This window comes from Salininema proteolyticum (genome assembly GCF_042685645.1).
GTDB classification, from domain to species: domain Bacteria; phylum Actinomycetota; class Actinomycetes; order Mycobacteriales; family Micromonosporaceae; genus Salininema; species Salininema proteolyticum.
The window spans coordinates 2,437,394-2,491,976 of record NZ_JBHUNX010000001.1 but is presented as its reverse complement, the minus strand read 5'-3'; the positions used below and the strand labels follow the sequence as shown (position 1 = coordinate 2,491,976).

General features: G+C 69.1%; 57 protein-coding genes and 1 pseudogene (2 of these 58 cut by a window edge). 39 read left to right on the top strand and 19 right to left on the bottom strand.

Annotated features, from left to right (window positions below; all coding sequences use genetic code 11):
• Window positions 1-519, top strand: partial view of a Cmx/CmrA family chloramphenicol efflux MFS transporter gene (locus tag ACFTE1_RS11620; RefSeq protein ID WP_380624909.1) — the final stretch only. Its footprint begins 663 nt before the window's first position; 519 of the gene's 1,182 nt are visible here — the last part of the coding sequence; its start codon lies beyond the left edge, outside the window; the stop codon is at window positions 517-519.
• 77 nt (window positions 520-596) lie between these two features.
• Window positions 597-1,034 (top strand): ester cyclase, encoded by a 438-nt coding sequence (locus tag ACFTE1_RS11615; RefSeq protein WP_380624911.1) that lies wholly within the window; start codon window positions 597-599, stop codon window positions 1,032-1,034.
• 115 nt (window positions 1,035-1,149) lie between these two features.
• Here the strand turns inward: ACFTE1_RS11615 and ACFTE1_RS11610 are convergent, their stop codons facing one another.
• The 3 genes from ACFTE1_RS11610 to ACFTE1_RS11600 are packed head-to-tail and all read right to left on the bottom strand — an operon-like array spanning window position 1,150 to window position 3,840.
• Entirely contained in the window at window positions 1,150-1,887 is a 738-nt protein-coding gene (locus ACFTE1_RS11610; protein WP_380624913.1) for a M50 family metallopeptidase, read from the bottom strand.
• A 46-nt stretch (window positions 1,888-1,933) separates the two neighbouring features.
• Complete coding sequence (locus ACFTE1_RS11605) at window positions 1,934-3,190, bottom strand: sensor histidine kinase (RefSeq protein ID WP_380624915.1); 1,257 nt, start codon at window positions 3,188-3,190, stop codon at window positions 1,934-1,936.
• Entirely contained in the window at window positions 3,187-3,840 is a 654-nt protein-coding gene (locus ACFTE1_RS11600) for a response regulator transcription factor (RefSeq protein WP_380624917.1), read from the bottom strand. Before ACFTE1_RS11600 ends, ACFTE1_RS11605 begins: the two co-directional genes overlap by 4 nt.
• 166 nt (window positions 3,841-4,006) lie before the next feature.
• Here ACFTE1_RS11600 and ACFTE1_RS11595 point away from each other — a divergent pair, with 166 nt between their 5' ends.
• The 6 genes from ACFTE1_RS11595 to ACFTE1_RS11570 all read left to right on the top strand — a co-directional run bounded on the left by ACFTE1_RS11595 (window position 4,007) and on the right by ACFTE1_RS11570 (window position 9,281).
• Window positions 4,007-4,474, top strand: coding sequence for a hypothetical protein (locus ACFTE1_RS11595; RefSeq protein ID WP_380624919.1), 468 nt, complete (start codon window positions 4,007-4,009; stop codon window positions 4,472-4,474).
• A 9-nt stretch (window positions 4,475-4,483) separates the two neighbouring features.
• A complete protein-coding gene (locus ACFTE1_RS11590) occupies window positions 4,484-5,584 on the top strand; it encodes a peptidoglycan-binding protein (protein ID WP_380624921.1) in 1,101 nt (366 codons plus the stop codon).
• Window positions 5,581-6,282 carry an ABC transporter ATP-binding protein gene (locus tag ACFTE1_RS11585; RefSeq protein ID WP_380624923.1) on the top strand — a complete coding sequence of 234 codons (702 nt, stop codon included), beginning with the start codon at window positions 5,581-5,583 and terminating at the stop codon, window positions 6,280-6,282. Before ACFTE1_RS11590 ends, ACFTE1_RS11585 begins: the two co-directional genes overlap by 4 nt.
• Window positions 6,279-7,487 (top strand): ABC transporter permease, encoded by a 1,209-nt coding sequence (locus ACFTE1_RS11580; protein ID WP_380624925.1) that lies wholly within the window; start codon window positions 6,279-6,281, stop codon window positions 7,485-7,487. The genes ACFTE1_RS11585 and ACFTE1_RS11580 overlap by 4 nt, the downstream gene beginning before the upstream one ends.
• A 368-nt stretch (window positions 7,488-7,855) precedes the next feature.
• Entirely contained in the window at window positions 7,856-8,311 is a 456-nt protein-coding gene (locus ACFTE1_RS11575) for a MarR family winged helix-turn-helix transcriptional regulator (protein WP_380624927.1), read from the top strand.
• Window positions 8,312-8,750: 439 nt separating this feature from the next.
• A complete protein-coding gene (locus ACFTE1_RS11570; protein ID WP_380624929.1) occupies window positions 8,751-9,281 on the top strand; it encodes a hypothetical protein in 531 nt (176 codons plus the stop codon).
• A gap of 470 nt (window positions 9,282-9,751) precedes the next feature.
• Here the strand turns inward: ACFTE1_RS11570 and ACFTE1_RS11565 are convergent, their stop codons facing one another.
• Both ACFTE1_RS11565 and ACFTE1_RS11560 read right to left on the bottom strand, forming a co-directional pair.
• Entirely contained in the window at window positions 9,752-10,294 is a 543-nt protein-coding gene (locus ACFTE1_RS11565) for an HD domain-containing protein (protein WP_380625068.1), read from the bottom strand.
• A gap of 405 nt (window positions 10,295-10,699) precedes the next feature.
• Window positions 10,700-11,947, bottom strand: a complete 1,248-nt coding sequence (locus ACFTE1_RS11560; RefSeq protein ID WP_380624931.1) for an MFS transporter — start codon at window positions 11,945-11,947, stop codon at window positions 10,700-10,702.
• Window positions 11,948-12,353: 406 nt separating this feature from the next.
• Here ACFTE1_RS11560 and ACFTE1_RS11555 point away from each other — a divergent pair, with 406 nt between their 5' ends.
• The 3 genes from ACFTE1_RS11555 to ACFTE1_RS11545 all read left to right on the top strand — a co-directional run bounded on the left by ACFTE1_RS11555 (window position 12,354) and on the right by ACFTE1_RS11545 (window position 14,215).
• Window positions 12,354-12,569, top strand: a complete 216-nt coding sequence (locus ACFTE1_RS11555) for a hypothetical protein (protein WP_380624933.1) — start codon at window positions 12,354-12,356, stop codon at window positions 12,567-12,569.
• 234 nt (window positions 12,570-12,803) lie between these two features.
• On the top strand, window positions 12,804-13,055 hold the full coding sequence (locus tag ACFTE1_RS11550) for a hypothetical protein (RefSeq protein WP_380762714.1): 252 nt from the start codon (window positions 12,804-12,806) through the stop codon (window positions 13,053-13,055).
• Entirely contained in the window at window positions 13,043-14,215 is a 1,173-nt protein-coding gene (locus ACFTE1_RS11545; RefSeq protein ID WP_380624935.1) for an ROK family protein, read from the top strand. The genes ACFTE1_RS11550 and ACFTE1_RS11545 overlap by 13 nt, the downstream gene beginning before the upstream one ends.
• A gap of 43 nt (window positions 14,216-14,258) precedes the next feature.
• On the opposite strand, the gene ACFTE1_RS11540 is transcribed toward ACFTE1_RS11545, so the two are convergent.
• Both ACFTE1_RS11540 and ACFTE1_RS11535 read right to left on the bottom strand, forming a co-directional pair.
• Window positions 14,259-14,894 (bottom strand): nucleotidyltransferase family protein, encoded by a 636-nt coding sequence (locus ACFTE1_RS11540; protein ID WP_380624937.1) that lies wholly within the window; start codon window positions 14,892-14,894, stop codon window positions 14,259-14,261.
• Between the two features lie 764 nt (window positions 14,895-15,658).
• The gene (locus ACFTE1_RS11535; RefSeq protein ID WP_380624939.1) at window positions 15,659-17,167 is read right to left on the bottom strand and encodes a PucR family transcriptional regulator; all 1,509 of its coding nucleotides are present in this window, start codon (window positions 17,165-17,167) and stop codon (window positions 15,659-15,661) included.
• Window positions 17,168-17,370: 203 nt separating this feature from the next.
• Between ACFTE1_RS11535 and uraD the strand changes: the two genes are divergently transcribed.
• The 21 genes from uraD to ACFTE1_RS11430 all read left to right on the top strand — a co-directional run bounded on the left by uraD (window position 17,371) and on the right by ACFTE1_RS11430 (window position 38,213).
• Window positions 17,371-17,871: a 2-oxo-4-hydroxy-4-carboxy-5-ureidoimidazoline decarboxylase gene (uraD, locus tag ACFTE1_RS11530; RefSeq protein ID WP_380624941.1), complete on the top strand. Its 501-nt coding sequence runs from the start codon at window positions 17,371-17,373 to the stop codon at window positions 17,869-17,871.
• Window positions 17,868-18,191: a hydroxyisourate hydrolase gene (uraH, locus tag ACFTE1_RS11525; protein ID WP_380624943.1), complete on the top strand. Its 324-nt coding sequence runs from the start codon at window positions 17,868-17,870 to the stop codon at window positions 18,189-18,191. Before uraD ends, uraH begins: the two co-directional genes overlap by 4 nt.
• Before the next feature lie 2 nt (window positions 18,192-18,193).
• Window positions 18,194-19,021 (top strand): factor-independent urate hydroxylase, encoded by an 828-nt coding sequence (gene pucL / locus ACFTE1_RS11520; RefSeq protein WP_380624945.1) that lies wholly within the window; start codon window positions 18,194-18,196, stop codon window positions 19,019-19,021.
• 2 nt (window positions 19,022-19,023) lie between these two features.
• The gene (locus ACFTE1_RS11515) at window positions 19,024-19,878 is read left to right on the top strand and encodes an FAD binding domain-containing protein (RefSeq protein ID WP_380625070.1); all 855 of its coding nucleotides are present in this window, start codon (window positions 19,024-19,026) and stop codon (window positions 19,876-19,878) included.
• The gene (locus ACFTE1_RS11510; RefSeq protein ID WP_380624947.1) at window positions 19,869-20,342 is read left to right on the top strand and encodes a (2Fe-2S)-binding protein; all 474 of its coding nucleotides are present in this window, start codon (window positions 19,869-19,871) and stop codon (window positions 20,340-20,342) included. The genes ACFTE1_RS11515 and ACFTE1_RS11510 overlap by 10 nt, the downstream gene beginning before the upstream one ends.
• Window positions 20,335-21,705, top strand: a complete 1,371-nt coding sequence (locus tag ACFTE1_RS11505) for an 8-oxoguanine deaminase (protein ID WP_380624949.1) — start codon at window positions 20,335-20,337, stop codon at window positions 21,703-21,705. The genes ACFTE1_RS11510 and ACFTE1_RS11505 overlap by 8 nt, the downstream gene beginning before the upstream one ends.
• A complete protein-coding gene (gene pucD, locus ACFTE1_RS11500; RefSeq protein ID WP_380624951.1) occupies window positions 21,705-24,020 on the top strand; it encodes a xanthine dehydrogenase subunit D in 2,316 nt (771 codons plus the stop codon). Before ACFTE1_RS11505 ends, pucD begins: the two co-directional genes overlap by 1 nt.
• A gap of 160 nt (window positions 24,021-24,180) precedes the next feature.
• Complete coding sequence (locus ACFTE1_RS11495; protein ID WP_380624953.1) at window positions 24,181-25,626, top strand: NCS2 family permease; 1,446 nt, start codon at window positions 24,181-24,183, stop codon at window positions 25,624-25,626.
• Between the two features lie 17 nt (window positions 25,627-25,643).
• Window positions 25,644-26,702 carry an XdhC family protein gene (locus tag ACFTE1_RS11490; protein WP_380624955.1) on the top strand — a complete coding sequence of 353 codons (1,059 nt, stop codon included), beginning with the start codon at window positions 25,644-25,646 and terminating at the stop codon, window positions 26,700-26,702.
• 45 nt (window positions 26,703-26,747) lie between these two features.
• Window positions 26,748-27,152 (top strand): allophanate hydrolase-related protein, encoded by a 405-nt coding sequence (locus ACFTE1_RS11485; RefSeq protein ID WP_380624957.1) that lies wholly within the window; start codon window positions 26,748-26,750, stop codon window positions 27,150-27,152.
• Window positions 27,149-27,943: a hydroxypyruvate isomerase family protein gene (locus ACFTE1_RS11480; RefSeq protein ID WP_380624959.1), complete on the top strand. Its 795-nt coding sequence runs from the start codon at window positions 27,149-27,151 to the stop codon at window positions 27,941-27,943. The genes ACFTE1_RS11485 and ACFTE1_RS11480 overlap by 4 nt, the downstream gene beginning before the upstream one ends.
• 28 nt (window positions 27,944-27,971) lie before the next feature.
• Complete coding sequence (locus ACFTE1_RS11475; protein ID WP_380624961.1) at window positions 27,972-28,862, top strand: 2-hydroxy-3-oxopropionate reductase; 891 nt, start codon at window positions 27,972-27,974, stop codon at window positions 28,860-28,862.
• Window positions 28,863-28,871: 9 nt separating this feature from the next.
• Window positions 28,872-30,572 (top strand): glyoxylate carboligase, encoded by a 1,701-nt coding sequence (gene gcl, locus ACFTE1_RS11470; protein WP_380624963.1) that lies wholly within the window; start codon window positions 28,872-28,874, stop codon window positions 30,570-30,572.
• A 177-nt stretch (window positions 30,573-30,749) separates the two neighbouring features.
• Window positions 30,750-31,880 carry a glycerate kinase gene (locus ACFTE1_RS11465; protein ID WP_380624965.1) on the top strand — a complete coding sequence of 377 codons (1,131 nt, stop codon included), beginning with the start codon at window positions 30,750-30,752 and terminating at the stop codon, window positions 31,878-31,880.
• Entirely contained in the window at window positions 31,877-33,190 is a 1,314-nt protein-coding gene (gene allB / locus ACFTE1_RS11460) for an allantoinase AllB (protein ID WP_380624967.1), read from the top strand. The genes ACFTE1_RS11465 and allB overlap by 4 nt, the downstream gene beginning before the upstream one ends.
• A gap of 1 nt (window position 33,191) precedes the next feature.
• Window positions 33,192-34,184 carry an allantoicase gene (alc, locus tag ACFTE1_RS11455; RefSeq protein ID WP_380624969.1) on the top strand — a complete coding sequence of 331 codons (993 nt, stop codon included), beginning with the start codon at window positions 33,192-33,194 and terminating at the stop codon, window positions 34,182-34,184.
• A 99-nt stretch (window positions 34,185-34,283) separates the two neighbouring features.
• Window positions 34,284-35,087: a TIGR02569 family protein gene (locus ACFTE1_RS11450; protein ID WP_380624971.1), complete on the top strand. Its 804-nt coding sequence runs from the start codon at window positions 34,284-34,286 to the stop codon at window positions 35,085-35,087.
• 39 nt (window positions 35,088-35,126) lie between these two features.
• Window positions 35,127-35,939, top strand: coding sequence for an ABC transporter ATP-binding protein (locus ACFTE1_RS11445; RefSeq protein WP_380624973.1), 813 nt, complete (start codon window positions 35,127-35,129; stop codon window positions 35,937-35,939).
• Complete coding sequence (locus ACFTE1_RS11440) at window positions 35,936-36,592, top strand: ABC transporter permease (RefSeq protein WP_380624975.1); 657 nt, start codon at window positions 35,936-35,938, stop codon at window positions 36,590-36,592. The genes ACFTE1_RS11445 and ACFTE1_RS11440 overlap by 4 nt, the downstream gene beginning before the upstream one ends.
• Window positions 36,589-37,284, top strand: coding sequence for an ABC transporter permease (locus ACFTE1_RS11435; RefSeq protein WP_380624977.1), 696 nt, complete (start codon window positions 36,589-36,591; stop codon window positions 37,282-37,284). Before ACFTE1_RS11440 ends, ACFTE1_RS11435 begins: the two co-directional genes overlap by 4 nt.
• Before the next feature lie 23 nt (window positions 37,285-37,307).
• Entirely contained in the window at window positions 37,308-38,213 is a 906-nt protein-coding gene (locus ACFTE1_RS11430; protein WP_380624979.1) for an ABC transporter substrate-binding protein, read from the top strand.
• A gap of 52 nt (window positions 38,214-38,265) precedes the next feature.
• On the opposite strand, the gene ACFTE1_RS11425 is transcribed toward ACFTE1_RS11430, so the two are convergent.
• The 6 genes from ACFTE1_RS11425 to ACFTE1_RS11400 form a co-directional block, all read right to left on the bottom strand.
• Window positions 38,266-38,589, bottom strand: coding sequence for a YbaB/EbfC family nucleoid-associated protein (locus ACFTE1_RS11425; RefSeq protein ID WP_380624981.1), 324 nt, complete (start codon window positions 38,587-38,589; stop codon window positions 38,266-38,268).
• Complete coding sequence (locus tag ACFTE1_RS11420; protein ID WP_380624983.1) at window positions 38,573-38,860, bottom strand: hypothetical protein; 288 nt, start codon at window positions 38,858-38,860, stop codon at window positions 38,573-38,575. Before ACFTE1_RS11420 ends, ACFTE1_RS11425 begins: the two co-directional genes overlap by 17 nt.
• A gap of 34 nt (window positions 38,861-38,894) precedes the next feature.
• Window positions 38,895-39,809: a hypothetical protein gene (locus ACFTE1_RS11415; protein ID WP_380624986.1), complete on the bottom strand. Its 915-nt coding sequence runs from the start codon at window positions 39,807-39,809 to the stop codon at window positions 38,895-38,897.
• Window positions 39,802-40,173 (bottom strand): hypothetical protein, encoded by a 372-nt coding sequence (locus tag ACFTE1_RS11410; protein ID WP_380624988.1) that lies wholly within the window; start codon window positions 40,171-40,173, stop codon window positions 39,802-39,804. The genes ACFTE1_RS11415 and ACFTE1_RS11410 overlap by 8 nt, the downstream gene beginning before the upstream one ends.
• Before the next feature lie 79 nt (window positions 40,174-40,252).
• Window positions 40,253-41,083 carry a TetR/AcrR family transcriptional regulator gene (locus ACFTE1_RS11405; RefSeq protein ID WP_380624990.1) on the bottom strand — a complete coding sequence of 277 codons (831 nt, stop codon included), beginning with the start codon at window positions 41,081-41,083 and terminating at the stop codon, window positions 40,253-40,255.
• A gap of 86 nt (window positions 41,084-41,169) precedes the next feature.
• Window positions 41,170-41,982, bottom strand: coding sequence for an NAD(P)-dependent oxidoreductase (locus ACFTE1_RS11400; protein ID WP_380624992.1), 813 nt, complete (start codon window positions 41,980-41,982; stop codon window positions 41,170-41,172).
• Window positions 41,983-42,110: 128 nt separating this feature from the next.
• Here ACFTE1_RS11400 and ACFTE1_RS11395 point away from each other — a divergent pair, with 128 nt between their 5' ends.
• On the top strand, window positions 42,111-42,458 hold the full coding sequence (locus ACFTE1_RS11395) for a winged helix-turn-helix transcriptional regulator (protein ID WP_380624994.1): 348 nt from the start codon (window positions 42,111-42,113) through the stop codon (window positions 42,456-42,458).
• Between the two features lie 72 nt (window positions 42,459-42,530).
• Window positions 42,531-43,187: a hypothetical protein gene (locus tag ACFTE1_RS11390; RefSeq protein WP_380624996.1), complete on the top strand. Its 657-nt coding sequence runs from the start codon at window positions 42,531-42,533 to the stop codon at window positions 43,185-43,187.
• 73 nt (window positions 43,188-43,260) lie between these two features.
• On the opposite strand, the gene ACFTE1_RS11385 is transcribed toward ACFTE1_RS11390, so the two are convergent.
• Both ACFTE1_RS11385 and ACFTE1_RS11380 read right to left on the bottom strand, forming a co-directional pair.
• The gene (locus ACFTE1_RS11385; RefSeq protein WP_380624998.1) at window positions 43,261-43,848 is read right to left on the bottom strand and encodes a hypothetical protein; all 588 of its coding nucleotides are present in this window, start codon (window positions 43,846-43,848) and stop codon (window positions 43,261-43,263) included.
• A gap of 90 nt (window positions 43,849-43,938) precedes the next feature.
• On the bottom strand, window positions 43,939-44,526 hold the full coding sequence (locus ACFTE1_RS11380) for a pyridoxamine 5'-phosphate oxidase family protein (RefSeq protein WP_380625072.1): 588 nt from the start codon (window positions 44,524-44,526) through the stop codon (window positions 43,939-43,941).
• 272 nt (window positions 44,527-44,798) lie between these two features.
• On the opposite strand from ACFTE1_RS11380, the gene ACFTE1_RS11375 reads away from it, so the two are divergent.
• From ACFTE1_RS11375 to ACFTE1_RS11360, 4 genes are read left to right on the top strand one after another with little or no spacing between them, the layout of a single operon-like run.
• Window positions 44,799-46,268, top strand: coding sequence for a pyridoxal phosphate-dependent decarboxylase family protein (locus tag ACFTE1_RS11375; RefSeq protein WP_380625000.1), 1,470 nt, complete (start codon window positions 44,799-44,801; stop codon window positions 46,266-46,268).
• On the top strand, window positions 46,265-47,545 hold the full coding sequence (locus ACFTE1_RS11370; RefSeq protein WP_380625002.1) for a lysine N(6)-hydroxylase/L-ornithine N(5)-oxygenase family protein: 1,281 nt from the start codon (window positions 46,265-46,267) through the stop codon (window positions 47,543-47,545). Before ACFTE1_RS11375 ends, ACFTE1_RS11370 begins: the two co-directional genes overlap by 4 nt.
• Window positions 47,542-48,114, top strand: coding sequence for a GNAT family N-acetyltransferase (locus tag ACFTE1_RS11365; RefSeq protein ID WP_380625004.1), 573 nt, complete (start codon window positions 47,542-47,544; stop codon window positions 48,112-48,114). Before ACFTE1_RS11370 ends, ACFTE1_RS11365 begins: the two co-directional genes overlap by 4 nt.
• Window positions 48,111-49,880, top strand: coding sequence for an IucA/IucC family protein (locus ACFTE1_RS11360; protein ID WP_380625006.1), 1,770 nt, complete (start codon window positions 48,111-48,113; stop codon window positions 49,878-49,880). Before ACFTE1_RS11365 ends, ACFTE1_RS11360 begins: the two co-directional genes overlap by 4 nt.
• A gap of 49 nt (window positions 49,881-49,929) precedes the next feature.
• Here ACFTE1_RS11360 and ACFTE1_RS11355 read toward each other — a convergent pair whose 3' ends face one another.
• The gene (locus ACFTE1_RS11355; protein ID WP_380625008.1) at window positions 49,930-51,456 is read right to left on the bottom strand and encodes an alpha/beta hydrolase; all 1,527 of its coding nucleotides are present in this window, start codon (window positions 51,454-51,456) and stop codon (window positions 49,930-49,932) included.
• 123 nt (window positions 51,457-51,579) lie between these two features.
• Window positions 51,580-52,101, bottom strand: coding sequence for a histidine phosphatase family protein (locus ACFTE1_RS11350; RefSeq protein ID WP_380625010.1), 522 nt, complete (start codon window positions 52,099-52,101; stop codon window positions 51,580-51,582).
• 177 nt (window positions 52,102-52,278) lie between these two features.
• On the opposite strand from ACFTE1_RS11350, the gene ACFTE1_RS11345 reads away from it, so the two are divergent.
• On the top strand, window positions 52,279-53,325 hold the full coding sequence (locus ACFTE1_RS11345) for an LCP family protein (RefSeq protein ID WP_380625012.1): 1,047 nt from the start codon (window positions 52,279-52,281) through the stop codon (window positions 53,323-53,325).
• A 56-nt stretch (window positions 53,326-53,381) separates the two neighbouring features.
• Here the strand turns inward: ACFTE1_RS11345 and fdhD are convergent, their stop codons facing one another.
• Both fdhD and ACFTE1_RS11335 read right to left on the bottom strand, forming a co-directional pair.
• Entirely contained in the window at window positions 53,382-54,191 is an 810-nt protein-coding gene (gene fdhD, locus ACFTE1_RS11340; RefSeq protein WP_380625014.1) for a formate dehydrogenase accessory sulfurtransferase FdhD, read from the bottom strand.
• Window positions 54,191-54,583: pseudogene (locus ACFTE1_RS11335) on the bottom strand (FdhF/YdeP family oxidoreductase); it runs 1,876 nt beyond the window's last position. The gene fdhD and the pseudogene ACFTE1_RS11335 overlap by 1 nt, the downstream one beginning before the upstream one ends.

Sequence of the window (54,583 nt, the reverse complement as noted above, 5' to 3'; positions counted from 1 at the left end):
TTCACCTACATCGCACCGATCGTCACCGATGTGGCCGAACTGGGCGCGAACTGGGTGCCGGTGATTCTCGTGCTCTTCGGGATCGGCTCCTTCACGGGGGTCACCGTGGCGGGGCGCTACTCCGATGAACGGCCCCAGGCGGTCATCGCGATAGTCGGCCCATTCCTGTGCGCGGGCTGGATCGCGTTCGCGGTGTCGGCCGACAACCCGGTCGCGCTGCCGGTCCTCGCCTTCGCCATGGGAGCGATGTCCTTCGCGCTGGGCAGCACGTTGATAGCCCGAGTGCTCTACGAGGGCGCGGGCGCGCTGACGATGGCGGGTTCGTACGCGACCGCGGCCCTGAACGTCGGCGCGGCCGCAGGACCGGTTCTGGCGGGCCTCACCTTGAGCCGCGGTGCCCTCGGCCCGGTCTGGGCGAGCGCGGTGCTGGTGGCGGCATCGCTGGCGGTGGTCGTCGTGTTTCGTCGATCCGTGCTGACCGAAGCCGAACGGCGGGAGAGCCGGCAGGGAACCTCCTGACCGGAGCGCCTGCGGCGGAGGTCCGAATGGACCATGGCCCGGCGGAGTTCTGACAGAATGCGGGGGAGGAGGCCGTCATGGTGGAAGACCACAGGCTCGCGGCGCGTCGAGCGCTGGAAGAGCTGTACGAGCGGGGAGACCTGAAGCGCGTGGACGACCTGGTCCATCCCGATTTCTACGACGACGAGCCGGGCCATCCCGATCTTCCGAGGGGGCCCGAGGCCGTGAGGCGGGTGGTGGAGTCCCTGCACCGTTCCTTCGGAGACCTCCGGTTCGCGGTCGAGGACGAGATAGCCGAGGGCGCGAAGGTGGTCCAGAGGGTGACCATGAGCGGTCGCCAGAGTGGCCCGATGCTCGGGCATGAGCCGACCGGGGCGGGATTCTCCGTGCGGCACATCTATATCTGGGAGTTCGCTGACGACGGCCGGATTCTCAGGCATTGGGGCGCCAGGGACGACATGCGCCTTCTCGAGCAGACGGGTTTGCGTGGCGAGGATGGCGGAGGGGCGGGTTGACCGGTCGTGAGAGCAGCGGTCGGGGCCGTCGGACGTCGTGGAGGCGTCGGGTGAGAACCGGCCTCGGGAGGCGTGGTGAACGGTTACCGGCCGCGGACGACCCGCGGCACGACCGTCAGAGCGTGGGCCAGAACTCCTGTTCGGGCAGGAGAAGCCAGAGCCCGTAGACGGTGCAGGCGCCGTTGATCAGGACGAAGAGGAACATCCAGAAACCCGCGGGCAGGCGGGTCAGGTTGGCCAGCTGGTCGGCGTCCGAGGCGACATTGCCCGTCCGCCGCGCGGCCCGGCGCTGCCCGGCCAGCTCGAAGACGGCCTTGACGGAACCGAGGAGGAGGATGAACACGGCGATGTAGGCGGCGCCGATCTGGACTTCAGCGGACCCGTACCAGGTGGCGGCGAAGGCGCCGCCGCCGACGACCACCAGGGCGAGCGCGCCGAACCAGTTGCGGATGAAGACGAGCATGACGGCGGTGATGAGGACGGCGATCCAGAGGAAGGCGACGATGTGGCCGCCGCCGATGAGCGCGGCGGCGCCGAAGCCGAGCAGCGCCGGGGCGGGGTAGCCGAAGAAGGCGGTCAGGACGGCGCCCGGCCCGGTCGGACGTCCTTTGGTGAAGGTCAGTCCCGAGGTGTCGGAGTGCAGCCGTATGCCCGTGAGCCGTCGGCGTGTGAGGACCGCGGTGAGGGCGTGCCCGCCTTCGTGGGCGATGGTGACCAGGTTGCGGACCCAGCGCCATACAGGCTGGTAGAGGACGACGGCCGCCGCCGCGACGAGGCACGCGTAGAGGACCCAGTGGGTGGGCGGGGTGAGCGTCGAGGTCAGTGTGTCGATGAAGTCTGAAACGGCTTCCATGGGTCTCACTTACGGCTTTTGTCGGTAACTGGTCGGCCCGCTCAGCTTAATCGAAGGGCCGGACGGTGCCGAGGGCCGCCCGATGGTCGTGAACTCCGTGGACGTGGTCCTGGTCGTCCTCCGGAGGCGTGACTTCGGCGTCGTACGAGGGGAGGTCCGCCGAAATGGTCAGGCCGCCGCCGGAGCGGGGTTCGACCCGGAGGGTTCCGTTGTGGCCGCGGACGACCGCATCGGCGATCGAGAGCCCCAGCCCGGATCCGCGCGGCCCGGCGACGCGGTCGAGATGGCCGCGGTGGAAGGGTTTGAGGAGGTCGGAAGCCTCGTCGTCAGTGAAGGAGGAGCCGGTGTTGGAGACGGTGAGGACCGTCCTGTCGGAGGCGGTGAGGGAGACTTCCACGAGGCCGTCGGGGCAGTTGTGGCGTCCGGCGTTGTCGAGCAGGTTGCGCAGGAGCTGTTCGACCATGACCGGGTCTCCGGCGACCCGTCCCGGTTCGGTGTCGAGGTTCCAGCGCACGCTTGGGTACTCTTTCCCGTATTCGGCGGTGAGGTGTTCGAGCATCGGCTCCAGCGCGACCGGTTCGGGGTCGGCCACGGGACGGTCGGACTGGGCGAGTTGGAGCAGGGCGCCTATCAGGCGTTCCTGGCGGTCGCTGACTCGGAGGAGCTTCTCGCCCAGCTCCTTCATCTCGGGGGTGGCGGTCGGCCGGTGCATGGCGACTTCGGCCAGTCCGCGGGAGACGGCGACCGGGGTGCGCAGTTCGTGTGAGGCGTTGGCGATGAACCGCTTCTGGTCGTCGAAGGAGTCGCGCAGGCGGTCGATCATGGCGTCGAAGGTGTCGGCCAGTTCCTTGACCTCGTTGCCCGGTCCGGACAGGCCGACCTTCTCGGCCCGGCCGGGGTCCGCCCGTCCGGCGGTGGCCAGGGAGCGGGCGGCGCCGGTGACCTGCGCGAGCGGCCGCAGTTGACGGCCGGTGATCCACCAGCCGAGGAGGCCGGCGATCAGGCCGGTGACGAGCAGCGCGAGCGCGCCCTGGGTCAGCAGCTCGGTCATGAAGCTGTCCTCGACCAGCCGGGCGACGGTCACGGTTTTGTAGTCCACGTTCTCGCCGGGGACGACCTCGGCCGCGGTTTCGGAGAAGGGGGCGCTCTCCGCTTCCTGCGCGGCGACTCCGGTGATGCTCTGCGACCGGATCAGGATGTAGATGAGGACGATGAGGACCGCCCCGGCCAGGACGAAGAGGCCGCTGTAGAGGGCGGTGAGCCGCGTGCGGAGGCTCCATCCGCTGAGCTGTGGAACCCTCATGAGATGCGGTACCCGAGGCCCTGGACGGTCTCGATCAGGTCGGCGTCGAGTTTGCGGCGGAGTTTGTGCAGCGCGATGCGGACGGCGGACGTGAAGGGGTCGGCGTTCTCGTCCCAGACCTTCTCCAGCAGGTGCTCGGTGGAGACCGGCGCGTCCTCGGCGAGCATCAGCTCGCAGAGGACGCCGTATTCCTTCTTGGAGAGGTTCAGGTAGCGGCCCTGGTAGAAGGCCTGGCGGCGGGCCATGTCGAGGGTGATGCCACGGCGCCGGAGGGTCGGCGGGGCGGCCGGGCGCGAGCGCCGCCCCAGGGCGAAGACCCTGGCGGAGAGCTCTTTGAAGGCGAAGGGTTTGGCGAGGTAGTCGTCGGCGCCGATCTCTAGGCCGGCGACGCGGTCGTCGATTCCGGCCGCGGCGGTGAGCATGAGGATGCGGGCGTTGAAGCCGGAGAGCACCACCGACCGGCACACCTCGTCACCGTGGATGACGGGCAGGTCGCGGTCGAGGACGATCACGTCGTAGTCGTTGGCGCAGGCCTTGTCGAGCGCGGTGTCGCCGTCGAAGACGACGTCCACGGCGTGGGCCTCGCCACGGAGCCATTCGGCGATCGAGTCGGCGAGCATTTCCTCGTCTTCCGCGAGAAGAATTTTCATTGTCTTATATCCCCAGGTGATTGCCTTTCGGGCCGATCCCGGTCCGGGACGGCGGAGCCATTGTTACCAGGGCCCCTGTTTCCGCGCCGTTAATCGGATTGGAAACGGATCGGAAAACCCCCTTCTGCTTTATTGGACGCCGATCGCAATTCGAGAAAGGCAGATCATGCAGAAGACGACACGGATTTCCCTGCTGGCCCTCCCCGCCGCCATGGCGGTGGCGCTCGCCGCCTGCGGAGGGGGCGGTGAGGGCGACGACGGCGCCGAGGGCATGACCGAGGAGGACAAGCGGGTCAAGTACAACGAATGCCTGCGGGACAACGGAATCGACATACAGGACTCGGAGGGCGGCACGGGCGCTGTGACGCTCGACGAGGGCGATATGGAGGCGTTCGACGAGGCGAAGGAGGCCTGCGAGGAGTTCGAGCCCGAGCCGGCGGAGGGGGCACCGCAGTCCGACGAGGAGGCCTACCAGCAGATGCTCGCCTATGCCGAGTGCATGAGGGAGAACGGCGTCGACGACTTCGAGGACCCCGAGCCGGGCGGCGCGATGAAGGCCATGCCGCAGGAGATGATGGAGGATCCGACGTTCCAGGCGGCCATGGAGGCCTGCGAGAAGGTCTTCGAGGGTTAGGGGCGCCGCATGACCGACATGGAAGAAGAACCGCGCCGCGCCGAGACCGCCCGGCCCCGTCGCACCAGGCGCTACGTCCTGGCCGCCCTGGGAGGGGTCGCGGCGGCCGGCGGACTGGCCGCGGCCTCCCTGTACCCGCGCTCCGACGGGGGAGCGGCCGAGGAGCGGCCGCTGCCTCCCGAAACCGTCGACGTGACCCGCGAGACGCTCAAGGAGGCCCGCACGGAGGAAGGGGAGCTCGTCTACGAGGACGCGGCCGTCCTGACGGCCGCCGGCCCCGGCACGGTGACCGAGGTGCCGAAACCGGGCGCCTCCGTCGAACAGGGCGGGGAACTCTACCGCGTCGACGACCGGCCGGTGCTCCTGTTCAAGGGCGACCTGCCCTTCTACCGGGAATTGAGGCCCGGGGACCGGGGCGACGACGTCCGGCAGCTGGAGCGGAACCTCGCCGACCTGGGCTACGACGGCTTCGAGGCGGACGACGCCTTCACCTATTACACGGGGTCGGCGCTCGCGCAGTGGCAGAAGGACAACGGCCTGGACGACACGGGAACCTTCGATCCCGGCACCGTCGCGGTGGCCGAGGGCGATATCCGCGTCAACGCCGTCGAGGCGGGGAAGGGGCAGAAGCTCGCCGGAGGCGAAGAGGTCCTCTCCTACAGCGGCAGAGGACGCAAGGTCCTGGTAGAGCTGGCCGAGAAGAAGGCCGTCGGCATCTCCGAGGGCGACGAGGCCACCGTTTCGCCGCGGGGGACCGACCCGTTGCAGGGCGAGGTCACCTCCGTCTCTGTCGTCGACGCCACCGACCCCGACACGGGAGAGAAGACCACCCGCGTCGAGATCGGAATCGACCTGGAGGACCCCTCGGCCGTGTCCGACGTGGAAACGGCGGGGGTGGACGTGGACTTCGCCGGCCGCGTGAGGGAGGACGTCCTCACCGTGCCCGTCTCCGCCCTGGTCGTCCTCCCCGGCAAGGGCTACGGCGTCGAGGCGGTGCGAGACGGGAAGGCGGAGTACCTGCCGGTCGAGACCGGGCTGTTCGCCGACGGGAAGGTGGAGGTCTCCGGAGAGGGCGTCGAAGAGGGCCTCCGGGTCGGAGTCCCGGCATGATAGCCGTCGACGGGATCGCCAAGACCTACCAGGGACACGTCCGCGCCCTCGACGGCGTTTCCCTGTCCGTCTCCGAAGGCGAGTTCACCGCCGTCGTCGGCCCCTCCGGGTCGGGAAAGTCCACCATGCTCAACATGCTGGGAACGCTCGACCGCCCCGACGAGGGCAAGGTCCGGATCCGAGGACTGGACGTCGACAAGCTTGACGACCGAGCACTGTCGGCCCTGCGCGAGCAGTGGATCGGCTTCGTGTTCCAGTCCTTCCACCTCTCACCGCGGCTGACGGCGCTGGACAACGTCGCCACCGGCCTCCTCTACTCGGGCCGGCGGCGCTCCGACCGGCGCGGCCTCGCCGCCGAGGCCCTCGACCGCGTCGGCCTGGCCGACCGCAAGAGCCACCTGCCGCACGAACTGTCCGGCGGACAGCGCCAACGCGTGGCCATCGCCCGAGCCGTGGTCGGGCGGCCGCCGCTGCTGCTGGCCGACGAGCCGACGGGAAACCTCGACTCGGCCTCCGGGGAGGGCGTGGTCGAACTGCTCCACGACCTCAACGCCGCGGGCACCGCCGTCGTGGTCATCACCCACGACCCGGACCTCGCCGACCGCCTGCCCCGGCAAGTGCGGATGCGGGACGGGCGGATCGTGGCCGACAGCGCCGCGACCTCCGAAACCGCCGTCGAAGGGGGCGTGGGCGTATGAACACCGCGACCCCGCCCCGCCCGAAGCGCATGCCCGCACCGGACGTGATCCGCACCGGCGCCGAAGGCCTCTACACCCGGCCCCTGCGCGCCTTCCTCTCCGCGATAGGCATCGCCATCGGCATAGCCGCCGTCGTCGCCGTCGTGGGCATCTCCGCCTCCTCCAAAGCGGAGGTGGAACAGCGCCTCCAGTCACTGGGCACGAACCTGCTCACCGCCGAGCCCGGCACCGACCTCTTCGGCAAGCCCGGAGTCCTTCCCGAGGACGCCGCGGGAATGGCGAAGAGGCACGGGTTCGTCGACGACGCCGCGGCGGTCGGCCAGGCCGTCGGAGCAAAGGCTTACCGCAGCGACAAGATCCCCGAACAGGAGACCAACGGCCTGTCGGTCCACGGAACCGACCTCAACCTGCTCGACGTGATCGGCGGGCGCCTACGCGCCGGCGCCTGGCTCAACGAGGCCACCGGATCCTACCCGGCCGTCGTGCTCGGACACTCGGCCGCCGAGCGCCTCGGCATCGGCGCCGTCCGCCCCGACACCAGCGTGGTGATCGACGGAGAGACCTACAGTGTCATCGGGATCCTCGACCGCAACGAACTGGCGCCCGAACTGGACGGAGCTCTGCTGATGGGCTGGGACTCCGCCGAAGAGGCCTTCGGACTGGAGAGGAACCCCAGCCGCCTGTACGTCGAGGCCGACCCCGACCACGTCGTCGACGTCCGCGATATCCTCGCCGACGCGATCAACCCCTCCGACCCGGTCGGCACCGAGGTCTCCCGCCCCTCCGACGCACTCGCGGCGCAAGAGGCCGCCGACGACGCTCTGACGGCCATGCTCCTGGGACTCGGCGGAGTGTCGCTCCTGGTGGGCGGAGTGGGGGTGGCCAATACAATGGTGATCTCCGTGCTGGAGAGACGGTCCGAAATCGGGCTGCGTCGAGCCCTGGGCGCCACCCGAGGACGGGTCAGGCTCCAGTTCATCACCGAATCCCTGCTCCTCTCCGTTCTCGGAGGGATCGGGGGAGCGGCCCTCGGTGCGGGAGCCACGGCGGCGTTCGCGCTTGCCCAGGGCTGGCCGGTCACCGTGCCGCCGTGGGCGATCGGAGCGGGACTGGGCGCGACCGTCGTGATCGGCGCCTTCGCGGGCTTCTATCCGGCCATGCGGGCGGCGCGATTGCCACCGACCGAAGCGCTCGCGGCCTCATAGGCCGCGGGCCGACCCGGGTCGAGAAGCCTCGCCGGCGAGCGCGGCGGCCACGTCCGCGGCGCACGTCCGGAGGGCCGGCACCGAGGCCTGTCGGATTGTCGACTTGAGAACGATCCACGGGCAGGGGCCGGGTCGAAAGAGCGGGTCTCCGGACTGAAGGTCAGAAGCGTTTGAGCGGCAATCGAAAACGACGGCCACAGCGATGAAGGGAGACGTTGGAGTCCATAAGGGTCTATCATTGGATCCGGTACTAGACGCCGGGAATCCGAGGGAGTCGGACGCGTCCGCGACGGTGTTAGGCTTGATCGACGTTACCTTTACGGCACATGTACATCTCCTGTATGTGTGCAGTAAGAAGGGGTAGGACCATGACATCATCCTCCTCGGCGTTCGATGGACTCACCACCACCGGAGAGCAATGGATCCGCGTCATCGAACTCCACACCCGCGTCAACCAGTTCATCGAGAGGGCGCTCCACAGACGGTGCCGGCTCGGGATGAACGAGTTCCTGGCGCTGAGCGCTTGCGCGCGGAGCGAAGACGGCGAAATGCGCATGCAGGAGCTCACCGAGGCGATCTCCCTCAACCAGAGCTCGGTCAGCAGACTCGTCAACCGCCTGGAGCGCACGGGAATGACCGAGCGTCGCAAATGCGACTTCGACCGGCGAGGCGTTTACACCGGCATCACGGAGAACGGCCGGAACACGCTGAAGTCGGCCGTTCCCGTGTACGAGGAGGCGCTCGCGGAGGCCCTGGGGCATGTGCGCCTGGACCCGCAGATGAAAGACCTGGTCGCTCGCTTCGACCTGAACGTCGGGATCTGACCGGAAATTCGTAGTGCGCAGGCCCCGGCTTTAGCCGTGGGGAGAAAGCCAACTTTCGACGCACGGACGGTTCAACGGGCGAAACGGCGGCCCGTCCGGATTCGAGGCGTGCGAGGACGGACCAATACACGACCAGACCGTCGCTCAGCGGCCTGGAGAACGGCGGCGAGGTCTCGCGGCTGCGGTCCTTCGAGGGATCCCGTCCCTCCAGTGGTGGAGGCGAAAACCTCGGCCCCCGACCGACGCGCGCTGAACTGGTCCTGTGAGTATGAATCGGCTACGGTCGTGCCGCGCGAATGAACAAGTTCCCTCCGACTACTCGGACACTGCGGCTCGGCGCCTCGCCTGGTCAGTCGACTGACTCTCGGGCGGAGCGGCCGGTGATCGAAGCCGGCGGTCTCCCGTACGCCGTCCCAGTCGACTCAAGGAACTCATACCCGTGTGGATCTTCAACAAGGCGCGTCCCATGTTCGTGCTCCGGTACTGCTTCTTCCAGATCCTCACCCTTGCGATGGCGGTGTTCGACCCGTCTGGGGAAGCGTTCGCCCCCTGGCCGTGGGGGATCGCGGCGGCCGTAGTATTCGTCTACGGCGCCCCGCGGGCCCTCCGATTCTGGCCGGTCGCTCGGTTCTCGGCGGACGGCATCACATTGATCCCGCAGTTCTGGGGACGCCCCATCACCGTCTCGTGGCAGGATGTCGAAGGCATCGACCTGGTTAGGCAGGTCAAGCACGGACGGGGAGGCACAGTCCATTGGGTTCACGTCGCCGTGCGGCGGCGTCCCAGGGTGTTGCCCGATGCCGATCGGCAGGCGGCCCGGGAGCTCTTCGACCTCCTGAACCGACGGTCGGGCGATAAATTGCGGAAGAGAGCGGTCTGGACCGTCTGCTGGTGGACGATGGCGAACGCAGAGGAATTCACGGCGAAGATGCGGGCCTTCAGGAAGCAGGTCCCCGTCAAGACCATCTGAGCGGGCGGTTCGATAAAGTCGGCGAGAGGCGCCCATGGCGGATTCCTATAGGGATGGAACCTCCGCGGCAATTGAAAAACCCTGATAGAGCGCCTTTGGCGGGTTCGCGGGACCAGCCATGAGATCATCCGTGGTCCGCGAATACCGCCGATTGTCCAGCACCTAGGTCATCGAGCTGTTCGGCACAGTTCATTACGTGCGTGCAAGGTTCGACCATTCGCGACGTGTATTGCCGGAGCACGATCTTGAACGATCGAGCGAGTCCGGGGTCGGACCGTCCGTTCTGGGGCCGATCTCGTCGCGCTGTCGCATTCCGGTCCCGCGGTCTCGAGAATGACCGGTCGGAGAGGATGTGGCGTGCATTCGCATGCGTCAAACATTGGGGGGAGAAGCCGTTCACCGCACTCTTCACGGCTGTATGCGCTTCAGTTTGCGCTGCCGGATTCGGGCCGTTCGGGCGTAGGTCGGCTTCACGGGCGGTCGGCGCGGGCATGCTGCCATGCGAGCGGCTCGCCGTCCAGGATAGCGGCGGCCACGGACTTTGCAGAATCGGTTCGAAGGGCCTCCAGCGACGAGTTGATCCATTCGTCGATGGTGCCCATGCCGGCGTGCTTGTACTCGACCGCCTGGATGAGCGCCTCTAGCTTGTCGGCGTCCTTGGCGCACCTGGCTTCGGGTGTTTCTCCTTCTTCGAACTCGGCCAGGGCCTGACGGAAAGGTTCGGCAACTTCGTCGGGGCATCCGGCGAGCTGGTCTTCAAGGACCTCCTTCGGATCGACGGCGGTCACGTAGCTCTTGCCCACGAGGGGTATGTCGCCGGTCCTGGTTTCGGGCACATCGTGGAGGGCCGCCAGCATAGTCGTCCGGGCGGGGTCCGCACCCTCGAGTCCTGCGAGAACTGCGCCGAGGAGTGAGGCGCGATGGGAGTGCTCGGCAAGGGACTCGGGGTCTCGGACGCCGGCGACCCACCATCCGGTGCGCCTGGCGCGCTTCATGTTCCCGAGCTCGAACATGAGGTTGGCGAGCCCTCTGGCGGATTTGTCCTTCACGGAGTTCTCCTTCGACGGTGTTCCAGGCCGTATCGAGTCTAACCTCTCTATCCGGCCACGGTGGACGATCATTCGTTGAGGCCTTGAGGCCTTGAGGCCTTGAGGCCTTGAGGCCTTGAGGCCTTGAGGCCTTGAGGCCTTGAGGCCTTGAGGCGTTGAGGCGTTGATGTCCCAGCGATTGGCGGTGAATCTGACCTGCTTGAGGAGGTTGACGGCACTAGACCGCCCAGAAGCTTTACCGGCGAGGGAGAAAGACGTTCCATTCGCCACGGCGCAATGCGCTCAACGATCCGACGGGCGCCGATCCGTCTGAACGCTGTCCCTTCCCGATGTTTTCTCGCTTTGGGGCGATAGACCGTGCTCTGGCGGTCACCGCGAAATGGCGGGTTCTGGCTCGTCAGAGAACTTATCGTTCTTGCGCGCGTCCTCGATATGACGGAGTCGCTTGAGTGCGAACGGACCGACGGTCAGGAAGGCGATCGTCAGGACGCCTGGAATGATCAGAGCGGTGGCCAGGTCGGTGGCATGAGCTAGGTAGCCGATGAGCGCCGGACCGATCAGCAGGCCGAAGCCTCCGAAAGTCGACACCAGGGCCAAGTCGCGGCCGGAACCTCCGGCCGCCCCGACTGCGCCGAAGAGCACCGGCACGATGATCGACAGACCGAGCCCGGTGATGGTCCAGCCTGCGAGCGCCGCGGGCAGTCCGCCCCAATGCGGCGACACCAGCGCGATGGTATAGCCCGATGCGGACAGGACACCGGAGAGGACCAGCGTCCGTTCCGAACCGAGCTTCGAGCGGACCGCGTCCCCGAGGAATCGCGCAATGGTCATTGCCGCGGCGAAGACGGTCAGCGACAGGGGCGCCAGGGCGTCGGTCGCGTTCAGCTCCTGAACGGCGAAGATGTTCGCCCAGTCGTAGATGGCGCCTTCGGTGACGTGTCCGGCGCAGGCCAGAACTGCTATGAGCCCGACGAGAAGGAAAGTGAGCGGAGAGCGGGTGACCGTCTTCTGTTGCCCGGTAGAGGGTCGGGGATCGGGTTTGGCGTGGAAGGCGAGTGCGCGATGGTTGAAGGCGGCGTGTGCGGCGAGACAGAGGGCGATGCCTCCGAGAACGATGGCCTGTGCGCCGATGTCGAGCCCGACGGCCAAAGCGGTGGCCCCGCCCGCGGCTGCGCTCCCGAGACTCCAACTGCCGTGGAAGGAAGAGAGGATCGGCCGGTCGTAGGCGGTCTCGAGCTCGACGGAGTTGACGTTCATGGAGACTTCGAGAACGCCCTGCGAAGTCCCGTAGACGATGGCGAACGCGATGAGGCCGGTGAAGTCGGTGGCCAGGGTAGGCCCGACGAGGCTGATCGCGCAGAGGGGGCCGGCGAATAGCAGGACGGCGCGACTGCCGTAGCGGTCGCACAGCCTGCCGGTGATGAGCGCGCTGACCAGCGCGGCGGCGGCGATGGAGAGGAGCACGGTCCCGAGCCGGGCTTCGCCGAGGCCCATGCGCTGGTCGAGGGCGGGAAGGCTCGCTGCCCAAATGCCGGCGGTGAAGCCCGACGTGGCGAACGTTCCGAAGATCGCCGTGCGACCGCGGAGGAGTTCTGGAGCGGAGAAGTTGTGCGGCATGTTGCTCCTGTGCTGATGGATGGTCCGGTCGGCGGAGAAATCGCGAGGTGGAGCCGCGCAGGCGAGTGCTGATCGGAGGTGGTTCCGGGTTCGGTCCCGAACGCCTCCGGCAAGGCGGCAAAATTAAGTTCTACGGTTGATCATATACTTAGTTCTAGGCTAGAACAATATCTGGGGGCGGCCCGTCTAGGTGGTGCGGTTCGAAGAGGTCACGGGATCCTGGCCAAGTCGTTGCAGGGGAAGGAGAGGTGAAGGTGGAGGCGAAGCCGGGTCGGGGCCTGGAAAGGAGCCGGGGTCGGGACGGGCACTGGCACCGATTTACGGGCCACGAGCCGCAGCAAAACCTATGGGTTCGCCATATCGGCCGCCGACGGAGCCCGAGAATCGGACGGAGTCAGGGAATTTGATGGTTTTTGAGAACTTGACGGGAATTGAGAGCTTGACGGTGCTTGAGAACTCGGCGGAGTCCGAGAATCTGATGGAGTTTGAGAACTTGACGAAGCCCGAGAATCTGAGGAAGCCCGAGAATCTGACGGAGGTTGAGAACTTGGCGGGACCTGAGAACCGGGCGAGGCCTGATAAACCGATGGAGCTAGAGAGCTGGGCGGAGCTCGAAATTTGACAGTGCCTGAGAAACCGGTGGAGTCCGTGGAGCCGCGAACGGTGATGCGGGATCATGGAACGGAGGTGGCGAGAACCGAGGCCTTCAAGGACTCGGCCTTCGTGCCCCGGCTTTCAAGGACTCGGCCTTGACTGCTCTGGCCTTCGCGGGGCCGGTGGTCGGGGGTCTGACCGAAACAGGCGTTGTACTAATGGCGGCCCAAGGGCCCACGACATCGCAGGGACCGTATTTTCAATGGTGGAACCGCGATTCGGGAAAAGGCCGGGTAAGGAAGGCGGCCGAGTCGACTCGGCCTCGACGATGGAGGCCGTCTCCGGCTTCGACCACGTCGCGGGCATGGACCCGGCGGAACGCTCGGGCCGGCATGACGGAGGGCCGTCGATCAACCGCCCGGGACCGGAGAACGAAGGACTGTTCGTCCTTCGGAGTTTCTGCGCGAGGGACCGGCTCGCCGCAGACGGACAGGAGTGCAGATGGACGATGTGACGACCAGCGATGAAGTGCGGTTGAACAACCAGCTGAGGCTGTTGAAGGCGATGCACTCGTCGGCGGCGGACAAGACCAGGGTCCGCTTGACCGAGGAGCTGGGCGTGGGGCGGGGAACCATGTCCAGCCTGATGTCGCAGCTGGGCGAAGCCCACCTCGTTCGGGAAGTCCGTGCGGAGAGCGGCGGCCGGGGCAGGCCGGGGCACATGGTGAAGCCGCACCCGGAGGGCCCCCGCGTGCTGGTGGCCGACGTGAAGGAGGACCACTGGGAACTGTCGCGGGCGGAACTGGGCGGCGACGTGCGACTGATCGTCGGCGGTCCGCTTGACGGCCGACCCGACCAGGTCCTCACGGCGATCAGGAACGCGATCGACTTGGTCATCGACGAGCGGACCGTGGCCATAGCGGTCGCCGTGCCGGGACTGGTGGAGTCCGGACGGTACGTCAATGTCGCGCACCTCGGCTGGGAGCAGGTCGACTTCGCCGCCATCGGCCGTCGAGGCTGGCCGAAGGTGCTGGTCGGAAACGACGCGCGATCGGCTGGCCTGGCCGAGGCGAGAAGGGGAGCGCTGCGCGGAGTCGGAACGGCGCTGCACCTCCACGTCGACTTCGACCTCGGCGGTACGCTCCTGATCGACGGCCGGAACCAGGGCGGTGCCAACGGAGTGGCGGGGGAGTACGGCCATATGCCGCTGGGCGGCGGATACGGCAGGTGCATGTGCGGCCTGGAAGGCTGCTGGGGCCTTCAAGTGGGACTGAACGCGTTGCTGAACGCCGAGGGCATAGAGCCGGGCTGGGGACGCGGGCGCGAGGACGCCACGGAGGTCCTCCGCCAGGCGTACCGGGGAGAGGACCGGGCCCTGTCGGCGGTCAAGGCCTCCGCCGTGGCCTTGGCAAGGGGCATCGGCATACTGTCCAACGCCCTGGACCCCGGCCGGGTGGGATTGTCGGGGATGGCGGTCGACCTTTGGAAGCTGTACCCGAAGGAGATGGAGAGGGTCGCCGTCGCGGCGCAGATGCCGTTCCGCCGCGACAGTCCGCCGACGATCGTACCGACCTTGTTGGAGGACAAAGGCATAGCCATCGGGGCCATGGAGTCGGCCTTCGACGAGTTCCTGACTTTGGGCGGTTTGAAGGCGTGGATCGAGCGTTTTCGGTGAGCGCGCGTCCGGGGCCGCTGCAACCGCCCGGGAAGCGCCGGCGCTAGCCGGTCCGGTCCGTTCGCTTCCGGCGCAGGGCCTCAAGTTGGTCAGGTGTGTCTATGTCGGTGGGATCGCCCAGGCCTGAGCAGTCGACCTCGGCCACCCGGTCCGGATGGGAGCGGATGTAGTGGCGGGCGCCCACCTCCGGTGTGAGGGACTCGGCGAGGTCCGTCCAAATCGAGCGGTGGAAGAGGACCGGGTGGGATCTCTCGCCGTCATAGGCCGCCATGACCACCGTTTTCGAGACTGCTCCGTCGTGGAGGGTCGATGCGGCCGCGGTGGCGGCCGCGCGTTCGACGGCCGCCGGGGTGAGCAGCGGCTGGTCGACGAGGATGACCGCGGCCCAGTCGGAATCGGAGTGGCCGGAAGCAAGCGAGGCGAGTCCGGCCCGCAGGGAGGTGCCCATGCCCCGGCTCCAGTCGGGGTTCTCGATGAAGGCGTCCTGCAGCGAAGGGTGTCGGGCCTTGACGCTTTCTGCTCGTGCGCCGATCACTATGCGCAGTGGAGAGCATCCCGCGCTCGCGAGCGTGTCGGCGGCGCGTTCGAGGAAGGTCCGGTTCCTCCATTCGATGAGCGCTTTGGGGAGGCCCATGCGGCGGCCTTCGCCCGCGGCGAGGATGAGTCCGGTGACTGTCATGGGGTCTCCAATACTGATGGTGGGGCCAGTGTAGGGCGGGGCGGTCGAGTTGAGGAGGGAATGGGCGTTCGAAGGCGCCCGGGCGCCGTCCGCAGGGGTTCGGCCGGTGGCGGACGAGCGTCGTCCGTGGCGGGCGAGTGCCGCCAGTGGAGGGCGAGTGTCGTCGGAAACTGCTGCAACGGGGCATCGGTGTCCGCTTCGGCGGAAGTCCGGGTCGGCGGCGCGGAGCCGGGATCGTCCGAGAGAAGGAGCGGACGGCCGTTGCCGGGGGACCGTTCGTGAGGGGGAACGGGAGGTCGCTGCCAGGACCGTCCGAGGGCGGGAACGGGCGATAGCTGCCAGGGGCGTCCGAGGGAACGGACGGTCGTCGCCGGAACCGTTTGTGAGAGGGAACGGTAGGTCGCTGCCGGGCCATCCGGCCGGGGCGGCGCGGTTGGCGCAGAAATGGCGGAGAAGTGAACCGCCGCCGACCGGGCGCGGACGGCCGCCGGAACTCCCGTCGAGCGAGACCGTTTGGAGAAAACTACAGACGGCTGCGGGTTGCGTACGGCGGCAAAACGTGGTGGGCGGGTGCCGGACCGTCCGGGAGCGCGAGTCACATCGCCGGACGCGGCCTGGATTCGGCGTCCGGGACCAGCGGAAACGTCTGGGGATGGGCGTGCTCTGGCACGGGTCCCGCCACGGGTCCCGGTCACTGCGGAGCGGCCGGTACGGGTCCGGCCACTGGGGCGCCGGGTGGAGCCCACTTGCGGGCGGGTCCGGCGTCACCGCAGGCGAAGGGCCAGGAACAGGTCCACACGGTCGCCGAGGTTGCTCAGATCGCGGCCGGTCAGCTGCTCGACGCGTTCGATCCGGTAGCGGAGGGTGTTCACGTGCAGGTGGAGCTTTCCGGCGGCCTGGCTCCAGGACCCGCCGTTGCCGAGGAAGGTCTCCAGGGTCGCGACCAGGTCCGACTGGTGCTTCTGGTCGTAGTCCACGAGCGGCCCCAGGGTGCGCTCCGTGTACTCGCGCTTGAGGTCGTCGGGCAGCGCCGAGAGGAGCAGGACGTGGCTGGTCAGCTCCCCGCGGTGCGCCACCTCGATCCGCCCGCTGCGGGCGGTGGAGATGGTGCAGGCGTGGCGCGCCTCGGACAGGGACCCGGCGACGCCCTCCAGGGCGGTGACCGGCCCGGACACCCCGATCGCAATGCGGGAGTCGTTCAATCCGAGCGAGAATGACGGCGCCGCCAGATTGACGTTGCCCAGCATCTTCTCGTACTCGTCGTCGACGGTGGACACGGCGAGCACGCCGTCGGCGGTAGGGCCCCAGACGGTGCGGTGGGCGGAGGGGGCGATCAGCTCGGCCACGGCGGCCGAGGCCAGGTCGGGCTCGGCCCGCACGACCGAGATGGCCATCGGCCTCTTGGGGTCCAGGCCGGCCTGCACGCAGAGGCTGGAGAGCGACTGCACGCTCGCGCCGGTGTCGACGGCGGTGATGAGCTCGGTGTCGGTGGAGGGCCGGCGCAGCACCCGCCCGAGCTCGAGTCCGATCAGCGCGGTCAGCTCGTCGGCGACGGCCTGGCGTTCGGGCAGCCAGGAGGTGTGGTCGTCCTCCACCAGCAGGAACCATCCGGTGTGCGGAGACGCGCCGATGGTGAACGCCGAGTAGCTGCGCTGCCGGTCGAGGCGGATCCGCCGGGTGCGTCCGTGCCCCCTGAGCAGGCGTTCGGCCAGGTGGCGGCGTTCGCCCTCGTCGGGGGCGAGGTGCGGGTCGGAGGACTTGAGCAGGCGGCCGGTCGGGGAGATCAGGTGGCAGGAGAAGCCCACTTCGCGGTGCACCAGGTTGAGCACGTCCATCAGGCCGCCGCCGGAGGCCATGAGCTGGCGGTGCCTTTCGAGGACCGTGGCCATGCCGCCGGAGCGGTGCGCGGAGAGGCGCTGGACGACGTGCTCGGTGATCGTCGCGAAGGCCACCGACGGGTCGACGGCGAATAGCGGCAGGTCATGACGCCGGCAGGCCTCGATGAGGTCCTCGGGGATGGAGTCCATGTCGGGATCGCCGGCGCCGAGGGCGGCCACATTGGCCTCGGACAGGTTTCGAACGAATGTATCGGTCGATTCCGGGCCCTTGCGCCAGAGCATGCCGGTCAGAACGAGTTCTCCACCGGACAGGTAGCGCCGGGGATCGTTCAGGTCCGTGGGCACCACCCAGCGGATACTCCGCGCCAGGTGGGTCTTGCCGTGCAGTAGCGACAGCCCGAGCTCCTTCGTCTGGAGCAGCGCGTTCAGATCCATGAGTGCCTCCTCCCACTGGTGGTGGTCATGAGGTTAACAGAAGGTGCCGTGGGCCGGGTCTTGGGTGATCCTCCAAATATCGACGGTCGCGCATCGACGTTTTTCGTGGGCCTCGACAGTTGAAGGCCCTTCGAACAGGCGTCTAAGGTTTCGACATCGCCAAGGCCCGCCCAGGGACTTGCACGACGAAGTGGAGGTGAGACATGTGGACGCTGGCTGAGTTCAACGGGCTGGAAGCCCCGACGGCGCGGGCCGAGCTCCTGGCCTGCTGCGCCTCGCCCGAATGGGCCGACGCGGTCGGCGAGGCCCGTCCTTTCGAGAGCCTCGATCGGCTCCTGGACTTCAGCGACCGGGCCTATGCCGAGCTCGACGCCGACCAGATCGACTTGGCCGTCAAGGCGCACCCCGAGATCGGCACCCGGGCCGAGGAGCGGGACACCGAGTCCGCCTGGTCGCGCGGCGAGCAGAGCGCCGCGCAGTCCTCGGACCAGCGGGTCAAGGGCGAGCTGGCCGAGGCCAACGCCGAGTACCGCGAGAAGTTCGGGCAGGTGTTCCTCATATGCGCCACCGGGCTGGACTCCGAGACGATCCTCGCCGAGGCGAAGCGCCGCCTCCGCAACGGAGCGGCCGAGGAGGCCGCCGAGACCGCCTCGGAACTGCGGAAGATAGTCCAACTGCGAGTAGGAAAGCTGGTGACCGAATGAGCTTCTCCACCCACGTGCTCGACGCCGTGGCCGGCGGTCCCGCCGAGGGAGTCCGCCTGCGGCTCTACCGCCTCGAGGACGGCGCGTACGAACAGGTCGCCTCCGGACGGACCGACGCGGACGGCCGCCTCAAGGGATGGGACCTCCACGAAGGACGGTATCGCCTCGAGTTCGCCACGGGCGACTACTGGAAGGCCAAGGGAGTCGACACCTTCTACCCCGAGGTGACGGTGACGTTCACTGTGGACGACGCCGCCGCCCACTACCACGTCCCGCTCCTGGCCAGCCCCTTCGCCTTTTCGACATACAGAGGAAGTTAACAATGGCTATCGAGCTCGGATCCAACCGATACGGGAAAGCCGAGACGCGCGTGGTCCGCGTGGTGCGCGACAGCGAACGCCACGAGATCGTCGACCTCAACGTGAGCGTGGCGCTCGCGGGCGACCTGGACGACACGCACCTGACCGGCGCCAACGACAAGGTACTCCCGACCGACACCCAGAAGAACACCGTCTTCGCCTTCGCCCGGGACGGCATCGAGAGCGCCGAGGAGTTCGGCGCGCGCCTCGGTGAGCACTTCACGGGGTCGCAGGAGTCCATCGACCGGGCCACCGTGACGCTGCAGGAGTACACCTGGACCCGGCACGGCGACCACACCTTCAGCCGCGGCGACGGCGGCGAGCACAAGCAGGCCACCGTGGTCTACGAGAACGGGAGGCCCGACGTGACGGTGGGCCTGAGGGACCTGCTGGTCCTCAACTCCACCGACTCCGAGTTCACCGGATACATAGTGGACGAATACACGACTCTGGCCCCGGCCACCGACCGCATCCTCGCCACCGCGGTCACGGCCGATTGGCACTTCTCCGAGACCGACGTGGATTGGAACAAGGCCTACACGGCGGCCCGAACGGCATTGATCGAGGCCTTCCGCGACACCTACTCCCTCTCCCTCCAGCAGACTCTCTACGCGATGGGGGCCAAGGTCATCGAGGTCCTGCCGCAAGTGGACCGAGTGACCCTGACGCTGCCGAACAAGCACCACTTCCTGGTGGACCTGGAGCCGTTCGAACTGGACAACCCCGGCCTGGTCTTCTTCGCCGCCGACCGCCCGTACGGCCTCATCGAAGGGACGGTGGAGCGCCGATGAGCATGGACTTCCACCGCCCGAACAGCCTGGCGGAAGCGCTGGAGACGAAGGCGAGCCACCCCGGCACCGTTCCCGTGTCGGGAGGGACGGACGTGATGGTCGAGATGAACTTCGACGTCCACCGCCCCGAGTCCCTGATGGACCTCAACGGCGTCAAGGAACTGGAGTACTGGAGCGTCGAGGACGGCGTGGTCCGCATCGGGGCCACCCTCCCGTACGTCCGGATCATCGAGGAGCTGGGCGACCGCCTCCCCGGCCTCGCGCAGGCCGCCCGGACCGTCGGTTCCCCGCAGATCCGCAATCGCGGCTCGCTCGGCGGAAACCTGGGCGCCGCCTCCCCGGCCGGCGACGGCCACCCGCCGCTCCTGGCGGTGGGCGCCGAGATAGAGCTGGCCAGCACGAACGGCAAGAGGACCGTCAAGGCAGAGGACTTCTTCACCGGAGTGAAGCGCAGCGTCCTCGAGCCGAACGAGCTGATCACGGCGGTACTGGTCCCGGAGAAGCGCGGTCCGCAGCAGTTCTCCAAGATCGGCACCCGCAACGCCATGGTGATCGCCGTGTGCGCCTTCGCCATCGCCCTGGACACGGGGAACCGCGCGGTGGGCACCGGCGTCGGATCGGCGGCCCCGACCCCGAGGAGGGCCCGCGAGGCCGAAGAGCTCCTGGAGAGGGAGCTGCCGTGGGAGACGCGGGGCGACCTGGACGAGGAGCTGGCCCGCCGCTTCGGCGAGCTGGTGTCCTCCGCCGCCAGCCCCATCGACGACGTGCGTGGATCGGCCGCCTACCGGCTCCACGCCCTGGCCACTGTCGCCCGCCGCGCTCTCGGCTGGGCGTGGAAGGAATACCAATGCGACTGAACACCAAGGTGAACGGGGAGGAAGTCTCCGCCGACGACGTGTGGGCCGGCGAGAGCCTGCTGCACGTGCTGCGCGAGCGCCTCGGCTTCCCGGGTTCGAAGAACGCCTGCGAACAGGGCGAGTGCGGTTCCTGCACCGTCTATCTGGACGGCAGCCCCGTGTGCTCCTGTCTGGTGGCCGCCGGGCAGGCCGAGGGGCGCGAGGTCCGCACCGTGGAGGGGCTGGCCCCCGAGGGGAAGGACTTCTCCGCGATTCAGTCGGCCTTCGTGGACGCCGGCGCCGTGCAGTGCGGTTTCTGCACCCCGGGCCTGCTGATGCAGGCCGGGGAGCTGATCGAGCGCGAGCCGGACCCGAGCGACTCGGAGATCCGGGAGGCGCTGGCGGGCAACCTGTGCCGCTGCACCGGATACGAGAAGATCCTCGACGCCGTCCGCCTCGCCGCCGCGAGGAGGGGCGATGAGTAAGAGACTTGTGATCGACAACGCCGCGATCGCCACCGTCGACGCCGCGCGCAACGAGTACGCCTCGGGGCACGTGGTCGTCGAGGACGGCAGGATCACGGCGGTCGGAGAGGGCCGGGCGCCGGCGTACTCCGACGACATCCCGACAGAGCGCGTGGACGGCGAGGGCTGCTTCGCCACGCCGGGCCTGGTCAACACCCACCACCACCTGTACCAGTGGGTGACCAGGGGCATGGCGTACGACCACACGCTCTTCCAATGGCTGACCGCCCTGTACCCCGTTTGGGGTCGACTGGACGCGGAGTGGGTCTCCACGGCGGTACGGGGCGGTCTCGGGTGGTTGGCGCTGACCGGATGCACCTCCAGCTCCGACCACCACTACGTTTTCCCGCGCGGGCAGCGCGAGGAGATAACCGAGGCGTGGATCGAGTCGGCCCGCGCCAGCGGCCTGCGCTTCCACGCGACACGGGGGTCGATGGACCGCGGCGAGTCCCAGGGCGGGCTCCCGCCCGACCGGATCGTCGAGTCGCTCGACGAGGCCCTCTCGTCCACAGAGGAGGCCATCGACCGGTATCACGACTCGTCCTTCGGCTCGATGCTGAGGGTCGACGTGGCTCCGTGCTCTCCGTTCTCGGTCTCCAGCGAGCTGCTGGAGAAGAGCGCCGAACTGGCCCGACGCAAGGGCGTCCGGCTCCACACGCACTTGTGCGAGTCGCTGGACGAGGAGGAGTTCTGCCAGAGGACCCACGGCTGCGACCCCGTGGAGTACATGGAGTCGCTCGGCTGGGTCGGCGACGACGTGTGGTACGCCCACGCCGTCCACCTCTCGGACAACGCCGTGAAGCTCATGGGCGCCACCGGTACCGGGGCGGCGCACTGCCCGAGCTCCAACGCGCGGCTGGGCACCGGCCTGGCGGACATGCCGCGGCTCCTGCAGGCGAACGTCCCCGTCGGGCTCGGCGTGGACGGCGCGGCCAGCCAGGAGTCCAACATGCTGGTCGAGGAGATGCGCCAGGCCGTCTACACCGCCCGCCAGAAGAACGGGCCGGACGCGATGACCTGCCGGCAGTCCCTCGAGATGGCCACCATCGGCGGCGCGCGAGTGCTGGGCCGCCAGGACGAGATCGGATCGCTGGAGGTCGGCAAGATGGCCGACATCGCTCTCTGGCAGCTCGACGGTCTGGCCCACGCCGACATCGTCGACCCCGTCGTCGCGCTGGTCCTCGGCGCCCCCGCCCCGCTGAAACTCCTGACCGTCGGCGGCGACCGGATCGTCTCCGAGGGCAGCCTGCTCAAGGCCGACGAGGCGGAGCTGGCGCGCGAGGCGCGCCGCGTCCACCTCAAGATCACGAACGGAGGACGATGATGAGCTCTCCTCTCCGCAGTCCCGCACCGGTTTCCCAGAACGTCCGCGGCGGGGGAGTGGGCGACAGCCCGCTGCGTCCCGACGGCCGCCAGAAGGTCCGCGGCGAGTTCGGCTACTCGTCGGACATGTGGATGGACGGCATGGTCTGGGGCGCGACCCTGCGCAGCCCGCATCCGTACGCAGAGATCAAGTCCATCGACATAGGTCCGGCGCTCAAGATGGACGGCGTCCGCGCCGTCCTGACCGCCGAGGACATCCCCGGTGAGAACATTCACGGGCTCGACCACCACGACCAGCCGGTGCTGGCAGAGAACGTGGTCCGCTACAAGGGCGAGCCGGTGGCGGTGCTGGCCGCCGACCACCCCGAGACCGCCCGCCAGGCCCTCAAACTCATCGAGGTCGAGTACGAGGTGCTCGAGCCCCTGAAGGACCCCTACCAGGCGATCGCCGATCCCCTGGGGGAGAAGGGCGGACCGAAGCTCCACGAGCACGGCAACATCGTCCGCGCCCAGCCGGTCAAGGTCGGCGACGTGGAGGGGGCCAAGGCCGGGGCCCACGTGGTCGTCTCGGAGAAGTTCGAGGTCGGCATGCAGGACCAGGCGTTCCTGGGGCCGGAGTCGGCCCTGGCCGTTCCGGCCGAGGACGGCGGCGTGGACCTGTACGTCTCGACCCAGTGGCTGCACTGGGACCTCTGGCAGATGGCTCCCGTGCTGGACCTCCCGGAGGACAAGATCCGCATGACGCTCTCGGGCGTCGGCGGCGCGTTCGGCGGCAGAGAGGACATCTCCTGCCAGATCCACGCGGCGCTGCTGGCCATGCGGATCGGCAAGCCGGTGAAGATGATGTACAACCGCGAGGAGTCCTTCTACGGCCACGTGCACCGCCACCCGGCGCAGATGAAGTACGAGTACGGCGCCGACAAGGACGGCAAGCTCCTGTACGCCCGGGTCGAGATCGTTCTCGACGGCGGCGCCTACGCCTCGGCGACTCCGAACGTCGTTCCCGGCGCGGCGTCGCTCGGCATCGGCCCCTACGTGGTGCCGAACATCGACCTGATCGCCTACGGGACCTACTCCAACAACCCGCCCTGCGGCGCCATGCGCGGCTTCGGCGCGGTGCAGGCCTGCTACGCCTACGAGTCCATGATGGACAAGATGGCGGACGCGCTGGGCATGAGCCCCGTGAAGTTCCGCCAGATCAACGCCGTGTCCGAAGGCTCGAAGATCGCCACCGGGCAGGTCCTCGACGCGCCGACGCCGCTGGCGGAGATGCTCGACCGGCTGGAGGCCATGCCGCTGCCGCCCGAACGGGACGAGGGCGAGTTCGAGCGCTACGACCTCCCCGGAGGCCTCGGCAACACCTCGCACGGCGAGGGCGTGCGCCGCGGCATCGGCTACGGCGTGGGCATCAAGAACATCTGCTTCTCCGAGGGCTTCGACGATTACTCCACGGCGCGGGTCCGCCTGGAGCTGATCAACGGCGAGCCGGCCGCGTCGGTCCACACCGCCGCCGCCGAGGTGGGGCAGGGCCTGATCACCATTCTGGCCCAGATCGCCCGGACCGAGCTGGGCGTCGAGCAGGTCACCATGCTGCCCTCCGACCTCAACGTCGGCTCCGGCGGTTCCTCGTCGGCCTCCCGCCAGTCCTACATGACCGGCGGCGCGGTCAAGACCGCCTGCGAGGCGGTCCGCGACGCGGTGGCCGACCGGCTGGGCAGGTCCGTCGACTCGATCGTCCTGAAGGACGGCAAGATCCTCGACCCGGAGGGAGAGGTCGTCTCCGACCTGGCCTCCGTGCTCGAGTCGCCGGTCGAGGAGGTCCGCGAGTTCCACCACCGCAAGACCGAGCCCATGGACCCGGAGACCGGACAGGGCGCCAGCCACACGCAGCTCGCCGTCTGCGTCCACCGCGCCATCGTGGACGTCGACGTGGAACTGGGCCTGGTCAAGGTCGTCGAACTGCAGGCGGTGCAGGACGTCGGCAAGATCCTCAACCGGCTCTCGCTCGAGGGCCAGATCCACGGCGGCACCGCGCAGGGCCTCGGCCTCGCGCTCATGGAGGAGATCCAGGTCAAGGACGGACTGGTCCGCAACCCGTCGTTCACCGACTACCTCATCCCGACCATCGCCGACATGCCGCCGATGCGCATCGAGATCCTCGAGAACGCCGACCCGCACGCCCCCTACGGGCTGCGCGGCGCCGGCGAACCGCCGACCCTGTCCTCGACCCCGGCGATCGCGGCCGCCATCCGCGACGCCTCGGGTAAGGACCTCACCCGAGTACCGATCCGGCCCGAACACCTGACCGGTACGTGACAACCGCATAGCCCGCTGGACTCATCTCCAGCGCACCCCGCGGGCGGGGTGCCCGGTCCGCTCCGGCACCCCGCCCGCCCAGAGGCGGAGGGGACTTGTTCCCGCTCGCCCCGTCCGTCTCCTTGTCCTTGACGAACAACCAAAAGTGGGAGTTTAAGAAATGGCCACTACCGAGACCGACCGCCAGGCTCCGGACGAGCCGCGCGGCGAGTCACCGAGAGGACTCGTCGACCGCTGGTTCTCCATCACCGAGCGCGGCAGCACGGTGGCTACCGAAGTCCGCGGTGGACTGACCACCTTCATGGCGATGGCCTACATCGTCATCCTCAACCCGTTGATCCTCTCCGGAGCGACGGACGTCAACGGAGAGCAGCTCTCGGTCGTCGGCGTCACGACCATGACCGCGTTCTCCGCCTGCATCGCCACCCTCGCCATGGGCGTCATCGGAAGGGTCCCGCTCGCGCTGGCGGCGGCCCTGACGGTCAACGCCGTCCTGGCCTACCAGATCGTCCCCCACGTGACCTGGCCCCAGGCCATGGGACTCGTGGTCCTCGAAGGCCTCCTCATCGTCATCCTCGCCGTCTCCGGCGCGCGCACGGCGATCATGCGGGCCATACCCAAAGACCTCAAGCACGCCATCGGCGTCGGCCTGGGACTGTTCATCGCCTTCATCGGCCTGGTGAACGCCGGCTTCGTCACCCCCGGAGAAGGCAAGCCCGTCGACCTGGGCGACGGCGGCGTCCTCACCGGCTGGCCCATCGTGGTCTTCGCCGTCGGCTTCCTCGTCATGATCGCCCTGTGGTCCCGCAGGACCCCCGGATCGGTCCTCATCGGCATCGTGACCGCCACCGTCCTGGCCATGGTCCTCCACTCGGCGGTCGGACTCGACGACGGCGAATGGGGCCTGGTGGCCCCCAACCTGCCCGACAAGATCGTCTCCCTGCCCGACTTCAGCCTCTTCGGCCAGGTCGACATCTTCGGCGCCATCACCGCCGTCGGGCCCCTCACCCTGTTCGTCTTCCTGTTCACGCTGGTGCTGTCGGGCTTCTTCGACGCCATGGGCACCATCATCGCCGTCGGCCAGGAGGCCAAGCTGACCGACGAGAAGACCGGCCAGATGAGGGGCGTGGGCACCGCGCTCACCGTCGACGGGTTCGCCGCCGCCTTCGGAGGAGTCACCTCCTCCAGCGCCAACACCGTCTTCGTGGAGTCCGCCGCCGGCGTCGGCGACGGCGCCCGCACCGGGCTGGCCAGCGTCACCTCCGGCGCCATGTTCGGAGTCACCATGTTCCTCGTGCCGCTCGCGGCCGTGGTCCCGCAGCAGGCCGCCGCCCCGGCGCTGGTCCTCGTGGGCGGGCTCATGGCCATGCAGGCCCGGCACATCGACTGGCAGGACACCGAGATCGCCATCCCGGCGTTCCTCATCATGGCCATCACCCCGTTCACCTACTCCGTCACGGCCGGCGTCGGCGCGGGAGTCATCTCCTACATCGTCATCAAGGTCGTGCGCGGCAAGTGGCGCGAGCCCGGCTTGATCATCTGGATCACCGGCCTGGTCTTCCTCGCCTACTTCGGCATCGACGCCATCGAAAAGCTCTTCGCCTAGGAACAAAGGAGTACACCATGCGCGACATAGCCGCCGAACTCGCCTCCTGGCGAGCGGAGGGAAAGCGCTTCGCCCTGGCCTCGGTCATCGGCGTGAGCGGCTCGGCCCCCCGCCCCCTCGGCACGGCCCTGGCCGTGGACGAGGAGGGCACCGCCGTCGGAGGCGTGTCCGGCGGCTGTGTCGAAGGCGCTGTCTACCAAGCCTGTCTGGAAGTCCTGGAGACGGGACGGGCGCGGGTGGAGAGTTTCGGGTACTCCGATGAGGACGCGTTCGCCGTGGGGCTCACCTGCGGCGGCGAAGTCGAGATCCTCGTGGTCCCGGTCGGAGGGGACGACGTCGCCTACCGGGAAGTCCTCTCCGCGCTCGACTCCGGCGAGGGCATCGCCCTCTGCCGGTACGTCGACGGCCCCGAGACCGGCCGGGCCTTCACCGTCCGCGAGGACGCCGGCCGGCTCGGGCTCGAGGGGACCGTCGCGGCCATGCTGGCCCGCGGCGAGTCGGGGCGGCTGACCGCCCCCGAGGGCACCGTGGCCGTCGAGAGCCACCTCCCGCCGCCGAGGCTGATCATCTTCGGCGCCATCGACTTCGCCGCCTCGCTCGTGAAAGTCGGGACGTTCCTCGGCTACCGGGTGACGGTGTGCGACGCGCGGCCCGTGTTCGCCACGGAGACGCGCTTCCCCGACGCCGACGAGGTCGTCGTCGACTGGCCGCACCGCTACCTCGAGTCCACCGAGGTCGACGAGCGGACGGCCGTCTGCGTCCTCACGCACGACGCGAAGTTCGACATCCCGCTGCTGGAGAGGGCCCTGCGCATGCCGCTGGCCTACGTGGGCGCGATGGGATCGCGCCGCACGCACTACCAGCGGCTCGACTCCCTCGTCGAGGCGGGGATGACCGATGGGGAACTGTCCCGGCTGCACTCCCCGATAGGGCTCGACCTCGGCGGGCGCACCGCCGAGGAGACCGCCCTGTCGATCGCCGCCGAGATCACCGCCCACCGCCACGGCGCGACGGGCGGCCCCCTCTCCCAGACCGACACTCCCATCCACCGCGAGCCCGCCGCCCGAAGGGCGTAGGCCCGCGGACCGACCCGGTAAAACAACGAGACTGGAGGCACACCCATGGTGTACATGTTCCTCAACGGCGGAGCCATGCGAGGCGGACCGCTCCACCACCACCTCAAGGACGCCGTCTTCGTGGGCGAGGCGGACTCCGCCCCGCGCTACCACTTCTACGGCATCCGCGACGAGTGCCCCGGCATGATCCCCGCCCCCTCCCCCGAGGAGGGCAAGACCGTCCACGGCGAGCTCTACGACATCCCCCTCGAGACCCTCGAGGCCGACCTGCTCCCCAACGAGCCGGTCGAACTCGAGCTCGGGGCGGTCAAACTCGCCGACGGGCGCGCCTCCTTCGCCATGATCCTGCGCAAGGAGTGGCTGGGGCACCCCGACCTGACCGACCTGTCCGAGCACGGGTCTTGGAACCGACACCTGGAGACCTTGAAATCGGAGGAAGTGAAGAAATGACGAAGTACACCGTTAACTGCTCGATCCTGTTCCAGGAGCTGCCCGTCCTCGAGCGGCCCGCCGCCGCCAAGGCCGCCGGCTTCGACGGCGTCGAGTTCTGGTGGCCGTTCGCCGAGTCGGTGCCCGCCGACTCCGAGGTCGAGAAGTTCATCGCCGCGGTCGAGGACGCCGGAGTCGAGCTCACCGGGCTCAACTTCGCCGACGACATCCCGGGCGGCTTCCGCGGGCTGCTGTCCAACCCCGGACGCAGCGGGGAGTTCCGCGACAACATCGACGTCACCGTCGGCATAGCCGAACGCCTGGGCACCACCAAGCTCAACGCGCTCTACGGCGTCCGCCTCGACGACGTCGCCGACTCCGAACAGGACGAGCTGGCCGTCGTCAACTACGGACACGCCGCCAAGGCCGCCCAGCGCATCGGCGCCACGGTCCTGGTCGAGGCCCTCAACGCCGTCGAGAGCCCGACCTTCCCGATCGTGTCCTCGCAGGGCGTCAAGAACGTCATCGACCGCGTCGCGGCCGAGACCGGCCAGACCAACCTCGCGTTCCTGGCCGACTTCTACCACCTCGCCCGCATGGGGGAGAAGACAGCCGACGTCCTCGCGCGGTACGGGGACCTGATCGGACACGTCCAGATCGCCGACACGCCCGGGCGCAACGAACCCGGCACCGGCGACTTCGACTTCGCCGAGCTCTACACGGGCCTGGAGAAGATCGGCTACGACGGCTGGGTCGGCCTGGAGTACAAGCCCTCCGGCGCCTCGGCCGACTCCTTCGGCTGGAACCAATAGGACTCGCACACACGGAAAGAGGAGAGCAATGAGCAAAGTAGGCTTCATCGGACTGGGCATCATGGGCGCGCCCATGGCCGGACACCTCGTCAAGGCCGGGCACGACGTGACCGTCTTCGACCTCGACAAGGACGCCGTCGCCAAGCTCGAGTCCCAGGGCGCCAAGGGCGCCGACTCCATCGCCGCGGCCGTCTCCGGCGCCGAGGCCGTCGTCACCATGGTCCCCGCCGACCCGCACGTGGAGGCCGTCTACCTGGGCGAGGACGGCGTCGTCGCCAACGCGCCCCGGGGCGCCCTCCTGGTCGACATGTCCACCATCCGCCCCGACACCTCCGTCAAGGTCGGCGAGGCCGCCAAGGCCGCGGGCCAGCGCTTCGTCGACGGACCCGTCTCCGGCGGACAGGCCGGGGCCGAGGAGGCCGTGCTGTCCATCATGGTCGGCGGCGAGGACGCCGACGTGGAGGCCGCGCGCCCCTACTTCGAGATCATGGGCAAGACCATCTCGCACGTCGGACCGCTCGGGGCCGGCCAGGCCGTCAAGGCGGCCAACCAGCTCCTCGTGGGCGGCATCATCGCCCTCAACGCGGAGGCCATCGTCCTCATGGAGGGCGCCGGCGTGGACATCGAGTCCGGACTGGACGCCCTCGCCGGGGGACTGGCGGGATCGACCGTCCTGCAGCGCAAGAGGGAGAACTTCCTCAAGCGCTCCTACGACCCCGGATTCCGCATCGACCTGCACCACAAGGACATGGGCATCATCGTCGAGTCCGCGCGCAAGGCCGACGTGGCCCTGCCGCTGGCCGGACAGGTCGCCCAACTGGTCGCCTCGGCCCGCAAGCTCGGCCTCGGCGACCGCGACCACTCGGCCCTGCTGGCCGTCATCGAGACCATCAACGGCCGCGACGCGGCCGGAAAGTAAGGAGACCCCATGGCTAGAATGCCAGCGATGGCGGCAGCCGTCGAGGTCATGAAGTCCGAAGGCGTGGACATCGCCTTCGGCTGCCCCGGCGCGGCCATCCTTCCCCTGTACAAGGCGATGGAGCAGGACGGCGGCATCGACCACCTGACCGTGCGCCACGAAGAGGGCGCCACCCACATGGCCGACGGCTGGGCCCGCACCAACGGCAAGGTCGGCGTCGCCATCGGCACCTCCGGCCCCGCCGGAACCAACATGATCACCGGCCTCTATACCGCCCAGGCGGACTCGATCCCGATGATCTGCCTGACCGGCCAGGCCCCGACGGACAAGCTCCACCAGGAGGCCTTCCAGGCGGTCGACATCGTCGAGATCGCCAAGCCGGTCACCAAGTGGGCCGTGCAGGTCAAGGAGGCCGCGCAGATCCCGTGGATCTTCCGCGAGGCCTTCCGGGTCGCCCGCGAGGGACGCCCCGGCCCGGTCCTCATCGACCTGCCGCTGAACGTCCAGACGCAGGAGATCGAGTGGGACTCCTCGATCGACGAGCCGCTCCCGGTCCACCCGGTGCGTCCGCGCACCGCCCCGGTGGCCAAGGCGCTGGAACTGCTCCAGGAGGCCGAGCGGCCGCTCATCCTCGCCGGCGGAGGCGTCATCGTCTCCGACGCGGACGAGGAGCTCAAGCAGGTCGCCGAGCTGTTGGACATCCCGGTCCAGGTGACGCTGATGGGCAAGGGCTCCCTGCCCGACGACCACCGGCTGAACGCGGGCATGACCGGCGTGCAGACGACCCAGAAGTACGCCAACCAGTCCTTCCTGGAGTCCGACCTCGTCCTGGCCGTCGGCGCGCGCTTCGGCGACCGCCACACCGGGAAGCTCGACGTCTACCGCGGGGACCGCAAGTTCATCCACGTGGACATCGAGCCCACCCAGATCGGCAAGGTCTTCGGGCCCGACCTCGGCATCGTCTCCGACGCCAAGCTGTTCCTGGCCGAACTGCTGGAGCAGGCGCAGAACCGCGCCGAGCTCAAGAAGTTCGACGCCTGGACCTCCCGCGTCGACGAGCTCAAGGTCGAGCTGGACCGCCCGGTCGACTTCGACTCGGTGCCGATCAACCCGGCCCGCGTCTACAAGGAGATCAACGAGGCGTTCGACCCCGAGACCTACTTCATCCTCGCCATCGGCCTCTACCAGATCTGGTCGGGCATGTACCAGAAGGCGTACAAGCCCCGCCACTACCAGGTCTGCGGCCAGGCCGGCCCGCTGGGCTGGGAGATCCCCGCCTGCATCGGCGTGAAGAAGGCCCTGGAGGCGAAGGGCGAGGGGGACACCGAGGTCGTCGGCATCGTCGGCGACTACGGTTTCCAGTTCATGGTCGAAGAGCTGGCCGTGGCGGCGCAGTACGACGTGCCCTACGTCCTGATCATGATCAACAACGAGTACCTCGGCCTCATCCGCCAGGCCTCGCTGGGCTACGACATGAACTACCAGGTCGACATCCACTACGACGAGGCCGGCACGGACAACGTGAAGCTCATGGAGTCCTACGGCTGCTCCGGAACGCGCGTCGCGCGGCCCGAGGAGATCGCCGACGCGATCGCCTGGGCGCGCAAGGAGGCGCAGTCCACCAGCCGCCCCGTCCTCGTCGAGATCATGATCGAGCGCGAGGCCAACACGGCCCGCGGCGCCTCGATCGACAAGATCGTGGAGGACTGACCTCTTGAGCGGGGCGGTCCGGCCGTGCTCCCGGACGGACCGCCTTTTTTCGCAGAGCCCGCGACAGCGCTGCGAAGCCGTGCGGCCGGGTCGAAAGAATGATCATGTAATGAGTGGAACGCAACTCGCTCCGGCCGCACGGCACAACCGGTCTTACTTCCTAGAAGGGTCGTCCTCATGAACCGCATACTCATCGCTCCCGACAAGTTCAAGGGATCGCTCCCGGCCTCCCTGGTGGCCCGCCACCTCGCGCGGGGCCTGCGGCGGGCCGACCCCTCTCGGGAGACCGCCGAACTCCCGGTGGCCGACGGCGGCGACGGCACCGTGGACGCCGCCGTGGCCGCCGGGTTCGACAGGGTGGAGCACATCGTGACCGGACCGCTCGGCGAGCCCGTCACCGCGGCGGTCGCCGTCCAGGGGCGGACGGCCGTCGTCGAGATGGCCCAGGCCTCCGGGCTGGCGCTGAGCCCCGAACCGCTGCGGCCCCTGCGAGCCACCAGCCGGGGAACCGGCGAACTGCTCAAGCGCGTGCGCGACGCCGGCTGCACCGAGATCATCCTCGGCGTCGGCGGCAGCGCCTGCACCGACGGCGGCGCCGGCATGGTGCAGGCCCTCGGTGTCCGGCTCCTCGACTCCGAGGGCGCCGAGATCGGCGACGGCGGCGGCGAACTGGGCCGCGTCGCGACCGTGGAGGCCGCCTCCGTGGTGGAGGAGTGGGCGAACGTCTCCGTCACCCTCGCCTCCGACGTGGTCAACCCGCTGCTCGGCCCCGAGGGCGCCGCCGCCGTCTTCGGCCCTCAGAAGGGGGCCGACGACGGACAGGTCCGCGAACTGGAGGCGGGACTGGCGCACTACGCCGACCTCGTCCGGACCCAGTGCGGCATAGACCGCGCCGCTCAGCGCGGCGCCGGAGCCGCCGGTGGAGTCGGCTACGCGGCCCAGGCCTTCCTCGGAGCACGGGCCGTCTCCGGCATCGACCTGCTGCTCGACCTCATCGGCTTCGCCTCCCGCCTGTCGGGGACGAGCCTGGTGGTCACCGGCGAGGGCAAGCTTGACGCCCAGACCCTGCACGGCAAGGCCCCCATGGGAGTCGCCCGCGCCGCCCGCGCCTACGGCGTCCCCGTCATCGCCGTCTGCGGAGTGAGCGAGATCGACCCCGACGACGCCGAGAAGGCCGGGATAGACGCCGTCTTCGCCCTCTCCGACCTCGAACCCGACCCCGACAAGTCCATGGCCGAGGCGGCCGGCCTGCTGGAGCGCCTCGGCGAACGCATCGCCGTCCACCTGTCAGAACAGGAGAACCGATGAGCCACGACCTGATCCTGCGCTCCCGCCGGACCGTCTTCCCCGACCGGGAGGCGCCCGCCGCGATAGCCGTCGACGACGGCGCCATCACCGCGGTGGCCGACTACGACGCCGCCCTCCCCGCCGCCGAGGACATCGACTACGCCGACCTCTGCCTCCTGCCGGGCCTGGTCGACACGCACGTGCACGTCAACGAGCCGGGCCGCACCCACTGGGAGGGCTACCGCACGGCCACCCTCGCCGCCGTGCACGGGGGCGTCACGACCATCCTGGACATGCCGCTCAACTCCCTGCCGCCCACCATCAACCCCGACGCGCTGCGCCTCAAGCACCGCAACGCCCCCGGGCAGATCCACGCCGACACCGGTTTCTGGGGCGGCATCGTGCCCCACAACCTCGGCCGCCTCAAGGCCCTGCACGACAAGGGCGTCTACGGCTTCAAATGCTTCACCTCGCACTCCGGCGTCGACGAGTTCCCGGCCCTGGCCGCCGACCAGCTGCGCTCCGCGCTCGCCGAGGCGGCCGCCATCGACGCCCTCGTCATCGTCCACGCCGAGGACCCCGACATCCTGGACTCCTCGCCCGAGGCCGGGGCCGACTTCGCCGGGTTCGTCGCCTCGCGGCCGGCCACCGCCGAGATCTCCGCGGTCGCCCGCGTCATCGGCCTGGCCCGCGAGACCGGCTGCCGCGTCCACATCCTCCACGTCTCCGCGGCCGCCACCGCCGACCTCGTCGCCGACGCCCGGGCCGAGGGCGTGCGCGTCACCGCCGAGACCTGCCCCCACTACCTGACCCTCGACGCCGCCGCCGTCCCGGACGCCGCCACCCAGTTCAAGTGCTGCCCGCCGATCCGCGACGAGGAGAACCGCGAGGGGCTGTGGAAGGCGCTGCGGGAGGGCAAGATCGACTGCGTCGTCTCCGACCACTCGCCCTGCCCGCCCGAGCTCAAGGAGGGCGACTTCGGCGCCGCGTGGGGCGGGATCTCCTCCCTGCAGACGGGGCTGAGCACCGTCTGGACCCATGCCCGCGAGCGCGGAGCCTCCCTCTCGGAGGTGGTCCGCTGGATGTCCGCGGCTCCCGCGCGGATCGCCGGGCTCGGCGCCAAGGGGCGCCTCGAACCCGGCGCGGACGCCGACTTCGCCGTGTTCGACCCCGACCACGAGTGGGCCGTAGACACCCACCGCCTGTTCCACCGCCATCCCGTAAGTCCCTACCACGGCGCGAAGCTCACCGGGTCGGTCACAGCGACCTGGCTGCGCGGGCGCCTGGCGGGGGACCGGCCCCGCGGCCGACTACTGTCCAAGGAGGACTGACATGTTCACCCAACTCCCCGACCTCGCCTCCCGTGCATTGGGAGGATCGGTCCTGTACGCCAACGACGAGTCCTTCGCCGAGAAGGAGTGCCTCATCCGCGCCTCCGACCCGGTGTTCGTCCCCGAGAACTTCGGCAACAAGGGCCAGATCTACGACGGCTGGGAGACGAGGCGCCGCCGCGAGCCCGGCTTCGACTTCGCCGTCATCCGGCTGGGCGTGCCGGGGACGGTCCGGGGCGTCGTCATCGACACGGCCTACTTCAAGGGCAACTTCCCTCCCCAGTGCTCGGTCGAGGGCGCCTGCGTCGAGGGCTACCCGTCGATCGAGGAACTGCTCAAGGCCGACTGGAAGCCGCTGGTGAGCCGCGAGCCCATAGAGGGCCACACCGAGAACGCCTTCGCGGTCGACTCGGCCGAGCGCGTCACGCACGTGCGGCTGATCATGCACCCCGACGGCGGGGTGGCGCGCCTGCGCGTCCACGGCGAGCCCCGGCCGGACCTCAAGGAGTTCGCGGACCTTCCGCTGGACCTGGCCGCCGTCGCCAGCGGAGGGCGCTGCCTGGAGTCGTCGAACACTTTCTACTCGGACGCCAACAACACCCTGCTGCCCGGCCACGCCAACCACCAGGCCGACGGCTGGGAGACCGGTCGGCGCCGGGGCGAGGGCAACGACTGGATGCGGCTGCGCCTGGCCGGGCGCGGCACCGTCGACGTCGTCGAGGTCGACACCTCCCACATGAAGTTCAACGCGCCCGGGGAGGTGCGCCTGCGCGGCTTCGACGCCGAGTCGGGGAAGTCCATGGAGGACGACTCGGCGTGGTTCGACATCCTGCCGCGCACTCGGGTGCAGCCCGACGGGCTGCACCGGTTCCGGGTCCGCGACATGCCTCCGGCCACGCACGCGCATTTGGACATCTACCCTGACGGGGGCATCGCCCGGTTGCGCATGATCGGCATGCTCACGCCCGAGGCGCGGGCCGCTCTGGGCGCCTAACGGACGGCCCCGCCCCTCCCGGGCGCGCCGCCTCCTGTGCGCGCCCGGGACCTCGAAAAAGCGTTTGCCCGGTTCTCCGGCCGGCCCTATGATTCCCCCATGTCGAACTCCCCACCGGCTCGCGATGTGCTCACCGCCTTCGGCTTGAGCGAGGAGCCGTCCGCCCTGCCGGGCGGTCAAGGCGAGGCCTGGCTCAGCGGGTCCGCGGTCCTGAAGCCCGCGGCTTGCGCCGAGGAGACCCGTTGGCGGGCCGAGGTCCTCTCCGGACTCGCGGAATCGCCCGGTTTCCGGGTCGCCCCGCCGCTCCCGACCCGGGACGGCGACTGGATCCGCGACGGCTGGGAGGCCTGGGGCCTGGTGGCGGGGGAGACCGATGTGACGCGTCCGCTCGACGCCTTCGCGGTGTCCCGCGCGTTCCACAATGCCCTGGAGGGCGTCGCCCGGCCCGCCTTCCTCATCGAGCGGGACCATGCCTGGGCCCGGTCCGACCGCATCGCCTGGGGCGAGGAGGGCCCGCCCGAGGACGGCCTGTTGGCCGCGATGGTCGAGCGGTTCGAGCCGGTCGGCCTCGATTCCCAGGCGATCCACGGCGACCTGCTCGGCAACGTCCTCTACTCTCCGGGGCTCCCGCCGGCCGTCATCGACTGGTCCCCGTACTTCCGACCCGCCGCCTGGGCGGAGGCGATCGCCGCCGTCGACGCCGTATGCTGTCACGGTGCCGATGAGTCTCTTTTGGAGCGTCCGACGGAGCCCGCGTGGCCGCAGCTGGTCCTGCGTGCGCTGGTGTTCCGCGCCGCCACCGACCGCATCCGCCTGGGCCCGAAATGGCCCTCGGAGCCGGTCCGCGAGGCCTTCCGCCTCATGGCCGAGGACGGGCCCGGGGCCCGGCGGAACTATGTATAATGGCCGGATGTTCGAAGCGCCGGTCGCGGAGGAGCCCAGGTGATCGAGTTCGAGTCGGTGTCGAAGACCTATCCCGGCGGTACCGCCGCGGTCTCCGAGTTCTCCCTGACAGTGCCGTCCCACCGCACCGTGGCTCTCGTCGGATCCTCGGGGTCCGGTAAGACGACCCTTCTGCGAATGGTCAACCGGATGGTCGACCCGACCTCCGGGCGGGTCCTCATCGACGACGAGGACGTGCGAACGCGCAACGCCGTCGAACTGCGCCGGTCCATCGGCTACGTCCTCCAGCAGGGCGGCCTTCTGCCGCACCGGACGGTGGTGGACAACATCGCGACGGTCCCGGTCCTCAACGGCACGCCGCGCCGCACGGCCCGCACCGCCGCTCTGGAAATGCTGGAGCGCGTCGGGCTCGATCCCGCCGTGGCCCGCCGCTACCCGGGGCAGCTCTCGGGCGGCCAGCAGCAGCGCGTCGGGGTGGCCCGGGCGCTGGCGTCGAACCCGAACATCCTGCTGATGGACGAGCCGTTCGGCGCGGTGGACCCGATCGTCCGGCGCGAGCTCCAGGAGGAGCTCCTGCGGCTGCAGTCCGAACTGGACAAGACGATCGTCTTCGTGACCCACGACGTCGACGAGGCCTTCCGCCTGGGCGACGAAGTGGTCGTCCTGCGCGAGGGCGGCGAGGTCGCCCAGCGCGGCAAGCCCACCGAGATCCTCGCCAAGCCCGCCGATGACTTCGTCCGCGACTTCATCGGCGCCGACCGCGCCGACCACGTCCTCACCACGGTGAAAGTGGACGGACGCACGATCGCCGTCGACGGCGACGGGCGCCCGGTCGGAGTGCTGTCCCCGTGAACTGGCTGTCCTCCAGCTGGCCGCTGGTCCTCGATCTGACGGTCGACCACCTGCTGCTGAGCGTTCCCGCCATCGTCCTCAGCGTCCTCGTCGCCGTCCCCATCGGGCGGTTCGCCAACAGCCGTCCCGCCATCGGCGGCCCGCTGCTGGGCGCGGCCACCCTCCTCTACGCGATCCCGGCCCTGCCGCTGCTGATCATCATTCCCGCCGTGCTGGGCATTCCGCTGCGCTCCGAGGCGACCATGATCGTCGCGCTCACCGTCTACGGCGTCGCCCTGCTGGTGCGCACCGCGGCCGACGCCTTCGGGTCGGTCGACGCGCACACCCGCTATGCGGCCGTGGCGATCGGGCACTCGCCCCGCAGCGTCTTCTGGCGCGTGGACCTGCCGTTGGCGATTCCGGTGCTGCTCTCGGGGATCCGGGTGATCACGGTGTCCACGATCGGGCTGGTCACCATCGGCGCGCTCATCGGCGTCCCGAGCCTGGGGAGCCTGCTCACCGACGGCTTCCAGCGCGGCATCGCCGTCGAGGTCGCCACCGGCGTGATCGCCACGGTGATCGTGGCTCTGCTGCTGGACTCCCTCCTCCTCGTGCTGGGACGGGTCCTGACCCCGTGGGCCCGCGCGGCCCGCAAGAGCGAGGAGTCGCCGTGAACCTGCTCGCCGACGCCTTCGCCTGGCTCACCGACTCCGCACAGTGGAGCGGTGACGGGAGCATTCCCGTCCGGACCGGGCAGCACCTGTACATCACCGCACTGGCCGTCGCCATCGCGGCGCTCATCGCGCTGCCGGCCGGAGTGCTCATCGGACACACGCGCCGCGGCGCCGGGGTCGTGGGGGCGCTGACGGGCGCGGCCCGCGCGATTCCGACGCTCGGCCTGCTGACCCTCTTCGGGCTGGCCCTGGGCATCGGCCTGGCCGCGCCCCTGCTGGCGCTCATCGTGCTGGCCGTCCCGTCCCTCCTCGCCGGGGCGTACGCCGGCGTCCAGGCCATCGAGCCGTCCACCACCGCCGCGGCCCGCGCGATCGGCATGAGCCCGAGGCAGGTCGTCCTCCAAGTCGAGGTGCCCCTCGCCCTGCCCGTCCTCATCGGCGGGATCCGCGCCGCGACCCTGCAGGTCGTCGCGACCGCCACACTGGCGGCCTACACCTCCGACTACGGTCTCGGGCGCTACCTGTTCTCGGGGCTCAAGTCCCGCGACTACGCCGAGATGCTCGGCGGCGCGCTGCTCGTGACCCTCCTCGCCCTGGTCCTGGAACTCGCCCTCTCCTACTGCCAGCGGATCGCCCGGACCCGGCTGGCCGATCCCGCCGGCGCGCACCGAACGAAACAGGACCGGCCCTGACCCGTCCGAGAAAGGAACCACCCATGGCCCGACGCACAGCCAAGGCCGTCGGCGCGATCGGCGCCGCGGCGCTCTTCGCCCTCGCCGGCTGCTCCGACAGCGACCCGCTCTCCAGCGGGAACAGCGACGGCGACACCATCGTCATCGGTTCGCAGGACTACTACTCCAACGAGATCATCGCCGAGATCTACGCGCAGGCGCTCGAGAGCGCGGGGCACTCCGTGGACCGCCAGTTCCGCATCGGGCAGCGCGAGGTCTACCTCCCCGAGATCGAGTCGGGGTCGATCGACCTCTTCCCCGAGTACACCGGACCCCTGCTCCAGTACTGGGACGCCGACACCGAGGCACGCCTGTCCGACGACGTCTACTCCGAACTGGAGGAGGCCACTCCCGACGGGCTCCGCGTGCTCGACCAGTCCGCCGCGACCGACCAGGACTCCTACACCGTGACGCGGGAGTTCGCCGACCAGTGGGACCTCTCCACCATCGACGACCTCGCCGATGTGACCGAGCCACTCACCCTCGGCGCCAACTCCGAGGCGGAGAACCGGCCCAACGGCCCCGAGGGGTTGAAGGAGGCCTACGGGATCGACGCCGGGTTCACCCCCATCGAGGACGGCGGCGGTTCTCTCACCGTCAAGGCGCTCAAGGACGGCGACATCCAGCTGGCGATCATCTACACCGCCGACCCCACCATCGACGAGAACGACCTGGTCTCCCTCGAGGACACCAAGGGCCTCTTCCTCGCCTCCCACGTCGTCCCGCTGGCGAGCGACAATGTGGACGGCAAGGCGGCCGAGATCGTCGACTCCGTCAGCGCTGCCATGACGCCCGAGGACCTCGTGGCCCTCAACGCCCGCAGCGTCGGCGAGGAGCTTCCCGCCGCCGTCATCGCGGAGGACTGGCTGAAGGACCAGGACCTGGGTTGAGCCTGGGACTGTTCGCGGGAGCGGAGAACCCCGCTCCCGCGAACGGCAGTGTTCACTGCGATTCCCGGGCTGCTCGGAGCCGGACCTCCTGGAGCCTCGCGGCGTGGCGTTCCTGTGCCCGAGCGAAGGCCCGGGTGAGGATCGGGCCGAGCTCTTCCTTCAGCCGCATACCGACCGGCGCGATGGACACCTTGTCGAACTTGCCCTCTCCGGTGACGGTGATCGTGACGACCTCGCGGTCGTCGGTCGTCTCGGTACGGAGCTCTTCCATTTCAGCCCTGGCCTCTTTGAGCCTCTCGAGGCGCTCGCTCAAGTCCCGGTTCATGTCCTCGAACTTCTTCAGCATCGCCTGCGGGCTCTCAGTTTCGGACGCCATCGCCAGTTCCTTCCTCGTTGAACAGGCTCAGCACCTGTCTGCGGTTCTCCTCCTGCGCCTGCGCGGCGGCGTTCTCAACGAGGCCCAGAATCCTCTCCCCCAGCTCTTCGGACCCGAGTCGGAACGCGCGCGAGTTCAGCGCTATGTCGACGACTTCGGGTCCGGGTCTGCAACGGACGACGATCGACCTGTCGTCGCTCGCGCTCTCGCACTCTATGGACTCGGAGATCCGGCGCACGGACTCCGGGTCGAGTCTCGGCGGTGTGTTCATCTGTGTCGGCCTTTCCAATCTAGTGGTGTCGTCGTCAAGCGGCGCCGGTGAGCAGGTTCATGATGTCCTCGCCGTGGTCGAGGGTCTCCTCCAGCTGTTTCGTCAGGTCCGCGCCGGCCAGGAAGAGTTGGATGGCCTGGACCAGGATGGCCGCGAGCTGCACACCGTAACTCACGGTCATGATCTCCAGGTCCATGAGGATCGTGGCGACGGCGCCCCATCCCTTGGTGAAGACATCCTTGCCCGCGTCGATGATGGCCTCGATCAGTTCCGCGATGAGGTCGTTGAACATGTCGATCAGGCGCTTGGAGAAGTCGGAGAAGATCTTCAGGAGCTCACCCACTTGGGTGGCGATGTCACTCGTCGACTGAGTATGGTCGATGAAATCCTGGATCCGGGTCACCGCACCGTCTCCGCTGTGGCTGGACCAGGCCCCGACGATCGACTCGCCCGCTTCCGCGTACGCTTCCGCCAGGGAGTTGAGCGACTTTCCCGCCTCGGTCCACATCTCCGAGGCCGTCTCCAACCGGCGCGGATTGCCCAGGACGTAGCCGTAGGCGTCCTCGATCGGCTGGATGGTCTTCGTCAGTTCCTCCAGGACCGTCCCGACCAGCCACCCGATGAGGACGCCGATATCCTGGTTGGCGATTCCTTTGAAGTCGTCGACCAGTCCGTCGATCTCCTTGGCGACGTCCAGGATCGCCAAGACGATCGCGAAGTAGTCGTCGCGGGACGCTTCGCCGTTGAACAGTTTGACCCACGGCTCGCGGCCGTCCTCTGAGAAGAGGGTGTCGGTGATGTTCAGCGTTCCTCCGACGAGCGGCACTTTGCCGCCGATGTTCTTCGCGTGCTCTTCGAGGTCGCCGTTGACGATGGTTCCGCTGAAGAAGGCCCCGTTCTGCTGCGGGGCGTCCGAGAAGTCGACCACCTCCCCTTTTCCGTCACTCATCGAGGAGCTCCTCGATGAGCGCGTTGAGGTTCTCGGAGGAAGAGGTGTCGGCCTCCTCCACCTTGTCACAGGCCTGGTCCATGAGGTTCTTCAAGCCTTCGCCGGCGGTCGTCATCTCCCTCAGCATGGACTTGACGGCGTCCGCCGTCGTGAAGTACTGGAGGGTGAAGGGCTGTCCCGCCGCGCCGAACAGCGAGGCGTCTCCCTCCGACTCGCCCAGGTAGTCGGCCACGAGGCCGAAGTCCGCGGAGAGCTCTTGGAGCCTCCCCGCGCTGGAGCGGACCTTCTCGAGGTCTATGTCCACATTGCCCGACATGTCATTCCTTTCGTCGATGTCCGCAGAGACGGTGACTCGGAATTTCATGTCGGCGTCATATCAGGACCCGTTCGAAGGGAAGAAGTTGCTGTCCTCACACCGGATTCACACCGGATTCACACGGGTTTCACGCCTGCCCGGGGTCGCCGGCCAGCGCCGCCCGCGCCTGCTCGACCCGCTCCTCCGTCCACTCCACGTCCGGATCGGCCTCCAGGCACATCCCGACCATGCCCGCCAGGGCCAGGCCTTCGAGGCGCCAGCGCCGGCGGCCGGCGCCCAACGGATCGGAGTCCGGCACCGTCTCGGCGAGCGCCGGCACGGTCGGCGCCATGAGCAGGACGCCCCGGAAGGCGGAACTGGCCATGGTCGCCAGGTCGTCGAAGTCCAGACCGGCCTCGGGCTTGATACGGATTCCCAGGACGCCGCAGAAGAAACGGTAGGAGTCCGCGATGCGGCGGATGAAGCCCTCCTCGGATCTCGCCAACGCCTCGCGCACCCGCTCCCTGAGCGGACCGTCGTCGAGGCTGAGGAACGTGGCGTGTAGGGCGAGATACGTTCGCCAGGCGCGGGATCCGCGGGCGCCGTCGAAGTCGTTGGACCGGCGCACGATTTCGACGGCGATCTCCCAGCGCCCCCGGGCCGTGTCCGCCAGGGGCGCGAGCTCGGCGGCGAGTTCGCGTGCGGGGACGCGAGAGAAGACCTCGCCCAGTTCCGCCGGCTCTACCCCTTTGGCCAGTTCGAGCAGGAGGTCGTTGAAGAACTCGTCCTTATTGGGCCAGCGGCGGTAGACGGCCGCGCGGGCGACTCCGGCCTCGCGGATGACCTTCTCCAGGCTCAGGTGCTTGAGGCTGACGGTCAACCCCGTGTCGTGGACGAGGTCCATGGCCGCGCGCAGGGTGCGCTGCTCGGTCTCCTTGTCCGACAGGCGCGGGCGCCTGGGCTTGGCGGACGGCGGCATGGCGGGCTCCTCCGGCTCGAGACTCGGTGTCGCCGCCAGGATACCGCTCGGTCGACGGTCCTCTCGGCGCAGTCGCCGCGGAGGCGTCAGGCGGCCCGGGCGGCGTAGTGGTCCCGGACCGCTCGGACGAGGAAGGCGTCCACGCCGACCTCGGCGCTCGTGTCGGCGGCGTGCCGGGCGCTGGCCTCCATCATGCGGTCGGGCGCGAGCTCGGCGTTGACGTCCTCGGACGTGGTGGCCAGCACCGGAACGAACGCCTTCAGGACGTCTGTCAGCCTCTCCAGGTGGGGGACGAAGTCCTCGGCGGGCACTCCCCAGCCCTCGAACGTGGCGGCGGACTGCTCGACGGCGAGCGCGAAGGGGTGCACCACGCTCAGGAGCGCTTGGTTGTAGACCTGCGCGAGGCCCGGATCCTCCCCGAAGTAGTGCCGCGGTCCGAGCGGGGAGAGCAGGGCGGCGTGCCGCTCGAAGACGTCGCGGCGCCCACTGAAGAGCACATGGGACAGCGGGTGGGAGAGGTCGTCGCCCACCGACATGAAGGCCCCGGAGAGGTAGTCGCCTCCCCGGCCGGCGACCCAGCGGGCCGCTTCGCGGGCCTGCGGAGGCGTGCCGGAGGAGAGGTTGACGACCGTCTTCTCGGCCAGGAGTCGCTCGACCGGGCCGAGGACGTCGTAGAGCGCCTCGTGGTCGGTGAGGCAGAGCAGGACGGTTCCGTTGGCGCTCACCGCTTCGGCGGGATCCGAGGCGATGGTGGCCTCGTCTCGGAAGGGTTCGGCCTTGGCGGCGGTACGGTTCCAGAGGGTCACGCGGTGGCCGTGGGCGAGGAGGGTTCGGGCGGCGGCCCGCCCGACGGGGCCGAGGCCGATGAGCGTCGTCGCGGGAATGTCGTTGTTCTCCATGGTGTTCGTCCTTTCGCGATCGTTGGCGCGGAGACCTCATCATGGCCCGATCGGTGAGCGCGGCGGAAGACCGCACTCGCGGGTCAAGAACTGACCGAAACGTACGTAATGACTTCGGAGACGGTGCGGTGGAACGACAGAGAGACGCAGATCATGGACACGGCGCGGCCATTGCGATCAAGGCCGTGGAGGGCAAGTGGAAGGTGCACATCATGGGCGTGGTCAACACCGGAAGCCTCCGCTTCGGCGAGATCGCAGAGGCCGTCGACGGTTTGAGCGAGAGGGTCCTCGCCAGGCAGCTGCGGCAGTTGGAGCGCGACGGGATCGTCGTCAGGACGGTCCACCCCGAGGTGCCTCCGCGTGTGGAGTACGCGCTGACCGCCGCCGGCCTGGCGCTCGCCGAGGCCCTGGGGCCGTTGGCGGAGTGGGGCGAGGAGCTCCGACTGGGGTTGCTGCGGAGCGGCCGGGACGACTGAGGATTCTCCGTTGACGGCCTCCGCTATATTGAGACATAATGTCTCAATAAGGAGACCGAAGGAGAACGCCTTATGACACAGGGAAAGAGAATATTCGCCTATCTGGGAGAGGGGCTCTTGGCGCTGGTCGCCCTGGCCCTCCTCCTCACCGGGCTCACCCTCCTGGCCATGACCGACGACCGGGGCCGTTTCACGGTCGAGGAGGAGGACTTCAGCGCCGAGGGCGACGTCCTGGTGGGAGACTCCTGGGACGAGTCGGTGTACCGCGTCGGCGGGGTGATCGAGTCCTCCGAGGTCCGGGTCGAGCTGGACGGGGGATCACCGCTGTTCGCCGGATTCGCCGCGAAGGAGGACGTCGAGCGGTTCCTGGAGGGCACCGCGCACACTCTCGTCCACCGGGCGACGAACGCCCAGGGCCCGACCTCGGAGGCCGTCGCGGGCGCGAAGCTCGCCGAGGACCCGGCCCAGGCGGACATCTGGGTCGCGTCGGTCGAAGGCCAGGGCCCGCAGTCGCTCGTTCTGGACGCCGCCGGCCTGGAAGGCGAGTACGTGCCGGTCGTGGTGAACCTGGAGGGCGGGGACTCGACCTCGGGGTCGCTGGCGACGTATTACGAGGTGCCGTTCCTCGGCACGGTCACGTGGTCGCTCATCGGGGTCGGCCTGGTCGGACTCGCCGGCTCGGTCTGGCTCGTCGTGCGCACCCGCCGCAAGGCGGTGTCCGCCGCGTAGCGTCGGGGACCGCTGCGCCCGGGTCCCGCGGGCCCGGGCGTACGGCGTCCGTCGATCGGCGGCTGTCGTCCCCTCACCGCTCCAGCGGCGGCGACGAGGGCAGCACCATGTCCTCGAATCCCGGGAGCGGGTTGAGGATGCCGACCTGGAAGAACCGGGCCCGCTCGCCCCACTCGCCCAGGTCGGGCGAGTCGTCGAGGATGTCGGTCCAGGCCGCGTCCTCGGGCTCGGCCGAGGCCCGGTCCGGATCGGTCTCCCAGAGCCGCAGCCAGGTCCGGGTCACCATCTCGTCCTCGTAGACGGGCAGGAGGTTGCGCGGTCGGAGGACGTGCCGGGCCGCGGAGGCGACCTGGCGCGCGAGGTGGTCGGCGCCCTCGCCCACCGCCATGGATCCGGCGATGACGACATCGTTGAGCGCGTATGGCAAGGCGTCGTAGTAGTCCGCCCGTTCCAGGCGCACCGACCCGAGGGAGGGGAGGCACGTCCCATCGACGGGATAGGCGCGGCCGTCGTGGATCCTGCGCCACTGCCGCCCCCGGAAACCGGGTTCGGAGTAGAGGACGGCCCGGGGAGGCCTGGTCAGCCGGCGCCGCACGGCCAGGAGTCCGCCGACGGCGGCGCCGGCGGCCAGTGCGCCCAGGATCTTCTTCCGCTGTGCCATTCCATCAGTGTGGGCCCTCGCCGCCGCCGGGTCAATGCCGGAGGGGCGGCCCGTACCGTACGTGGAGCGCCCCGCTCCGGTCCCGGCCGGTCAGTCCCGGTCGGGGCGCGGCGGCAGCGGCAGGGGAAGCGCGGGCAGTCCGTCGACGCTGCGGCGGTTGGTCTCCTTGCCCTCGCTGTACTCGCGGAAGCCGTCCTCCCCTTTGCGGTCGAAGAACTCGGCGTGCAGGTCGCGCTCGGAGCGGTAGTCCATGAACGGCACGGCGTAACCACAGGAGTCGCTGACCCGCTTGGCCCGCACCAGGATGACGGCCCGGACCCCGACGCCGTCGGCCTCGGCGAAACGTCCGATGAGGTCGGTGAAGCGGGGGTCGTCGCGGTAGACGGCCTCGCCCTCCCCGTGGACGCGAAGGATCTTGGGCGGCCCTTCGAAGGCGCACCACATGAGGGTGATGCGGCCGTTCTCGCGCAGGTGGGCGTGGGTCTCGGCGTGGCTTCCGCCGAAGTCGAGGTAGGCGAGCGTCGACTCGTCCAACACGGCCAGGGTCCCCGAACGGCCCTTGGGGGAGAGGTTCACGCTGCCCTCGGCCGAGAGCGGCGCGCTGGCGACGAAGAAGACCGGCTGCGCCTCGATGAAAGTCCTCAGGCGGCCGGTGATGTTCTCGTAGACCTTGCCCACGGTCTCCTCCTGGCGATCGGGCTCCGCGGAGCGCCTCATTCGTACTAGCGCCCACAGTAGTGCGGAATACAAGGGGCGGCGAGCGGCGATCCCGCACAGTGACCCCCTTTTGGCGTAGATCACACAGCGCGGGGGTGTTGCCATGGAAGGTGGGTAAGGGTAGCCTAACCTAATGCTTGAGGCATGGCCCCCTCCCGTTTCAGCACTCGATGTGCCAGGCCCTCACCGCTAAAAGGACACCGCCACAAGGCAACCCCGAGAAAGGATCGCCCATGGCATGGACCGAGCCGGCCACGGCGCCCAGACCCCGCGCTGACGCCGACCGACCGACCTCCGCCCGCGACCAGATCTTGACGGGAGCCGGCGCCGCACGGTACCGCAGCGCCGTCCACGACGCGGTCAACCGGATCGCCCACCGCTTCACCGAGGTGAAGCAGCCCTTCACCGGCGTCTCCCACGACGAGATGCGCCGCCGCCACGAGAAGATCGACCTGGACCGCCCGCTGGAGGACCTCGCCGCCGCCCTCTCCGAGCTCGACGAGGTCTACCTCGACGACGCCGTCTGGTTCCACGACCCCAAGTACCTCGCCCACCTCAACTGCCCGGTCGTCCTCCCCGCCGTGGTCGGAGAGGCCTTCAACGCCGCCGTCAACACCTCCGTCGACACCTGGGACCAGAGCGCCGGGGCCACCGTCATCGAACAGCGCCTCGTCGACTGGGCCTGCGGCCTGGTGGGCTTCGGAGAGGAGTCCGACGGCGTCTTCACCTCCGGCGGCACCCTCTCCAACCTGCAGGCGCTCTTCATCGCCCGCGAAGAGGCCCAGGCGAAATGGGGAGCCGACTCCCTGCCCCGCCTGCGGATCATCGCCTCCGAGGTCGGCCACTTCTCCGTCCAGAAGGCCGCCCGGCTGCTCGGACTCGGCCGGGAATCGGTCGTGGCCGTACCCGTCGACGGCGAACAGCACATGGACCTCGCCGCCCTGCGCCGGGCCCTGGACGACGCCGAGGCCGCCGGCGACCACGTCGCCGCCGTCGTCGCCACCGCCGGCACCACCGACTACGGCTCCGTCGACCGCCTCCGTCGCATCGCCGAGATCACCGACGGCCGCACCGCCTGGCTCCACGTCGACGCCGCCTACGGCTGCGGGCTGCTCGTCTCGCCCACCCGCCGCCACCTCCTCGACGGCATCGAACTCGCCGACTCGGTCACCGTGGACTTCCACAAGTCCTACTTCCAGCCCGTCAGCTCCTCCGCCGTGCTCGTCAAGCAGGGCGGGAAACTCGGCCACACCACCTACTACGCCGACTACCTCAACCCGAGGACCAGCCCCGAACCGAACCTCGTCGACAAGTCCCTGCAGACCACGCGCCGCTTCGACGCGATCAAACTGTGGCTCACCCTCCGGGCCATGGGCCCCGAGCAGATCGGCGTCCTCTTCGACCAGGTCTGCGACCTGGCCGACGACGTCTGGAAGGCCGTCGACGCCCACCCCGACTTCGAGACCGTCACCGGCCCCAGCGAACTGTCGACCGTCCTCTTCCGCCTCAAAGGGGACGACGAGCTCCAACGCAGGGCCCGCCGCGCCCTGGCCGAAGGCGGAACCGGCCTCGTCGCCGCCACCGTCCACGAAGGGCGCCAAGTCCTCAAGCTCACCCTCCTCAACCCCCTGACCACCGTCGCGGACGTCATGGAAGTCCTCGACGGCCTCGCCGCCCACAACACCGAAGGACCGAACCAGTGAGCACCGAAGAACGCGACTTCATCGCGATAGGCCTGGGGCCGTTCAACCTCGGCCTGGCCTGCCTCACCGAGCCGATCGACGACCTCGACGGCGTCTTCCTCGAACGCAAGGAGGAGGTCGACTGGCACCCCGGAATGCTCCTGCCGGGCACCACCATGCAGGTGCCCTTCATGGCCGACCTCGTGACCATGGCCGACCCCACCAGCCCCTACAGCTTCCTCAACTACCTCAAACAGGAGGAGCGCCTCTACCCCTTCTACATCAGGGAGTCGTTCTTCCCCCTCCGCAGCGAGTACCAGACCTACCTGAAATGGGCCGCCTCGCGACTGTCCAACCTGCGCTTCCGCCACGACGTCCACCGCGTCACCCACGCCGACGGCCTCTACACCGTCCACGCCGACACCCCCGAGGGCGAGCGGACCTACCGCGCCCCGCGCCTGGTGCTGGGAACCGGGCCCGCCCCGTACGTGCCCGAGTCCTTCGCCCCGGTGGCGGACAAGGTGGTCCACTCCGGCGACTACCTCCACCGCCGCGCCGAGATCCAGGAGGGACGCTCCGTCACCGTCGTCGGATCGGGCCAGAGCGCCGCCGAGATCTACCGCGACCTCCTCGGCGACGCCGTCGACGGCGGTTACACCGTCGACTGGGTGACGCGCTCGCCCCGCTTCTTCCCCATGGAGTACACCAAGCTGACCCTGGAGCTGACCAGCCCCGAGTACGTCGACTACTTCCACGCCCTGCCCGGATCCGAGCGCGACCGCCTCAACCGGGACCAGAAGAGCCTCTACAAGGGCATCAACGGCGAGCTGATCGACGAGATCTACGAGCTGCTCTACCAGCTGGACCACGACCACGGCTCGGTCCCCACCCGGCTGTGGACCAACTCCGAGGTCACCGCGACCGCCGCCGGCCCCGCCGGAGCGAAGCTCTCGGTCCGCCACGTCGAGCAGGAGAGGGACTTCGCCCTCGACACCGAGCACATCGTCGCCTGCACCGGCTACTCCTACGCGATACCCGGCTTCCTCGACCCGGTCCGCGACCGCTTCCGCATCGACGAGCGCGGCCGCTTCGAGGCCCACCGCGACTACACCGTCGACGCCGACCGGTCGGTCTTCGTCCAGAACGCCGAACTGGCCACCCACGGCTTCGTCAGCCCCGACCTCGGCATGGCCGCCTACCGCAACGCGCACCTCGTGCGCACCATGACCGGCAAGGAGCACTACCCGATCGAGAGGCGCATCGCCTTCCAGGAGTTCGGAACGGGGGAGAACCGATGAGCGACCGCGTCTTCGAGAGGATCGACCCCGCCCTGGGCGAACTCGCCGTCCGCCCCGTCGGCGACGGCGACGCCGACCTTCTCGCCCGGTGGTTCCGCCACCCCAAGAGCAGGTTCTGGATGGCCCAGGACGCCACGCCCGAGTCGGTGCGAGCCGAGTTCCGCGCGGCCGCCGCCGACCCGTACATCGACGCCTACATGGGACTCCACCGGGGAGCGCCCCGCTTCCTCATCGAGGTCTACGACCCCGAGCACAGCGAGCTCGCCGGGCGCTTCGAGCACGAGGTGGGCGACATCGGCATGCACGTCCTCAACGCCCCCACCGACACCCCCGTCCACGGGTTCACCCGGGCCGTCATGCGCTTCACCATGGACTACCTCTTCGAGGAGCGCGGAGCGACGCGCGTCGTGGTCGAGCCCGACGTGGAGAACACGCCCATCCACAAGCTCAACTCCTGGGCCGGCTTCACCGCCGACCGCACCGTCCCCCTGACGGGCAAGGAGGCACTCCTCAGTTTCTGCACCCGCGAGGCCTACGCCTCCTCCGCCGCGAAGGGAGCCGCACAGTGAACGACGCGACCGCCCACCTGAAGGCCGAGGCCTGGACCTCGGAGACCCGCCGCCTCCTGGCCAAGGCCCTCGGCGAGTTCGCCCACGAGCGCCTCCTCGAACCCGAGGAGGCCGAATGGGGCTACCTGGTCCAGGGCCGCAGGCTCACCTGGACGTTCTCGGCCCGGCGCCTCCCGCTCGACCACTGGGACGTCGACCCCGAGAGCGTCACCTGCCTGCTGGACGAGGAGCCGCAGCCGCTGGAGGCCGGCGTCTTCTTCGCCGACTTCGCCGAGGCCCTCGGCATGAGCGACGAGGTCCTCCAGGTCTACCTGGAGGAGGTCGCCGCGACGGTCAACCGGGGCGTGTGGCAGCGCTCGCGGCGCCAGCCGACCGCCGCCGAGCTGGCTCGCGCTGACTTCCAGACCGTCGAGGCGGCCATGACCGCCGGACACCCGTGCTTCGTCGCCGGCTCGGGGCGCATCGGCTGGAGCGTCGAGGACTACGCCGCCTACGCGCCGGAGGCCGGCGAGGCCGTCCCGCTGGTGTGGGTCGCGCTGGACCGCACCCACGCGCTGTTCTCCAGCACCGAGGGGACGCAAGAGGAGACCATCGCCGACTTGGCGGCGGGGGACTGGCCGTGGCTGCGCGAGCGCCTGGCCGCCCTGCGGCTGTCGCTGGAGGACGTCGTCGTCCTGCCGGTCCACCCGTGGCAGTGGCGCCACAAGATCGCCACCGGCTTCGCCGCCGAGATCGCCTTCGGGCGCGTCCGCTACCTGGGCGAGGGCACGGCCGAACACCAGGCGCAGCAGTCGATCCGGACGTTCTTCAACCGCTCGAAGCCCACCGCGCCCTACGTCAAGACCGCGATGTCGGTGCTCAACATGGGCTTCATGCGGGGCCTGTCGACCGATTACATGGCGGTCACCCCGGCGATCAACGACTTCGTCGCCGAGCTGGTCCACTCCGACGACACGCTCCGCAAGACCGGTGTGCGCGTCCTGCGTGAGCACTCCGCGGCCGGCTACTGGCACCCGGTCTACACCGAGGTCGCCCCGAAGGGGTCGCCCTACCGGAAGTTCCTGGCGGCGCTGTGGCGCGAGAGCCCGGTCGAGCAGACCTCCGAGGGCGAGCAGCTGGCGACCATGGCCTCGCTCCTGCACGTCGACGGCGAGGGCAATTCCCTGGCCGCCGAGCACATCCGCCGCTCGGGGCAGGCCCCGGGCGAGTGGCTCCGCTCCTATCTGGACGCCTACCTGGTGCCGCTGCTGCACTGCCTGTACAAGTACGGGCTCTGCTTCATGCCCCACGGGGAGAACGTCATCCTGGTGCTCGACGAGGGCCGCGTCGACCGCGTCTTCATGAAGGACATCGGGGAGGAGATCGGCTTCCTCAACGGCGTCACCGCTCTGCCCGAGGACGTGGGCCGCACCGCGCACGAGGTCGACGACTGGGAGGTCCCGTTGACGATCCTGACCGACGTGGTGGACTGCTTCCTGCGGTTCCTCTCGGCCATCCTCGACCGCGAGGACGTCCTCTCCGCCGAGGCGTTCTGGACGGTCGTCGGCGACGTGGTCCGCGACTACCAGGCGGCCCACCCGGAACTGGAGGAGCGTTTCGAGCGCTGGGACCTGCTGACCGAGACGTTCCGGCTCTCCTGCCTCAACCGTCTGCAGCTGCGGGACAACACGTCCATGGTGGACCTGGAGAACCAGTCCGACAGCCTGCAGTACGCCGGGGAACTGGACAATCCGCTCGTTTCGCGGAGCGGGGCCGGACGCTCGTAGAACGCCCGGCCCCCGGCGATCGCTCGACGAGTTATCGCCGGTGTCGGTCTCAGTAACGCGGCAGGACGGATCCCGGCGAAACCGGGGCGTCCAGCGACTTCACCCGGGGTGCGCCCGGGTTCGGATCGGCCGGCGGGCAGGAGAGTCCGTCGGCCGGCTCGACGCCGTCCATGAAGTAGCCGTCGAGCGCTGCGTCGACGCAGTCGGAGCCCAGGCCGTAGATGGTGTGGCCGAAGCCTTCGTAGGTCACCAGCGGGGCGTCGGCCTGCTCGGCGGCGGCCACGTTCCACTCGTAGACGGTGGCGAAGTCGTTGACCGTGCCCACCATGACCAGCGGTACGTCATCGTCGATCACGAAGGGGCGGCGCGGGTTCGAGGGCTCGCCCCGGTAGCCGTTGCAGGTCAGGGCGTAGCTCGCGTAGTGCGACCACTCCACGTTCGGGTAGGACTCGGCCAGGTCGGCGCGGATCGCGTCGTACTCGCGGTAGTTGCGCGTCTGGAAGTCGAAGTCGTTGCACCAGACGGCCTGCATGACCTGGTTGGTCTCCTCCTGGGCCGCCACGGTCTCCGCGATCGCCGGCTCCAGCGGGTCGGCCGAGCCGGTCTCGTTCAACTGCTTCAGGAAAGTCCCGCCGTACTGCCAGTACTGGGTGTATCCGGTGATCGCGACCATGGACGAGGAGAGGCCGTAGAAGTCCAGCGGCGCTCCGGCGTACTCGAGCTCCCCGGCGCGGGCCTTCTTCTTCACCTCGTCGTAGACGGCCGAGACGTCCTGACCGGACAGGTCGCAGGCCTCGGACCCCGTGCACCACTCGGCGAACTGCAGGAAGTTCTCTTCGACGGGTGCGACCTCGGAGAACATGAACTCCCTCGCCGAGGGCAGCGCGTGGTCCATATTGCCGTCGAGGACCATGGAGCCGACGTTGTCCCCGAACAGTTCGGCGTACTGCTGGCCCATGAGCGTGCCGTACGAGGCGCCCAGGTAGTTCAGGTCGACCTCGCCGAGGGCGATCCGGATCGCCTCGATGTCGTGGGCGGTCTGGTAGGTGTCGGCGTACCGGGTCACGCCGCTGGAGCGGAGGTCGCAGTCGCGCTGGACCTCCCGGCCGAGCCTGCGGTTCTGCGCGTACTCCCGCGGGCCCTCCGGGTTGAGGGAGGCCGTCCACTCGGCGGTGAGGTCGGTGGAGCACATGATCGGGTCGGAACCGCCGACGCCGCGCGGGTCGAAGCCCACGATGTCGTAGTTCTCCCGCAGCGCCTCGGAGCCCATGGACTCGTTCTTCACGGCGTTGACCCCGCTGCCTCCGGGGCCGCCGGGGTTGATCACGACGCTGCCGAGCCGCGCGTCGGGGTCGCCGGCGCTCATGCGCGCCAGGGCGATCGTGGTGGTCGGGCCTTCGGGGTCGTCCCAGTCGAGGGGGACCTCCAGTTCCGCGCAGTCGGCGGCGGGCTCGTCGGCGCAGGCCCGCCAGTCGATGCCCTCTTCGTTCGGTGCGGCCTGGACGGCGGTGGCGGTGGAGAGGACCACGGCTCCGCCGAGCAGGCCGGAGATGATGAGTCGTCCTGGGTGTTCCACTCGGTCTCCTTTCGATTCACTGGAGGCGAGGGAATACCGTGTATCCCCTCGCCTTTGCGGCGAACCCTACCGGAGAATCGAGAAATCGGCAACCACGACTATGGTTGCGGCCCAGTGATATCGTCAGAGGCGCTCGGGTCCGTCGCCGTCGATGCGGACGGCGTCGGGCATGGTCAGCCCGCTCCAGAACGCGATGGGGTCGTCCAGGCCCCGGGTCCGCGACAGCCACAGCGTCATGGCCATGCCGTGGGTGCCGATCACCAGGGAGCGGCCGGCGGCCAACTGGCGGGCGTTGGCGAGGCCCGTCTCGAAGCGGTCGACGACCTCGTCGGGGTCCTCCCAGCCCTCGTGGCGCTCGCCCGAAAGATAGGCGAGGCGGCGTGACTTCCAGTCCCGGCCCTCTTCGGAGTGCGGGCGGTGGACCTCTCGGAACTCCTCCATCGTCTGGGCCGCGCCGAGCGGGGCCAGCGTCTGGACGGCCTTGGGCTCGGGGCTGGAGACGAGGCAGGGGAGCGCGACGGTCTCGCGGACGAGGCGCGAGCACAGCGCTTCGGCGGCCATGCGCCCTTCGGCGCTCAGGTGCCAGGTGGAGGGCGGGACTTCGCGGTCGACCGCGGGGTAGGCGTGGCGTACGAGAACGATCATGCGCCTCATTGTGTCAGGCCCGGAGCCGTTTGCGGCGCAACCGCCACGGCTCCCCGGGGCGGCCCGTGTTTCACACAGGGTTACGAGACGGTACCTGCGGAAACACCCACCAGGGTGAAATTCGTTAGAGGGCCGCAACTACAATGGGCTGAACATCGGCGATAGGAAGACGACAATATGCCCGGAGCCGCTCCCACACCCCGCTCCCCCTGGTGGTCCAAGCTGCTGGTCTGGACCGGCGCCCTGGTCATGCTCGTGGCCGGCGGTTCGGCCGCGATGGTGCAGGTCAGCATCAACAAGCTCAACGACGCCGTCCAGCAGGAGGACATCCTGGGCGACAACCGCAAGGACATCGACACCGCGAACCTCGAGGGTCCCTTCAACTTCCTCGTGCTCGGCGTGGACGAGCAGGGCGGCGGCATGCGGTCCGACACCATGATGATCATGCACATCAACAAGGAGCTCACCGAGGCCTCCATGATCTCCCTGCCGCGCGACCTGCGAGTGGAGATCGCCGACTGCGGCTACGGCCAGCCCTGCCTGGACAAGCTCAACGCCGCCAGCTCGATCAGCGACGACTGGGAGGTCAACGAGGCCAACGTCATCGAGACGATCAACAACCTCACGGGCATCGAGTTCCACGGCGCGGTCAAGGCCAACTTCGACGGCTTCCTCGACCTGATCGACATCGTCGGCGAGATCGAGCTGTGCCCCTGGCACGAGATCACCTCGATCCACGGCAACAACCGCTACTTCCCCGAGGGCTGCAACATGTACGGCAAGGACGAGGCCCTCGACCTGGTGCGCCAGCGCAAGGGCTGGAGCTGGGACGAGGACTGGGCGTCGGGCCGGGGCGGCGACTTCGGCCGCCAGGCCATGCAGCAGCAGGCCATCATGGGGATCCTCAAGGCGGCCAAGGACCAGGGCTTCCACAAGAACCCGGGCAAGGCCGTCGAACTGCTCAACAGCTTCGGCGACAAGCTCACCATCGACATCGGCGGCGCCGACCTCACGGAGTTCATCGTCGCCATCCGCGGCATCGACCCGGAGAAGATGCACAAGATCCAGGTGCCCTCCGAGCCGCAGACCATCGACAATGTCAGCTACGTGGTCATGAACCCGCAGAAGGGCCAGGACCTGGCGGCCGACGACCTGTGGCAGGCGGTGGAGAACGACACCCTGCAGGACTGGTCGGCCGACAACCCGGACTGGGCCAAGGCCTAGGTGATTGCTTCCCGCCGCCGCCGACGCTCCGCGCGGCGCCGACGGGAAACGTTCACCTAGGCGACTCCGCCGATCCTCTCGGGGCGGGTGTAGACGTTGTAGCGCTCGCCCCGGTTGAAGGCCACCAGGGTCATGCCGGCCTCCTCGGCCAGCGAGACGGCCATCGAGGAGGGCGCCGATACCGCCGAGACGACGGGAACGCCCGCGAACGCGGCCTTCTGGACGATCTCGAAGGACGCCCGGCTGGTGACGGCGAGGACCGTCTCCGACAGCGGCAGCGCGCCTTCCCGCAGCGCCCAACCGACGACCTTGTCGACCGCGTTGTGCCGTCCGATGTCCTCGCGCACGGCGAGCACCTCGCCCCGGAAGTCGACCAGGGCCGCCGCGTGGGCGCCGCCGGTCTTGGCGAACAGCTCCTGTCCGGGCTTCATGTCCTCGGCCAGTCCCGCGACGACCGAACCGTCGACGGTGCGGCCGTCCTCGGGGACTCGGACCGCGCGCCCCGCGATCTCCTCGACGGTCCGCTTTCCGCACACCCCGCACGAACTGTTCACCAGGTGGCTTCTCCCGCAAGGGGCCTCGACGCGGGCAGCGGTCCGCACCTCGACGATGTTGTACATCTCCGTCCCGTTGAGGCGGCAGTACTTGACCGAGACGAGGTCGTCGGCCTCCGCGATGACCCCTTCGGAGTGCAGGAATCCCGCCGCCAGGTCGAAGTCGCCCCCGGGGGTGCGCATGGTGGTCGAGTACGGTGCTCCGTCGACGCGGATCTCGAGGGGCTCCTCGACGAGGATCTCGTCGCCGCGCCGCACCGTGCCCTCGGCGCGGACCATGCGCGTGCGGCGCTTGACCGTCCGGCGTCCCATCAGGCGCGCTCCAGCCGGATCGCGATCGACTTGGACGCCGGGGTGTTGCTGCCCTTGGCGACGGCGTCGAGCGGCACGAGCACGTTCGTCTCCGGGTAGTAGGCCGCCGCGCACCCGGGAGCGGTCGGGTAGTGCACGAGGCGGAACCCCCTCGCCCTCCGCTCGGCCCCGTCGGCGCCGGTCGACACCATATCCACAGTGTCGCCGTCGGCGAAGCCGAGTCGTTCGGCGTCTTCGGGGTGGACGAACACGACGGTGCGGCCGTGTTTGACACCCCGGTAGCGGTCGTTGAGCCCGTAGACGGTCGTGTTGAACTGGTCGTGCGAGCGCAGCGTCTGGAGGATCAGCTCGTCCTCGGCCGCCTCCGGCGCGGTCAGTCCGTTGGCGGTGAA

Coding starts and splice junctions, on each gene's coding strand:
- ACFTE1_RS11560 (WP_380624931.1), bottom strand. CDS start 11,947: ATGCCGCACAACTTCTCCGCTCCAGAACTCCTCCGCGGTCGCACGGCG.
- fdhD (WP_380625014.1), bottom strand. CDS start 54,191: ATGGGACGCCGGACGGTCAAGCGCCGCACGCGCATGGTCCGCGCCGAG.
- alc (WP_380624969.1), top strand. CDS start 33,192: ATGTTCACCCAACTCCCCGACCTCGCCTCCCGTGCATTGGGAGGATCG.
- ACFTE1_RS11595 (WP_380624919.1), top strand. CDS start 4,007: ATGCAGAAGACGACACGGATTTCCCTGCTGGCCCTCCCCGCCGCCATG.
- ACFTE1_RS11540 (WP_380624937.1), bottom strand. CDS start 14,894: ATGACAGTCACCGGACTCATCCTCGCCGCGGGCGAAGGCCGCCGCATG.
- ACFTE1_RS11515 (WP_380625070.1), top strand. CDS start 19,024: ATGGACTTCCACCGCCCGAACAGCCTGGCGGAAGCGCTGGAGACGAAG.
- ACFTE1_RS11405 (WP_380624990.1), bottom strand. CDS start 41,083: ATGCCGCCGTCCGCCAAGCCCAGGCGCCCGCGCCTGTCGGACAAGGAG.
- uraD (WP_380624941.1), top strand. CDS start 17,371: ATGTGGACGCTGGCTGAGTTCAACGGGCTGGAAGCCCCGACGGCGCGG.
- ACFTE1_RS11350 (WP_380625010.1), bottom strand. CDS start 52,101: ATGATCGTTCTCGTACGCCACGCCTACCCCGCGGTCGACCGCGAAGTC.
- allB (WP_380624967.1), top strand. CDS start 31,877: ATGAGCCACGACCTGATCCTGCGCTCCCGCCGGACCGTCTTCCCCGAC.
- ACFTE1_RS11550 (WP_380762714.1), top strand. CDS start 12,804: ATGGTGGAACCGCGATTCGGGAAAAGGCCGGGTAAGGAAGGCGGCCGA.
- ACFTE1_RS11605 (WP_380624915.1), bottom strand. CDS start 3,190: ATGAGGGTTCCACAGCTCAGCGGATGGAGCCTCCGCACGCGGCTCACC.
- ACFTE1_RS11375 (WP_380625000.1), top strand. CDS start 44,799: ATGGCATGGACCGAGCCGGCCACGGCGCCCAGACCCCGCGCTGACGCC.
- ACFTE1_RS11345 (WP_380625012.1), top strand. CDS start 52,279: ATGCCCGGAGCCGCTCCCACACCCCGCTCCCCCTGGTGGTCCAAGCTG.
- ACFTE1_RS11580 (WP_380624925.1), top strand. CDS start 6,279: ATGAACACCGCGACCCCGCCCCGCCCGAAGCGCATGCCCGCACCGGAC.
- ACFTE1_RS11505 (WP_380624949.1), top strand. CDS start 20,335: ATGAGTAAGAGACTTGTGATCGACAACGCCGCGATCGCCACCGTCGAC.
- ACFTE1_RS11610 (WP_380624913.1), bottom strand. CDS start 1,887: ATGGAAGCCGTTTCAGACTTCATCGACACACTGACCTCGACGCTCACC.
- pucL (WP_380624945.1), top strand. CDS start 18,194: ATGGCTATCGAGCTCGGATCCAACCGATACGGGAAAGCCGAGACGCGC.
- ACFTE1_RS11565 (WP_380625068.1), bottom strand. CDS start 10,294: ATGTTCGAGCTCGGGAACATGAAGCGCGCCAGGCGCACCGGATGGTGG.
- ACFTE1_RS11545 (WP_380624935.1), top strand. CDS start 13,043: ATGGACGATGTGACGACCAGCGATGAAGTGCGGTTGAACAACCAGCTG.
- uraH (WP_380624943.1), top strand. CDS start 17,868: ATGAGCTTCTCCACCCACGTGCTCGACGCCGTGGCCGGCGGTCCCGCC.
- ACFTE1_RS11615 (WP_380624911.1), top strand. CDS start 597: ATGGTGGAAGACCACAGGCTCGCGGCGCGTCGAGCGCTGGAAGAGCTG.
- ACFTE1_RS11365 (WP_380625004.1), top strand. CDS start 47,542: ATGAGCGACCGCGTCTTCGAGAGGATCGACCCCGCCCTGGGCGAACTC.
- ACFTE1_RS11450 (WP_380624971.1), top strand. CDS start 34,284: ATGTCGAACTCCCCACCGGCTCGCGATGTGCTCACCGCCTTCGGCTTG.
- ACFTE1_RS11495 (WP_380624953.1), top strand. CDS start 24,181: ATGGCCACTACCGAGACCGACCGCCAGGCTCCGGACGAGCCGCGCGGC.
- ACFTE1_RS11385 (WP_380624998.1), bottom strand. CDS start 43,848: ATGGCACAGCGGAAGAAGATCCTGGGCGCACTGGCCGCCGGCGCCGCC.
- ACFTE1_RS11465 (WP_380624965.1), top strand. CDS start 30,750: ATGAACCGCATACTCATCGCTCCCGACAAGTTCAAGGGATCGCTCCCG.
- ACFTE1_RS11400 (WP_380624992.1), bottom strand. CDS start 41,982: ATGGAGAACAACGACATTCCCGCGACGACGCTCATCGGCCTCGGCCCC.
- gcl (WP_380624963.1), top strand. CDS start 28,872: ATGGCTAGAATGCCAGCGATGGCGGCAGCCGTCGAGGTCATGAAGTCC.
- ACFTE1_RS11430 (WP_380624979.1), top strand. CDS start 37,308: ATGGCCCGACGCACAGCCAAGGCCGTCGGCGCGATCGGCGCCGCGGCG.
- ACFTE1_RS11585 (WP_380624923.1), top strand. CDS start 5,581: ATGATAGCCGTCGACGGGATCGCCAAGACCTACCAGGGACACGTCCGC.
- ACFTE1_RS11600 (WP_380624917.1), bottom strand. CDS start 3,840: ATGAAAATTCTTCTCGCGGAAGACGAGGAAATGCTCGCCGACTCGATC.
- ACFTE1_RS11590 (WP_380624921.1), top strand. CDS start 4,484: ATGACCGACATGGAAGAAGAACCGCGCCGCGCCGAGACCGCCCGGCCC.
- ACFTE1_RS11420 (WP_380624983.1), bottom strand. CDS start 38,860: ATGAACACACCGCCGAGACTCGACCCGGAGTCCGTGCGCCGGATCTCC.
- ACFTE1_RS11425 (WP_380624981.1), bottom strand. CDS start 38,589: ATGGCGTCCGAAACTGAGAGCCCGCAGGCGATGCTGAAGAAGTTCGAG.
- pucD (WP_380624951.1), top strand. CDS start 21,705: ATGAGCTCTCCTCTCCGCAGTCCCGCACCGGTTTCCCAGAACGTCCGC.
- ACFTE1_RS11415 (WP_380624986.1), bottom strand. CDS start 39,809: ATGAGTGACGGAAAAGGGGAGGTGGTCGACTTCTCGGACGCCCCGCAG.
- ACFTE1_RS11575 (WP_380624927.1), top strand. CDS start 7,856: ATGACATCATCCTCCTCGGCGTTCGATGGACTCACCACCACCGGAGAG.
- ACFTE1_RS11535 (WP_380624939.1), bottom strand. CDS start 17,167: ATGGATCTGAACGCGCTGCTCCAGACGAAGGAGCTCGGGCTGTCGCTA.
- ACFTE1_RS11485 (WP_380624957.1), top strand. CDS start 26,748: ATGGTGTACATGTTCCTCAACGGCGGAGCCATGCGAGGCGGACCGCTC.
- ACFTE1_RS11555 (WP_380624933.1), top strand. CDS start 12,354: ATGGTTTTTGAGAACTTGACGGGAATTGAGAGCTTGACGGTGCTTGAG.
- ACFTE1_RS11410 (WP_380624988.1), bottom strand. CDS start 40,173: ATGAAATTCCGAGTCACCGTCTCTGCGGACATCGACGAAAGGAATGAC.
- ACFTE1_RS11475 (WP_380624961.1), top strand. CDS start 27,972: ATGAGCAAAGTAGGCTTCATCGGACTGGGCATCATGGGCGCGCCCATG.
- ACFTE1_RS11510 (WP_380624947.1), top strand. CDS start 19,869: ATGCGACTGAACACCAAGGTGAACGGGGAGGAAGTCTCCGCCGACGAC.
- ACFTE1_RS11480 (WP_380624959.1), top strand. CDS start 27,149: ATGACGAAGTACACCGTTAACTGCTCGATCCTGTTCCAGGAGCTGCCC.
- ACFTE1_RS11390 (WP_380624996.1), top strand. CDS start 42,531: ATGACACAGGGAAAGAGAATATTCGCCTATCTGGGAGAGGGGCTCTTG.
- ACFTE1_RS11490 (WP_380624955.1), top strand. CDS start 25,644: ATGCGCGACATAGCCGCCGAACTCGCCTCCTGGCGAGCGGAGGGAAAG.